At 67.8% G+C, this 55,245-nt stretch carries 52 protein-coding genes, 3 tRNA genes and 1 pseudogene (2 of these 56 running past the window's edge); 28 read left to right on the plus strand and 28 right to left on the minus strand.

Annotated features, from left to right (window positions below; all coding sequences use genetic code 11):
• A protein-coding gene (locus E3T55_RS03425; protein WP_241992833.1) for a glycoside hydrolase family 13 protein crosses the window boundary here: on the minus strand, nucleotides 1-1,520 show its 5' portion. 232 nt of this gene lie to the left of the window's left edge; only the first 1,520 of its 1,752 coding nucleotides appear in the window; its start codon is at nucleotides 1,518-1,520; its stop codon lies beyond the left edge, outside the window.
• Between the two features lie 40 nt (nucleotides 1,521-1,560).
• Nucleotides 1,561-2,913 carry a glycosyltransferase gene (locus E3T55_RS03430; RefSeq protein ID WP_134518165.1) on the minus strand — a complete coding sequence of 451 codons (1,353 nt, stop codon included), beginning with the start codon at nucleotides 2,911-2,913 and terminating at the stop codon, nucleotides 1,561-1,563.
• Nucleotides 2,914-3,110: 197 nt separating this feature from the next.
• Between E3T55_RS03430 and E3T55_RS03435 the strand changes: the two genes are divergently transcribed.
• Together E3T55_RS03435 and E3T55_RS03440 are read left to right on the plus strand one after the other, a co-directional pair.
• Nucleotides 3,111-3,182 (plus strand) — tRNA-Thr (locus E3T55_RS03435).
• A 67-nt stretch (nucleotides 3,183-3,249) separates the two neighbouring features.
• Nucleotides 3,250-3,323, plus strand: a tRNA-Met gene (locus E3T55_RS03440).
• Nucleotides 3,324-3,400: 77 nt separating this feature from the next.
• Here E3T55_RS03440 and E3T55_RS03445 read toward each other — a convergent pair.
• Entirely contained in the window at nucleotides 3,401-4,261 is an 861-nt protein-coding gene (locus E3T55_RS03445) for a helix-turn-helix transcriptional regulator (protein WP_338145116.1), read from the minus strand.
• 167 nt (nucleotides 4,262-4,428) lie between these two features.
• Here E3T55_RS03445 and E3T55_RS03450 point away from each other — a divergent pair, with 167 nt between their 5' ends.
• Nucleotides 4,429-5,892 carry an MFS transporter gene (locus E3T55_RS03450; protein ID WP_134518166.1) on the plus strand — a complete coding sequence of 488 codons (1,464 nt, stop codon included), beginning with the start codon at nucleotides 4,429-4,431 and terminating at the stop codon, nucleotides 5,890-5,892.
• A gap of 116 nt (nucleotides 5,893-6,008) precedes the next feature.
• Here the strand turns inward: E3T55_RS03450 and E3T55_RS03455 are convergent, their stop codons facing one another.
• The 5 genes from E3T55_RS03455 to E3T55_RS03470 form a co-directional block, all read right to left on the minus strand.
• Nucleotides 6,009-6,176: a hypothetical protein gene (locus E3T55_RS03455; RefSeq protein WP_134518167.1), complete on the minus strand. Its 168-nt coding sequence runs from the start codon at nucleotides 6,174-6,176 to the stop codon at nucleotides 6,009-6,011.
• A 51-nt stretch (nucleotides 6,177-6,227) separates the two neighbouring features.
• Nucleotides 6,228-6,587: a thioredoxin family protein gene (locus E3T55_RS03460; protein ID WP_134518168.1), complete on the minus strand. Its 360-nt coding sequence runs from the start codon at nucleotides 6,585-6,587 to the stop codon at nucleotides 6,228-6,230.
• A gap of 52 nt (nucleotides 6,588-6,639) precedes the next feature.
• Nucleotides 6,640-7,950 carry an MFS transporter gene (locus E3T55_RS03465; RefSeq protein ID WP_241992834.1) on the minus strand — a complete coding sequence of 437 codons (1,311 nt, stop codon included), beginning with the start codon at nucleotides 7,948-7,950 and terminating at the stop codon, nucleotides 6,640-6,642.
• A gap of 40 nt (nucleotides 7,951-7,990) precedes the next feature.
• Nucleotides 7,991-8,134 (minus strand): hypothetical protein, encoded by a 144-nt coding sequence (locus tag E3T55_RS20180; protein WP_166791660.1) that lies wholly within the window; start codon nucleotides 8,132-8,134, stop codon nucleotides 7,991-7,993.
• 61 nt (nucleotides 8,135-8,195) lie between these two features.
• Nucleotides 8,196-9,659: an NAD(P)/FAD-dependent oxidoreductase gene (locus E3T55_RS03470; protein ID WP_134518169.1), complete on the minus strand. Its 1,464-nt coding sequence runs from the start codon at nucleotides 9,657-9,659 to the stop codon at nucleotides 8,196-8,198.
• Between the two features lie 404 nt (nucleotides 9,660-10,063).
• Here E3T55_RS03470 and E3T55_RS03475 point away from each other — a divergent pair, with 404 nt between their 5' ends.
• Nucleotides 10,064-10,468, plus strand: coding sequence for a tautomerase family protein (locus tag E3T55_RS03475; protein ID WP_134518170.1), 405 nt, complete (start codon nucleotides 10,064-10,066; stop codon nucleotides 10,466-10,468).
• A gap of 68 nt (nucleotides 10,469-10,536) precedes the next feature.
• Nucleotides 10,537-11,967 carry a sugar porter family MFS transporter gene (locus E3T55_RS03480; RefSeq protein WP_134518171.1) on the plus strand — a complete coding sequence of 477 codons (1,431 nt, stop codon included), beginning with the start codon at nucleotides 10,537-10,539 and terminating at the stop codon, nucleotides 11,965-11,967.
• A gap of 156 nt (nucleotides 11,968-12,123) precedes the next feature.
• Here the strand turns inward: E3T55_RS03480 and E3T55_RS03485 are convergent, their stop codons facing one another.
• From E3T55_RS03485 to E3T55_RS03495, 3 genes are all read right to left on the minus strand, one after another.
• Nucleotides 12,124-13,023: an SGNH/GDSL hydrolase family protein gene (locus tag E3T55_RS03485; RefSeq protein ID WP_134518172.1), complete on the minus strand. Its 900-nt coding sequence runs from the start codon at nucleotides 13,021-13,023 to the stop codon at nucleotides 12,124-12,126.
• Between the two features lie 20 nt (nucleotides 13,024-13,043).
• A complete protein-coding gene (locus E3T55_RS03490) occupies nucleotides 13,044-13,598 on the minus strand; it encodes a HEAT repeat domain-containing protein (RefSeq protein WP_134518173.1) in 555 nt (184 codons plus the stop codon).
• 134 nt (nucleotides 13,599-13,732) lie between these two features.
• On the minus strand, nucleotides 13,733-14,209 hold the full coding sequence (locus E3T55_RS03495) for a GNAT family N-acetyltransferase (protein ID WP_134518174.1): 477 nt from the start codon (nucleotides 14,207-14,209) through the stop codon (nucleotides 13,733-13,735).
• Between the two features lie 81 nt (nucleotides 14,210-14,290).
• Between E3T55_RS03495 and E3T55_RS03500 the strand changes: the two genes are divergently transcribed.
• From E3T55_RS03500 to E3T55_RS03510, 3 genes are read left to right on the plus strand one after another with little or no spacing between them, the layout of a single operon-like run.
• Nucleotides 14,291-14,737 (plus strand): MaoC family dehydratase N-terminal domain-containing protein, encoded by a 447-nt coding sequence (locus tag E3T55_RS03500; protein ID WP_134518175.1) that lies wholly within the window; start codon nucleotides 14,291-14,293, stop codon nucleotides 14,735-14,737.
• On the plus strand, nucleotides 14,734-15,186 hold the full coding sequence (locus E3T55_RS03505; RefSeq protein ID WP_134518176.1) for a MaoC family dehydratase: 453 nt from the start codon (nucleotides 14,734-14,736) through the stop codon (nucleotides 15,184-15,186). The genes E3T55_RS03500 and E3T55_RS03505 overlap by 4 nt, the downstream gene beginning before the upstream one ends.
• A 4-nt stretch (nucleotides 15,187-15,190) precedes the next feature.
• A complete protein-coding gene (locus E3T55_RS03510; protein ID WP_420897963.1) occupies nucleotides 15,191-16,339 on the plus strand; it encodes a UDP-N-acetylmuramate dehydrogenase in 1,149 nt (382 codons plus the stop codon).
• 414 nt (nucleotides 16,340-16,753) lie between these two features.
• Here the strand turns inward: E3T55_RS03510 and E3T55_RS03515 are convergent, their stop codons facing one another.
• Both E3T55_RS03515 and E3T55_RS03520 read right to left on the minus strand, forming a co-directional pair.
• The gene (locus E3T55_RS03515; RefSeq protein ID WP_134518177.1) at nucleotides 16,754-17,272 is read right to left on the minus strand and encodes a hypothetical protein; all 519 of its coding nucleotides are present in this window, start codon (nucleotides 17,270-17,272) and stop codon (nucleotides 16,754-16,756) included.
• Nucleotides 17,273-17,280: 8 nt separating this feature from the next.
• Entirely contained in the window at nucleotides 17,281-18,894 is a 1,614-nt protein-coding gene (locus E3T55_RS03520; protein WP_134518178.1) for a PspC domain-containing protein, read from the minus strand.
• A gap of 137 nt (nucleotides 18,895-19,031) precedes the next feature.
• Here E3T55_RS03520 and E3T55_RS03525 point away from each other — a divergent pair, with 137 nt between their 5' ends.
• Together E3T55_RS03525 and E3T55_RS03530 are read left to right on the plus strand one after the other, a co-directional pair.
• Nucleotides 19,032-20,447, plus strand: a complete 1,416-nt coding sequence (locus tag E3T55_RS03525; RefSeq protein WP_241992835.1) for an ATP-binding protein — start codon at nucleotides 19,032-19,034, stop codon at nucleotides 20,445-20,447.
• Nucleotides 20,444-21,133, plus strand: coding sequence for a LuxR C-terminal-related transcriptional regulator (locus E3T55_RS03530; RefSeq protein WP_134518180.1), 690 nt, complete (start codon nucleotides 20,444-20,446; stop codon nucleotides 21,131-21,133). Before E3T55_RS03525 ends, E3T55_RS03530 begins: the two co-directional genes overlap by 4 nt.
• A 15-nt stretch (nucleotides 21,134-21,148) precedes the next feature.
• Here the strand turns inward: E3T55_RS03530 and E3T55_RS03535 are convergent, their stop codons facing one another.
• The 5 genes from E3T55_RS03535 to E3T55_RS03555 all read right to left on the minus strand — a co-directional run bounded on the left by E3T55_RS03535 (nucleotide 21,149) and on the right by E3T55_RS03555 (nucleotide 26,319).
• Nucleotides 21,149-21,772, minus strand: a complete 624-nt coding sequence (locus tag E3T55_RS03535; protein ID WP_134518181.1) for a response regulator — start codon at nucleotides 21,770-21,772, stop codon at nucleotides 21,149-21,151.
• Nucleotides 21,769-23,004: a sensor histidine kinase gene (locus E3T55_RS03540; protein ID WP_134518182.1), complete on the minus strand. Its 1,236-nt coding sequence runs from the start codon at nucleotides 23,002-23,004 to the stop codon at nucleotides 21,769-21,771. The genes E3T55_RS03535 and E3T55_RS03540 overlap by 4 nt, the downstream gene beginning before the upstream one ends.
• Before the next feature lie 125 nt (nucleotides 23,005-23,129).
• Entirely contained in the window at nucleotides 23,130-23,990 is an 861-nt protein-coding gene (locus E3T55_RS03545; protein WP_134518183.1) for an ABC transporter permease, read from the minus strand.
• Nucleotides 23,987-24,919, minus strand: a complete 933-nt coding sequence (locus E3T55_RS03550; RefSeq protein WP_134518184.1) for an ABC transporter ATP-binding protein — start codon at nucleotides 24,917-24,919, stop codon at nucleotides 23,987-23,989. The genes E3T55_RS03545 and E3T55_RS03550 overlap by 4 nt, the downstream gene beginning before the upstream one ends.
• A gap of 191 nt (nucleotides 24,920-25,110) precedes the next feature.
• Nucleotides 25,111-26,319 carry a pyridoxal phosphate-dependent aminotransferase gene (locus tag E3T55_RS03555; protein ID WP_134518185.1) on the minus strand — a complete coding sequence of 403 codons (1,209 nt, stop codon included), beginning with the start codon at nucleotides 26,317-26,319 and terminating at the stop codon, nucleotides 25,111-25,113.
• Between the two features lie 217 nt (nucleotides 26,320-26,536).
• Between E3T55_RS03555 and E3T55_RS03560 the strand changes: the two genes are divergently transcribed.
• The 5 genes from E3T55_RS03560 to rplA all read left to right on the plus strand — a co-directional run bounded on the left by E3T55_RS03560 (nucleotide 26,537) and on the right by rplA (nucleotide 29,330).
• Nucleotides 26,537-26,609: transfer RNA gene (locus tag E3T55_RS03560), tRNA-Trp, on the plus strand.
• Between the two features lie 42 nt (nucleotides 26,610-26,651).
• On the plus strand, nucleotides 26,652-26,924 hold the full coding sequence (gene secE / locus E3T55_RS03565; RefSeq protein WP_134518186.1) for a preprotein translocase subunit SecE: 273 nt from the start codon (nucleotides 26,652-26,654) through the stop codon (nucleotides 26,922-26,924).
• A 101-nt stretch (nucleotides 26,925-27,025) separates the two neighbouring features.
• Nucleotides 27,026-27,982: a transcription termination/antitermination protein NusG gene (nusG, locus tag E3T55_RS03570; protein ID WP_134518187.1), complete on the plus strand. Its 957-nt coding sequence runs from the start codon at nucleotides 27,026-27,028 to the stop codon at nucleotides 27,980-27,982.
• Between the two features lie 126 nt (nucleotides 27,983-28,108).
• The gene (gene rplK / locus E3T55_RS03575) at nucleotides 28,109-28,540 is read left to right on the plus strand and encodes a 50S ribosomal protein L11 (RefSeq protein WP_134518188.1); all 432 of its coding nucleotides are present in this window, start codon (nucleotides 28,109-28,111) and stop codon (nucleotides 28,538-28,540) included.
• A gap of 100 nt (nucleotides 28,541-28,640) precedes the next feature.
• The gene (gene rplA / locus E3T55_RS03580) at nucleotides 28,641-29,330 is read left to right on the plus strand and encodes a 50S ribosomal protein L1 (RefSeq protein ID WP_134518189.1); all 690 of its coding nucleotides are present in this window, start codon (nucleotides 28,641-28,643) and stop codon (nucleotides 29,328-29,330) included.
• Nucleotides 29,331-29,540: 210 nt separating this feature from the next.
• On the opposite strand, the gene E3T55_RS03585 is transcribed toward rplA, so the two are convergent.
• Nucleotides 29,541-30,974, minus strand: coding sequence for an aminobutyraldehyde dehydrogenase (locus tag E3T55_RS03585; RefSeq protein WP_134518190.1), 1,434 nt, complete (start codon nucleotides 30,972-30,974; stop codon nucleotides 29,541-29,543).
• A 146-nt stretch (nucleotides 30,975-31,120) separates the two neighbouring features.
• Here E3T55_RS03585 and E3T55_RS03590 point away from each other — a divergent pair, with 146 nt between their 5' ends.
• From E3T55_RS03590 to E3T55_RS03600, 3 genes are read left to right on the plus strand one after another with little or no spacing between them, the layout of a single operon-like run.
• Nucleotides 31,121-32,845, plus strand: a complete 1,725-nt coding sequence (locus E3T55_RS03590; RefSeq protein WP_134518191.1) for a circularly permuted type 2 ATP-grasp protein — start codon at nucleotides 31,121-31,123, stop codon at nucleotides 32,843-32,845.
• Entirely contained in the window at nucleotides 32,839-33,768 is a 930-nt protein-coding gene (locus tag E3T55_RS03595; RefSeq protein WP_134518192.1) for an alpha-E domain-containing protein, read from the plus strand. The genes E3T55_RS03590 and E3T55_RS03595 overlap by 7 nt, the downstream gene beginning before the upstream one ends.
• Nucleotides 33,765-34,610 (plus strand): transglutaminase family protein, encoded by an 846-nt coding sequence (locus E3T55_RS03600; protein ID WP_134518193.1) that lies wholly within the window; start codon nucleotides 33,765-33,767, stop codon nucleotides 34,608-34,610. Before E3T55_RS03595 ends, E3T55_RS03600 begins: the two co-directional genes overlap by 4 nt.
• 790 nt (nucleotides 34,611-35,400) lie before the next feature.
• On the opposite strand, the gene E3T55_RS03605 is transcribed toward E3T55_RS03600, so the two are convergent.
• On the minus strand, nucleotides 35,401-36,882 hold the full coding sequence (locus E3T55_RS03605; protein WP_241992855.1) for a helix-turn-helix transcriptional regulator: 1,482 nt from the start codon (nucleotides 36,880-36,882) through the stop codon (nucleotides 35,401-35,403).
• Nucleotides 36,883-37,082: 200 nt separating this feature from the next.
• Here E3T55_RS03605 and aceB point away from each other — a divergent pair, with 200 nt between their 5' ends.
• A complete protein-coding gene (gene aceB, locus E3T55_RS03610) occupies nucleotides 37,083-38,777 on the plus strand; it encodes a malate synthase A (RefSeq protein WP_134518195.1) in 1,695 nt (564 codons plus the stop codon).
• A gap of 87 nt (nucleotides 38,778-38,864) precedes the next feature.
• Here aceB and E3T55_RS03615 read toward each other — a convergent pair whose 3' ends face one another.
• A complete protein-coding gene (locus tag E3T55_RS03615; protein ID WP_134518196.1) occupies nucleotides 38,865-40,247 on the minus strand; it encodes a cryptochrome/photolyase family protein in 1,383 nt (460 codons plus the stop codon).
• 368 nt (nucleotides 40,248-40,615) lie between these two features.
• Here E3T55_RS03615 and E3T55_RS03620 point away from each other — a divergent pair, with 368 nt between their 5' ends.
• The 5 genes and pseudogenes from E3T55_RS03620 to E3T55_RS03640 form a co-directional block, all read left to right on the plus strand.
• Nucleotides 40,616-41,185, plus strand: coding sequence for an alternate-type signal peptide domain-containing protein (locus E3T55_RS03620; protein ID WP_134518197.1), 570 nt, complete (start codon nucleotides 40,616-40,618; stop codon nucleotides 41,183-41,185).
• Nucleotides 41,186-41,316: 131 nt separating this feature from the next.
• Complete coding sequence (locus E3T55_RS03625) at nucleotides 41,317-41,907, plus strand: hypothetical protein (RefSeq protein ID WP_134518198.1); 591 nt, start codon at nucleotides 41,317-41,319, stop codon at nucleotides 41,905-41,907.
• Between the two features lie 2 nt (nucleotides 41,908-41,909).
• Nucleotides 41,910-43,178, plus strand: a complete 1,269-nt coding sequence (locus E3T55_RS03630; RefSeq protein ID WP_134518199.1) for an RICIN domain-containing protein — start codon at nucleotides 41,910-41,912, stop codon at nucleotides 43,176-43,178.
• A 2-nt stretch (nucleotides 43,179-43,180) separates the two neighbouring features.
• Nucleotides 43,181-43,981, plus strand: a complete 801-nt coding sequence (locus E3T55_RS03635; RefSeq protein WP_134518200.1) for a hypothetical protein — start codon at nucleotides 43,181-43,183, stop codon at nucleotides 43,979-43,981.
• A pseudogene (locus E3T55_RS03640) lies at nucleotides 43,953-44,351 on the plus strand (signal peptidase I); the annotation flags it as partial. The gene E3T55_RS03635 and the pseudogene E3T55_RS03640, both read left to right, overlap by 29 nt.
• On the opposite strand, the gene E3T55_RS20680 reads toward E3T55_RS03640, so the two are convergent.
• Genes E3T55_RS20680 through E3T55_RS03650 form a run of 3 tightly spaced genes read right to left on the minus strand, consistent with a single transcriptional unit; the run spans nucleotide 44,262 to nucleotide 46,320 of the window.
• Entirely contained in the window at nucleotides 44,262-44,537 is a 276-nt protein-coding gene (locus tag E3T55_RS20680; protein ID WP_241992836.1) for a hypothetical protein, read from the minus strand. The pseudogene E3T55_RS03640 and the gene E3T55_RS20680 sit on opposite strands and share 90 nt — an antisense overlap.
• 27 nt (nucleotides 44,538-44,564) lie before the next feature.
• Nucleotides 44,565-45,548 (minus strand): NADP-dependent oxidoreductase, encoded by a 984-nt coding sequence (locus E3T55_RS03645; RefSeq protein ID WP_241992837.1) that lies wholly within the window; start codon nucleotides 45,546-45,548, stop codon nucleotides 44,565-44,567.
• A gap of 37 nt (nucleotides 45,549-45,585) precedes the next feature.
• On the minus strand, nucleotides 45,586-46,320 hold the full coding sequence (locus E3T55_RS03650; protein WP_420897964.1) for a YqaJ viral recombinase family protein: 735 nt from the start codon (nucleotides 46,318-46,320) through the stop codon (nucleotides 45,586-45,588).
• A gap of 211 nt (nucleotides 46,321-46,531) precedes the next feature.
• Between E3T55_RS03650 and E3T55_RS03655 the strand changes: the two genes are divergently transcribed.
• Complete coding sequence (locus tag E3T55_RS03655; protein WP_134518201.1) at nucleotides 46,532-47,593, plus strand: hypothetical protein; 1,062 nt, start codon at nucleotides 46,532-46,534, stop codon at nucleotides 47,591-47,593.
• 6 nt (nucleotides 47,594-47,599) lie between these two features.
• On the opposite strand, the gene E3T55_RS03660 is transcribed toward E3T55_RS03655, so the two are convergent.
• Entirely contained in the window at nucleotides 47,600-48,271 is a 672-nt protein-coding gene (locus E3T55_RS03660; RefSeq protein ID WP_134518202.1) for an ABC transporter ATP-binding protein, read from the minus strand.
• A gap of 41 nt (nucleotides 48,272-48,312) precedes the next feature.
• Complete coding sequence (locus E3T55_RS03665; protein WP_134518203.1) at nucleotides 48,313-49,797, minus strand: ABC transporter permease; 1,485 nt, start codon at nucleotides 49,795-49,797, stop codon at nucleotides 48,313-48,315.
• Between the two features lie 204 nt (nucleotides 49,798-50,001).
• Between E3T55_RS03665 and E3T55_RS03670 the strand changes: the two genes are divergently transcribed.
• Entirely contained in the window at nucleotides 50,002-50,751 is a 750-nt protein-coding gene (locus E3T55_RS03670; protein ID WP_134518204.1) for a response regulator transcription factor, read from the plus strand.
• 14 nt (nucleotides 50,752-50,765) lie between these two features.
• Entirely contained in the window at nucleotides 50,766-52,292 is a 1,527-nt protein-coding gene (locus E3T55_RS03675; protein WP_241992838.1) for a sensor histidine kinase, read from the plus strand.
• A gap of 28 nt (nucleotides 52,293-52,320) precedes the next feature.
• On the opposite strand, the gene E3T55_RS03680 is transcribed toward E3T55_RS03675, so the two are convergent.
• Complete coding sequence (locus E3T55_RS03680) at nucleotides 52,321-52,773, minus strand: MarR family winged helix-turn-helix transcriptional regulator (RefSeq protein WP_134518205.1); 453 nt, start codon at nucleotides 52,771-52,773, stop codon at nucleotides 52,321-52,323.
• Complete coding sequence (locus E3T55_RS03685) at nucleotides 52,770-54,500, minus strand: MFS transporter (protein WP_241992839.1); 1,731 nt, start codon at nucleotides 54,498-54,500, stop codon at nucleotides 52,770-52,772. Before E3T55_RS03685 ends, E3T55_RS03680 begins: the two co-directional genes overlap by 4 nt.
• 332 nt (nucleotides 54,501-54,832) lie before the next feature.
• On the opposite strand from E3T55_RS03685, the gene rplJ reads away from it, so the two are divergent.
• Nucleotides 54,833-55,245: the 5' portion of a 50S ribosomal protein L10 gene (rplJ, locus tag E3T55_RS03690; protein ID WP_134518206.1), read on the plus strand. The gene runs 103 nt beyond the window's last position; 413 of the gene's 516 nt are visible here — the first part of the coding sequence; the start codon lies at nucleotides 54,833-54,835; its stop codon lies beyond the right edge, outside the window.

A 55,245-nucleotide genomic window follows, 5' to 3' on the forward strand; every position in this document is an offset into this window, starting at 1 on the left:
GCCAGGGCCAGCGTGTACAACTCGAGGGTGGATCCGGTCGTTCCGCGCTGAACGTCGCGGGCGAGGTGCGCCCACTCGGCGGGCTGGGGCAGCCAGCTGGCGCTCGTCGGGCCGAAACCGTATGACGGGGCGGCGGCCTCCCACGGGAGGGGCACGCGGCATCCGTCGCGGCCGTAACGTTCGCCGTTGGTGCGAAACCAGGTCGGGTCTTCGCGTGAGGCGTCGGGCAGGTGGATGACCTCGGGCAGGCCGAGTTCCTCACCCTGATAGAGGTAGCTCGAGCCGGGCAGGGCGAGCATCAGCGTGCTTGCGGCGCGGGCGCGGGCGAGGCCGAGCTCCGCGTCGGGCTGGCCGGGCGATTTCGGGCCGATGCCGTGGCCCTGCAGGTTTTCTGCGGTCAACGCGAGGCGGGAGGCGTGGCGCACCACGTCGTGGTTGGAGAGCACCCAGGTGCTCGGCGCGCCGACGTCGCCGAAGGCCTTCAGGGAATCGTCGATGACGCGGCGCAGGGCCGGGGCGTTCCACGGGGTCTCGAGGTAGGCGAAGTTGAAGGCCTGGTGCATCTCGTCGGGGCGCACCCACTGGGCCACCTTCGCGAGTGGATCCACCCAGGCCTCGGCGGCGAGTACCCGGTCGCCGGGGTATTCGGCGAGCACCTGATGCCAGTCGCGGTAGATCTCGTGCACGCCGTCCTGCGCCCAGTACGGCGGGGTTTCGGCTGGCGGGGCGTCGATGCCGGGCTCCAGCGCCGTCGCGCCGCCGCCCATGCTGCCGCCCTCGGCCGGTGGCGTGTAGTCGGGCAAGCCCGCGGCCTTGATCATGCCGTGCGCCACGTCGACGCGAAAACCGTCGACGCCCCGGTCGAGCCAGAACCGCAGCACGTCGCGGAACTGCTGACGCACCCACGGGTTCTCCCAGTGCAGGTCGGGCTGGGTGGTATCGAAGAGGTGCAGGTACCACTGGCCGGGCGTGCCGTCGGTGTTCTCGGTGCGGGTCCAGGCGAGGCCGCCGAAAACGGACTCCCAGTTGTTCGGCGGCAGTTCGCCGGTCGTGCCCTTGCCGTCGCGAAAGATGTACCGTTCACGTTCATGGCTGCCGGGCGCGGATGCGAGGGCCTCCTGAAACCAGTCGTGGTCGCTCGAGGAGTGGTTGGGCACGATGTCGACGATCACGCGGATGCCCAGATCATGCGCCGTGCGCTGCAGCACCTCGAAGTCGTCGAGGGTGCCAAAGAGCGGGTCGACGTCGCAGTAGTCGGCCACGTCGTAGCCGGCGTCGCGCTGCGGCGAGGTATAGAAGGGGCTCAGCCAGATGGCGTCGATGCCCAGCTGCTGCAGGTCGGGCAGCCGGCTGGTGATGCCGGCGAGGTCGCCCATGCCGTCACCGTTCGCGTCGGCGAAGGAGCGCGGGTAGATCTGGTAGATCACGGCGGTGCGCCACCACTCCGATCCGGGTGCGGTGGGGGTGTCAACTACGTCGGGGCCGGTCAACGCTGGGCCGGTCACACTGGTGCCTGTCATAGAAAAAGGGTACGTCATGCACCTGCGTGCCCCGCCCGCGTCATCCGCTCGCGCGCCCACCGCTCTGCGGTGAATGTCGCCGGGTAGCGGATGCCGCACTCGGTTCAGCCAGGGACGTGATCGCCGCGAGGGCGGCCGGCAGGCCCGCTGCGTGGGCGTAGCGGGTGGCGAGGGCTCGAGTCCGCCGGCGAAAGCGCGGATCGCCCAGCACCCGGTGCACGGCCTGACGGATGTCGGTGGCGTCGGGGTCGGCGCTGTGCAGGCACACGCCGACGCCGGCCCACTCCACCCGGGCGCTCACCTCGACGGTGTCGTCGGTGCCGCCGGCGACGATCACGGGGACGCCGGCACCGAGGGCCTGCTGAATGCCCAGATAGCCGCCGGTGGTGACGAGCACATCCGCCCGCGGCAGCAGCTCGGAGAAAGGCAGAAAGCGTTCCAGCCGCAGGTTCTCCGGCCGTCTCGTGGGCGGCAGCACGGCGTCGGGGTCGGCTGCGCCCGTGGTCGCGATCACGAGCGCGTTCTCGGCGGCCAGACCGCGGATGGCCGGCAGCAGCAGCCGGTGGCTTTCGGGGTCGTGCAGGCCCTGGGTGAGTACGATCACCGGGCGGCCGGCGTGGCGGGCGGCGGCCACGTCACCCCACCAGGCCGGGGTGCGCCAGCCGCGGCCGAGCCCGGGCAGCAGGGGCCCGGTGAACTGCACGTGCGGCGGCAGGTCACCGCGTGGGTACTCGAATTCGGGCACGGTGGCAGCGAGGTAGCGGGTGCTGAGCTCGATGTTCCAGTTGAGAAAGAAGCTGTGCCGCGGCGGCAGGCCACAGGCCCGGCGCACAGCATTCGCGGCGGCCTGCACGTCGGCCAACAATACGTGCTCGAAACTCCAGTTCAGGGCGCGATTGCGAGCATGGCCCGGTCCGGAACCGGCCGGTGCCAGCCCGCTGCCGACCGGAGCCGTGTCGCCGCTCGGCACGGCGAGCGGCGTCGTCGAGAACGCAACGCTGGGCAGGCCGAGCTTCTCGGCCAGAAACAGGCCGGCGAGAAAGCCGTGCTCGACGACGATGACCTGCGGCCGCACCCGCAGGGCCAGCACCTCCAGTTCCTGCAGCCAGCCCGGAATCGGCTCGAGCGACACGTGGCGGTGCGCCCATTTCTGGGCGGCGACGCCCGGTTTGGGGTGGGCGATCGCGTGCATCCGCGCGACGGATGCGTCGGAGTGATCCCGCGCGGGCGACATCGGCACCGCGACGGCTCCGGTCGAGGCCACCTCGGTGACGTAACTCGACCCGGTGTACCAGGTGACGTCGTGGCCCTCGGTGACCAGTCGCCGGGCGAGGGGGAGCCCGGGGCGAACCTGGGTGCTGCGGGGCATGCTGCCGAAAAGGATGCGTGTCATAACAGGCTCCCGGGAGGGACGGTGTTCGTAACGGGCATGGGCGCAAAACCGTGTGGTTTGTGGGTAAAACGGGGCGGTCGGGGGGCCGCTCACGGGCTGACGGAGCCATGTTATCCGGCCGCGGTAACCGGGGGGCCTTAACTGGTGATAATCTAGACAGGTTGCCAAAACTGGCGTGCTTCAGAAGCTGAAGCGTCGCCCCCTTAGCTCATTGGTAGAGCACTTCCTTGGTAAGGAAGAGGTAGTGGGTCCGATTCCCACAGGGGGCTCAGGCTTGAAGTCGTAACCTGCCGAGTGCAGTAAAATGCTCACGGCAGTAAGCTGCTGACAAGTCGTGGCGGGGTAGCTCAGTTGGTTAGAGCACACGGCTCATAATCGTGGTGTCGCGGGTTCAATTCCCGCTCCCGCTACACGGTATTCATGAAAATCGCCCCGGACTTCCGCTGAAGTCCGGGGCATTTTTTCGCTTATGTGCGGTCTGCCGTCATCAACCCGTCTCGTTTGCAGCCGCTAAGAGTTCCAGCGCTGCGGCATCGGTTGAGCCCGGTTCGGCAGCGTGCGTCATCATTCGATGCCCGCTGGTACCGGGGAGGTGGAGGACCTCGTAGCTGAGGTCGAAGTCCCCCACCTCGGGATGGTGGAAGCGCTTGATGCCGCTCACGCATTGATGCACCGGGTGCTTCGTCCACATCGCGGCGAAATCGGAGCTCTTGAGGGTGAGTTCGCCGATGAGCTGGGTCAGTTCGGCATCGTCCTGGTGCTGTGCGGCGATGAACCGCAATGATGCCACGGCGAGTGAGGCTTCGTCACGCCAATTGCGATAGAGGTCCTTCGTGTGGGGGTCGAGGAACAGCATCCGGGTGAGGTTTGGTCGATCAAGGGGCCGGCTAGGCGCGTCCGGGTCGGCGTGCCCGGCGACGAGCAGGTGCCCGAGGGGGTTCCAGGCCAGGACTTCGTTTCTTCGACCCATGATCACTGTCGGCACACGGGTCATCGCCTTCAGCAGGCGTATCGTGCCGGGCGTTGCCTGCTCGGGTGTGCACGGAGCTCGACGCTGGGCTGTGGCGGGGCGCGCCAGGTCATGCAAATGCACCTTCTCATCGTCGCTCAGGTTCAACGCCCGCCCAATGGAGTCGATGACGGATTCGGAGGCGTTTGTAGATTGGCCCTGTTCCAAGCGGGTGTAGTAGGTGGCCGAAACGCCGGCGAGCTGTGCGAGTTCCTCGCGTCTGAGACCCGGTACCCGACGGGCACCGTAGGGGGTGATCCCTGCCGCTTCCGGGGTGAGTTGCGCGCGCCGAGTTCGAAGAAACTCGCCGAGTTCTTCTGTGGGGTTCATGCCGGCCATGTTCCCATTCTCGACTGTCTGAACCGATCAAGCCTGTCCCTGTCAGTGCTAGGCACCGTGGGGGTGGGATGACGCGGGTCTGGTTGCTGCGCGCACGGTGGCTCACTGTGGCAGTGTGCCGGACTTTCCGGCGCCCACGAATCGTTCCCTCTACCGAAAGGATGGGCATGCTCGACATAGTTCCGACCGCCGACCGCGCTGTCAACCAGGAGGCCCCCGCCGGGCGTGCCACGAGATTTACCGGGCGGCAACGCCTTGCCCTGTTCGTTCTGCTCACGGCCAGTTTCACCCTTGCCGTGGATTTCTCGATTCTGAACGTTGCGTTGCCCACGATCGGCTCGGACCTGGGATTCGCCCTCGATCATTTGCAATGGATCGCGAGCTCGTTTGCCCTCTGCGCGGCAGGGTTCACCCTGTTCTTTGGGCGGCTCGCCGACCTATTCGGTCGTCGACGACTCTTTCTGCTTGGTATGGCCCTGCTGGGTGTCTCGTCTCTTGTCGGCGGTTTCGCTCACGAACCAGTGGTGATGATCGTCTCCCGAGTGGCCCAGGGGCTCGCGACGGCGATGGTCGTGCCCGCGGCGCTGTCGCTTCTGACGACTTCGTTTGCAGAAGGACCGCAGCGCAACACGGTTCTCGGCCTCAATGGCGCTTTGATGGCGGCCGGGTTCACCACCGGGGCGATCCTCGGCGGAGTCCTCACCGACCTGCTGAGCTGGAGGTGGGCATTCTTCATCAACATCTTCGTCGCGGTTGTGGTGCTCGTGATCGCTCCTTTCGTCCTGAGCGAAAGTCGCCCTCACGAACGGCCCAAGCTTGACCTGGCCGGCGCGGTCACCGTGACCCTGGGGCTTCTCGCTCTCGTCTACGGGCTGACGACGGCGGGCGAAACCTCATGGGATAACCCGTTGGCATGGGGAGCGCTCCTGGTCGGCGTCGTCTTCCTGGTCGTCTTCTGGCAGATTGAGAAGCGGGTAGCGCATCCGTTGGTCCCCGTTGCTATCCTCAAACGGAAAACTGTCGCCTGGGGCAATGTCGCCGGACTGCTGGCGTTTGCTACCGAGACCTCGCTGGTGTTCCTGCTGACTCTCTACCTGCAAAAGGTACTCGGCTATTCGCCGCTTGCGGCTGGACTCTCGTTCGCCGTCCTCGGAGCGGGAACCGTGCTCGGCGCTATCATCGGCCCGAAAGTCATTGGCACGCTCGGATCACGCCGTGCGATCGTCGCCGGGTTCCTTCTGCAGGCAGCAGCCACGTTTCCGCTGCTGTTCCTTGGCCCCGACTCCGGCTGGATCCTTCTTCTGCTCGTCGCCACCTTCATTGGGGGTGTCGCAAACCTGGTTGCGATCGTCGGATACGTGGTCACCTCCACCTCCGGCCTGCCCGATAACGAACAGGGCCTGGCTACCGGGCTGGTGACGATGAGCCAGCAGATCGGAATCACGATGGGGATCCCGATCATGTCCGCGATCGTGACCGCACGGATGAATGCCCTCGGCGAAACCGGAGCCGCCAGTGTGCTCGATGGTGTCACGACCGCGGTCGGTGTGAACGCAGTGCTGTGTGTGTTGGCCGCCGCAGCCATCGCGCTGTTTCTGCGCCACAGCACGTCAGACCAGCTCAACGCATGATGTTCGACCTGTCACGAAAACAGGATGAAGCGACGAAGAGCACTCAATCCATCCTGCTGTGGGCTGCGGATCGTCAAATCATCCGGTTTTCGTGACCGCGGATACCGCGGGTGCGGCTAGCGGCCGAACAGGCGGGAGAGGAAGGAGCCGGATGACGGGGCCTTCGGGTGGTTGCCGGCGCAGCGCTCATTGCGCGGCACGTTGCGCATGACCTGATCGACGTGCTGGCCGCAGCCGGCCCAGGTGGTCTTCTGGCAGGTCTTGCAGGTGACGGCTCTACACATGGGGATTGCCTTTCGGTGACGCGGTTGTGGGGGAGAGGAAGAACAAGAAGATCAGGCCTGAGCGGCGACCTTCGCGCGTACGTCATCCATGTTGAGGGCCTGCACGCCGGCGACGAGTTCCTCGAGGTTGGCGGCGTTGAGCGCGCCGGGCTGGGAGAACACCAGCATGCCGTCGCGAAAGGCCATCAGGGTCGGAATTGAGCGGATGCCGGCTGCCGACGACAGGCCCTGTTCGGCCTCGGTGTCCACCTTGGCGAACACGACGTCGGAGTGCTTCTCGGATGCGGCGCTGAAGGTGGGCGCGAACGAGCGGCAGGGGCTGCACCAGCCGGCCCAGAAATCGACGAGCACGATGCCGCCACCGTTGATGCTCGCGCTGAAGGTGGATTCGGTGAGATCGATGGTTGCCATGCGATCAGTCTATACCCCCAAGGGTATTAAAGATACCCTGTGGGGTACCTGATCAGGCTCGTGAGCGCGTGCTGGCTCGCAGCACTCCCCAGAGCACCACGACGCCGACGAGCACGAGGGCAGCGGCCCCCAGACCCGAATAGCCCAGCACCACCAGGACCGGACCGGCCAGTGCCCCGCCCAGTGCCCCGGCGGCATTCATCGAGAGGTCGGAGAAGCCTTGCAGCGAGGAGCGGTCTTCGATCTCGACCGCCTCCGAGATGAGCGCCGAGCCGGCCACGACGGATGCCGACCAGCCCAGTCCCAGAAAAATCAGGCTGACGGTCAGGATGCCCTGCGATCCGTCGCCGAGCCACGCGGTCAGCAGGGCCACGACGAGCAGACCCTGGCCGCCGAGAATGACCGGCAGTCGGCCGAAGCGGTCGGAGAGCCAGCCGAAGACGGGCGACAGGGCGTACATTCCGGCCACGTGCAGGCTGATGGTGAGGCCCACCACCGTGAGGGTCGCGCCGTGGTCGCGCAGGTGCACGGGTGCCATCGACATGAGGGCGACCATGGTCATGTGGCTGAGCGCGACCGTGGCCACGGCAAACCGGGCCAGGGCATTGCCGCGCAGAATCTTCAACCCGCCGTGGGCGCGGCGGGCACCGACCTGTCCGGCCCGGGCGGCGAGGGCGGTCAGCAGGGGATCTGGCCGCAGCCCGATCGAGTAGACGACGGCCGCGGCGATCGTGGCTGCGAGCGAAAAGGCGAACGCGCCGGTCATGGCGGGCAGTCCGAGCGCGGCGCCGAGGGCCTCGCCGGGGCCGAACAGGTTCGGCCCGAGCACGGCGCCGATGGTCGTGGACCAGACGACGAGGGACAGGTCCCTGGCCCGGAACCGGGTGCTGGCCAGGTCGGTCGCGGCGAATCGGGCCTGCAGGTTGGCGGCCGACCCGGCGCCGAGCAGCATGAGGGCGAGCAGCAAGAGCGGAAAGACGCCGACCGCGGCGGCGAAAATCGCCAGCACCGCGCCGGTGCCGGCGATGAGCGACCCGGTGGCCAGGGAGATGCGTCGACCCCGAGCCTGGGCGAGCCGGGCGAGCGGAACGGCCACGACTGCCGCCCCGAGCGTGCTCATCGTGGCGGCCATGCCCGACCACGCGCTTGACCCCGAGAGGTCCGCCGCGAGCAGTGCCCCGAGCGACAGGGTCGCGCCCATGCCGATGCCGCCGAGAATCTGCCCGGCGACGAGCACCCGCACGACCCGCTTCTGCAGGGCGGAGTGCGCGTCAGCGTCGCGGGCGGAGGGCGACTCGGGGGCGGTCGATTCGGGGGCGACGGATGCCGCATCCGTCGTCATCGCGGGCCTCGGGTCACGCACGACAAGCGAACGGTGAACATGGTGTCTCCAACCCGTGGTGCTAGTGGCTGCTCTTGGCGAGCCGGTACATGGTGTAATTCAGCATCATAAAGTGCAGCAGCTGCACTCCGAGATTACTGCGTCGGGCGAGCTCGATGGTGCCCGGAAGCGGGGCTGCGTCGATACGGTTTTGGGTGTCATCCATGGTGGTCTCCGAGCGTTGAATGGGTGGGACAAAGGGGTGGAGCACGGGGGTGTGTGCTGGTCTATTCGGGGATCAGGTACCAGAACGGGTATGCCTTGGCCTTGTAGAGGAACATGGTGTGCAGCACGCGCTTGACCCAGTGCGCGGCCAGGCCGATCTCGCCGGTCGTGGTGCGGGGGTCGCGCCCGTTGGTATCGGGGTAGCGGGCGTTGTCCGGCACGATGGGCGACATCGACATGGCGGCGGCGGTGCCGTGGCGCAGGCCGGTGCCGGTCGACGCGATGCAGGCGGCGGCCATCTCGCCCATCGATGCGTGGTGCGTCGGGGTGAGGGCGCCCTTCAGAATCATGTCGGCGATCGTCATGGCGACGACCTTTCCCATCGCGCCCGAGGGCATACCGGTGCGCGGCGGGGCGGGTGCCACGGCGAGGCCGCCCGGCGTCGCGTAGGGGCGCGAGATGGCGTGCGGCGGCGCAAAGGCGATTCCGACGCCGAACAGGTTCGCGTAGCTCGGATTCTGGTACGTCTTCGGCCAATCCTGAGCGGTCCACTCGTCAAAGGGCTTGGCCGTGTAGTCGGCGTCAACGCGCATGAAACCGCTCGGGGCGAAGATGGTGTCGGTGATCTCGACGCCATCGCGGTCGTAGGCGGTCAGGCCCACTCCGCGAAACGGCGGCAGCAGCATGGCGAAGTCGAACTTCTGGGCGTTCTCGGTGCCGTCGATCTGCGTGTAGTTGATGACGCCGGGATCGATCCGGGTCACCGCAGCCTGCGTGATGGCCTTCATTTTGCGCTCCCGAAACAGCGATTCCATCCAGGCCTCGCTCGTGACGCGCGCCCCACCCGAGCTGAAGGTCATGCCGCCGACGCCGAAGTCACCGAGTTCGTGTTCGTTGGTGAGGTAGATGACCTCGGCCTTGTCGCGCACGCCGGCCTCCCGCAGTTGCTGCTCCACGTTGAAGGCGTACTCGAACGCCGCGCCCTCACACGTGCAGGTGCCGTGACCGACGCCCACGACGAGGGTCTGCGGGCTGCCCGATTTCAGGTTGGTGATGACCTCGGCCAGGCGTTTGGCCGCCCCAACGGCGTGGCTCGGGGTGCAGACCGAGACCGTGTTGCCGCCATCCGGCCCGAGGCCGGGCGTTGCGGCGAAGTTTAGCTGGGGGCCGGTCGCGTTGATCAGGTAGTCGTAGCCGAGGCGCACTGTCTTGCCGACGCGGGTCGGGTCGGTGTAGACGATCTCCACCTGTCCGCGCGGGCTGTTGAGGTCTCCCTCGGGGTACAGCGCCACGGCCTTGGCCTGATGAAACGTGATTTTCTTGCGGCGGTAGATGGGGGCGAGGGGAAAGACCACCTTGTCGGCGGTCATCTTGCCGACCCCAACCCAGATGTTCGACGGAATCCAGTTCCACTTCGAGCCCGGCGAGACCACGATCACCTCGTGACTGCGGCCCAAACGCTTCTTCAGATACAGGGCCGCGGTGTGGCCGGATACCCCTGCTCCCAATACGACGACGCGTGCCATGTCAACCTCTTATCCGGCAATTGCGACCGTGCAACTGCGCTCTCGAGCCGACCATACTCCTATACCCAATGGGGTATCTACCACACCGGATGCCGATTTCTGATATACCTCAGAGGGTATCCAATTCACGAGACAAACGGGAGTCACTATGTGTAGTCCAATTCGGTGCAGCAACTGCGGAAAAGTCACCTGGACCGGGTGCGGCCAGCACGTCGAGGACGTCATGGCGGACTTCACGGCCGACCAGCAGTGCGCCTGCGCGGTGCCCGGCCGGTAGGGGCTTCGTCGGCACGGGGCGCCCTCGTGAATCCTGCGGGGTTCGCATCTCGGCATGTTTGTTAGTATGTTAGAACAATAAGGTTCAGAACATACGATCATGCCAGCAGACGTACCGAGGAGATCCCGTGCCACTCGTTCGAATTGATGTCAATGTGGGCCGCAGCCCCGAGCAGCTCGGCGGCATCAGCGCCGCCATTCACGGCGCCATCCTCGCCGTCTACGGCATCCCCGAACGCGATCTCTTTCACATTCTCACCGAGCACCCCCTGGGCCAGTTGCGCGCCCAGGATGCGGGCCTCGGGTTTGAGCGCACCGACGGTGTCGTCATGATTCAGATCTTCACTCAGGGCGGCCGTGACCAGGCCGCCAAGAATGCCCTGTTCGACCGCATCGCGGGCGAACTGGCCGCGGTCGGGGTCGAGGGAGCGGATATCTTCATCGGCTACGTTGAGAACGGTCCAGGTGACTGGTCATTCGGCTTTGGCCGTGCCCAGTACGTGACGGGTGAAATCGCCGTACCCGCCTCCTAGCTATCCCCGGGGCCCCGTGTCAGGCCCCGAACCGTACGACCGAATTGCCATACACAACGGAGTGCTTGATGACGAACGTATCGACCTCAAAAAAATCTGACTCGGCACCAGCCGGTTCGAAACCGCACAATCACAAGCGCTCGCTGCGCACGGTCACCATCGTCTCCACCTTTGGTGGCTTGCTGTTCGGCTACGACACCGGCGTGATCAACGGCGCCCTGCCCTATATGCAGGATGACCTCGGCCTGACCCCGCTCACCGAGGGGCTCGTCACCTCGTCGCTGCTGTTCGGAGCGGCGTTCGGTGCGATCTTCGGCGGTCGACTCGCCGACCGTCGCGGTCGGCGCAAGACGATCATGGCGCTCGCCGTGGTGTTTCTGCTCGGCACCCTCGCCTGCACCTTCGCCCCGAACACCGCCGTGATGGTTCTGGGGCGGCTGGTGCTGGGACTCGCGGTGGGCGGGGCATCCGTCACCGTGCCCGTCTACCTGGCCGAAATGTCACCGCGGGCGATGCGCGGGCGAATGGTGACGCAAAACGAGTTGATGATCGTGACCGGTCAGCTCGTGGCGTTCATCAGCAACGCCTACCTCGGCAACACCTTCGGCGACACCGGCGGAATCTGGCGCTGGATGATCGTGCTCGCCACGATCCCCGCCATCGCCCTCTGGATCGGCATGTCACTCATGCCGGAGAGCCCCCGCTGGCTCGCCTCGATCGGCAGCTTCGGCGAAACGCTCGGGGTGCTGCGACGCATCCGCTCGCACGAAGACGCCCGGGTTGAATTCGACGAGGTCAAGGCCCTCGCGGTCGATGACTACAAGTCGAAGATGGGCGGCTGGCGGGATCTGAAGGCCCCCTGGCTGCGGCACATCTTCGTGGTCGGCATCGGCCTGGCCGTGATTCAACAGATCACCGGCGTGAACTCCATCATGTACTACGGCACCCAGATTCTGGCCGACGCCGGTTTCGGCCGCGAGGCGGCACTCACGGCGAACATCGCCAACGGTGTGATCAGCGTGCTGGCCACGTTCGTGGGTATCTGGCTGCTCGGCCGGGTCGGGCGGCGACGGATGCTGATCACCGGCCAGATCGGAACGACCAGCGCCCTGCTGCTGATCGGCATTTTCTCGTTGCTGCTGCCCGAGGGGATGGGCCGCGGCTACGTGATTCTGGCACTCACCGTCACGTTCCTGGCCTTTCAGCAGGGTGCCATTTCGCCGGTGACCTGGCTGATGCTGTCGGAGATCTTTCCGCAGAAGATGCGCGGCCTCGGCATGGGCGCGTCGGTGTTCGTGCTCTGGATGGTCAACTTTTTGATCGGCTTCAGCTTTCCACAGCTGCTCGCGGCCTTCGGCATCTCGAATACGTTCTTCGTTTTCGTGGTGCTGGGCGTGGGCGCGATCGCCTTCGCGGCCAGGTACGTGCCAGAAACCAAGGGCCGCAGCCTCGAGGAGCTCGAGACGTACTTCCGCAATCGCAAGCCGGCCGCTCGGTAGTCTGCGCACTCGTCCCGCGTACCATTCGACGGTGTTCGACGCCCACACCGGCGGCGGTTGGGGCCCCGAACTACACACAACGGCTCCGAATGCCGTCGAATGGTACCGGGCGGCGAGTTCAGCGGCGGTTGCGCGGGGCCACAGCGGTCCGCGTGGCTACGGGCGGTCGACGCGCAGCAGGTCGGGACGCTTGGCCGTGCGACCGTCGCCGGATGACCGCCCCGTGAGGCGGCGCCCGATCCACGGCAGAACGTGCGTGCGGTAGTAGCGGGCCGAGCGCGCGCGCGCCGCGGCCGGGGCCACCGGGGCAGCGGATGCACCGGTGCCGGCAGCCGTGGCGCCCTCGGTCGACCAGTCGGCCGGAACGGAGACGCCGAGCGCGTGAAGCACGTTTTCGGCGACGCGCGTGTGTCCGCGCGCGTTCAGGTGCAGCCGATCGCCCGACCAGTACTCGGGTTCGGCCAATTCGGCGTCAAGCCAGTTGTCGACAAAGGTGACGCCCGGTGCGGCGTCGGCGCCCGTGAACGTGGTGCGGCAGACATCCGCCAGCCGGTCGCCGCGACGCTGAATCAGCGCGCCCATCGGCAGGTGCCGCGTGGGGTTGCCGCCGGTGAGCATCAGCACGTGGGCGCCCTGAGCGGTGGCGCGCTGCACGACCTCATCGAGCAGCGCGACGATGCCGGCGATCTCGACCCGCGGGCGCATCACATCGTTGCCGCCGCCGCAAATCGACAGCAGCGTGGGTTGCAGAGCCAGGGCCGGCTCGAGCTGGTCGGCCACGATCGGGCCGAGCAGCTTGCCTCGAATGGCGAGGTTGGCATACTGCACGCCGCCTGTTCCGCCCGCGAGAGCGGGTGAATCGTCGGTTAGCGGCCGCGTCACCGACGAGTCACCCGCTCTCGCGGAGGGCTCAGCCGGGATGACCGGGCGGGCGGCGAGGGCGAGGGCGACGAGGTCGGCCCAGCCGCGCTGCGTGCCGTCGGGAAGGTCGTCGCCGACACCCTCGGTGAAGCTGTCGCCGAGGGCGACGTACCGGTCAAACCTGCGTTCCCGCATCCGCTCCCTGACGTTTGGGCCTATTCCTTGGGCAGCCCGAGGCGCTTCGAGATGGCGTCGCGGGCCTGCTGGGCCGCACGGCGCACCTCTTTGTCGGGGTCGCGCAGGCGCACCGCGATCGTGTCGAAGTTCTCCGGGGTGCCCTGGGCGGCGAGGGCGTGCAGGGCGGCGGCGCGCACCCGCGGGGTCTCGTCGGTGGTCAGGCGCACGAGCTTGGGTACGGTCTGCAGGTTACGCAGCAGTACGACCTTGGCGCACATTTCGCGCACCCGCCAGGACTCGTTGTTCAGGCCGACCACGATGTAGGGCGCGGCGGATTCGCTCCAGATGTGCAGAAACGCGCGGGCGCCCCACAGCTCGGGCCAGTAGAGCGCGGGGGCGCCGTCGAGGATGCCGAGGGCGTGGCGTCCGCCGGCGTACATGAGAAAGTCCTTGCCGGCGTTCTTGCCGCGCAGCAGGGCGATGGAGTTGTCGACGACGACGTTCTCGCCGTAATGCGCGACGGCGGCGTGCAGACGCTCAGCCGTGGGCAGATCGATCGGAAGGTCGGGGTGCGGAGTCAGTTTGTTATGCATAGCAGTACCAAACTACCGCGCGGGCGTGGGAACTCGCGGGCTGGTGTGGTGAAAACAGGACGATTTGACCATTTGTCGGCGAAAGCAGGACGATTTGGGCAGGTGCGACGCCTTCGTCCTGCTTTCGCCACGCGCTAGACGACGAGGGCGCGCGCGGCGGGCGCGAGCTCGAGTTCGAAGCCGAAGGCGCTGTCGTAGATGCCGTAGTTGCCGATGTCGGTGTAGCCGAGGCCACGGTACAGGGCGATGGCTTCCGGCTGCAGATACCCGGTCTCGAGGCGCACCCGCAGGTAGCCGAGTTCGAGGGCGATCGCTTCGAGGGCGTGCAGCACCGTGCTCGCGTGGCCTTGGCGGCGGTACTCGGGGTTGGTCCACATGCGTTTGACCTCGGCGGTTCCGGGCGCATAACAACGGATGCCGCCCCCGGCCACCGAGATTCCCTCATGCATGAGCACGACAAAGGCCCCGACGGGCGGGTCGAACTCGTCGGCGGCGACGTCATAGGCCGAGTCGCCGGAGCCGTCGCCGTAACGGGCGTCGTACTCTCGGTGCAGGTCGGCGAGCAGGGGGACAACTTCGGGGTCGCTCAGACGAACGCGTACGATTTTCACTCGCCATAGTCTGCCGTACGCGGCTGGGAGAACGGTGGCGGCGCATCCGTCACCGTCGCAATCACCGCGTAAACTGGGCCGGTGTCAGTGAACCCCGAACTCAAGGGGCGGGTCTTCCCGCCGGTGCCGCCGTATCTCGTGGGGCGGGAGAAGGTGCGCGAGTTTTCGCGTGCCGTCTTCGCGACCAACCCGATCAACCACGACCCCGAAGCCGCGCGCGCGGCCGGCCATGCCGACGTCGTCGCGCCGCCGACCTTCGCGGTCGTCGTGCAGGAGGCGACCCTTGCGCAGCTGCTCGCCGAACCCGACGCCGGCATCGACTTCACCCGGGTCGTGCACGGCGACCAGCGCTTCACTTACAGCCGCCCGATCGTCGCCGGCGACGAACTGACGGCGACGCTGTCGGTGTCGAGCATCAAAACCCTCGGCGGCCACGCCATGGTCACCGCGGAATCCCGCGTGGTCGATGCCCGCGGCGCGCACGTCGTGACCGCGATATCCACTCTTGTTGTACGGGGAGACGAATGAGCCAGACCTTAACGACCCCAGACTTGTCGACGTTGACCGTGGGAGAGGTCGTCGCCAGCCGTGAGTTCGCGCTGACCCGGGACTCCCTCGTGCGCTACGCCGGGGCATCCGGTGACTTCAACCCCATTCACTACCGTGACGAGGTCGCCGTGTCGGTGGGCCTGCCCGGCGTGCTCGCCCACGGCATGCTGACCATGGGGCTGGCCGTGCAGCCGGTCGTCGACTGGGCCGGCGACCCCGCCCGGGTCGTGGACTATCAGGTGCGCTTCACCCGCCCGGTGCTCGTTGACGGCGCGACCGGCGCGAACGTCACCGTCACGGCGAAGGTCGGCGCCCTCGACGTCGAGGCGCAGATTGCGCGGATCGACCTCACGGTCACATTCAACGACCAGACCGTGCTCGGCAAGGCGCAGGCGCGGGTCAGCCTGGCCGCCGTGGCCGTGGCCTAGCCCGATGCCGATGATCGAACCGGTCGCGCTGAGCGGCCTGACCACCCTGCGCGTGGGCGGTGTCCCGGCCGCGATGATCGCTTCTGCGACCGAGCAGGAGCTCGTCGATGAGGCTCTCGTGGTGTGGAGCCTCGACGAAGACTGGATGCTGCTCGGCGGCGGCTCCAACACCGTCGCCGGTGATGAGGGCTTCGACGGCACCGTGATTCGCATCGTGACGCGCGGCATCGAACGTCTCGAAACGGATGCCTCAGCACCCGACCGCGTTCGGCTGCGCGTGCAGGCCGGCGAACCTTGGGACGAACTCGTCGCCTACACGGTCGCCCACGGCTGGGCCGGCATCGAAGCGCTTTCCGGCATTCCCGGCAGTTGCGGCGCCGCGCCGGTGCAGAACATCGGCGCCTACGGGCAGGAACTCGCCGACAGCCTCGTCGCGATCAGCTTTCTCGACTACGAGACCGGCGAGGTCGTGCGTCTCACCGCGGATGCCCTCGGCCTCGACTACCGCACCTCGGCACTCAAGCGGGGACTGCGCGGTATCGTGCTGGCGATCGAGCTGGAGCTGCATGACACCGAGCGGGAGGCATCCGTCGTCGGAGCCGTGCTCGGGCAGCCGATCCAATACGCCCAACTGGCCGGGGCGCTCGGCGTGCAGGTCGGCGACCGGGTCGCGCTGTCGACCGTGCGTGAGACCGTGCTCGCACTGCGGGCCGCCAAGGGGATGGTGCTTGATGTGGCCGACCCCGATACCTGCAGCGCCGGGTCGTTCTTCACGAACCCGATCGTGTCCGAAAACTTCGCCCGCTCGCTGCCCGCCGCGCTGCCGCGCTGGCCGCTCGCGGTGGAGGTGCCCGACCGGGTGATCGCGCTCGACGACTACTTCGGTGTGGGGCCGGTTCCGGGCGAGGACCAGGTGCAGCTCGTCAAGCTCAGCGCCGCGTGGCTCATCGAGCACGCGGGCATTCGCCGCGGGTTCGCGCTGCCCGGCTCGCAGGCCGCGGTGTCGAGCAAACACACGCTGGCCCTCACGAACCGGGGCGGGGCATCCGCTGAGCAGATCGCGGAGCTCGCCCGTTACGTGCTCGGCCGCGTGCAGGCCGATTTCGGCATCAACCTGCAGCCCGAGCCGGTGCTGGTCGGCCTGACCCTGTAGCCCGCCGCGACGACCGCGCATCGGAGTCGTCCCCGTACCATTCGACGGAGTTCGGGCCCCATAGGAACAGTTGTCGCTCGGAAACGCGGGTTGGGGCGTCAGATGCCGTCGAATGGTACGGCAGGCGGCTCTGCAGTGGTCGACCACGTGTGGGAGCCGCACGCGACCGGGCTCATGGGGCCATTGTTGGCTTTTCGCTCACGAGAAGCCAAGAAACGCCCCATGGCTCGGACATCCGGCACGCGAGATGCCAAAGAACGCCCCTTGAATCGACTTCAAGGGGCGTTCTTTGGCGTCTCGCGACCGGCCGCGGGGTCTCAAGGGGCCTTTGTTGGCTTTTCGCTCACGAGAAGCCAAGAAACGCCCCATGGCTGGCCAACCGGGTATGCGCCTCGCGGCGAAACGCGGCGCGGGTCAGTCGGAGTGCCGGGTTGCGGCGGCGATGCCGGCGACCACGAGCACCAGACCCACGCCGATCACCGCGGCGAGCAGCCACAACGTGGGGTCGAGCGTGCCCGGGAACAGCGTCCAGGCGACCATGAACACGGCAAAGCCGAGCAACAGGGCGCCCCAGAGAATCGTCGCGAAGCGGGGCCGATGGCGAGCGGATGCCGCGGGCATGTCCCACGCGAAGGGTGCGGCCGGCGGAGTGGCCGGGTCTGCCTGCGTCGTGGCCGCGGTGGGACGTGCGCCCGCAGAGGCCGCCGCATCCGCTTCGGCGGTCGCTGGTGCCGTAAGGGGGAGGGTTGGCGTGATGATCGGGGTGGCGGAGTCGCCGCCGGTGGCAACGAGATCCGGCAGGACCAGGGTCGGTCCGGTGAGCGGTCGCGTCTCGGCCGTGTCGGGCGAGGGCGTGGATCCGGCTGCCCGGTCGGTGCGGTCGGTGCGGTCGGTCGGGTCGGTCGGGTCGGGGGCGTTGGTGGGGTTCGACATGGGGGCTCCTAGCGGGCTTCGATGACGTTGACCTGGCCGATGAGCGACCAGACACGGATGACGGGGATGGGCACGTCGTTTTCGGCGTCATCCGCCGAGAAGGTGCGGGAGTCGTGCAAAAACACGCCGCCGCGGTCGATGGAATCTGAGTTCGACGTGGAAGTGGAGCCGAAGTTGGACGTCGTATCGACCTCGGCGCCGTAGTTGACGGCACCGATGAGCGTGTTCGTCTCCACGCGCACGGCGGTGTCGACCGGAAGCTCGAGTTCGGTGACGCCGAGGCCGACCCAGATGTCGATGACGCGGCCGGGGACCTCGTCGGCGTTGCGGGTGTCGCGGAGGGCCCGCAGGTCGACGTCGGCCTGACCGGCGATCAGGGCGTAACCGGGCACCGCGTCGGGGCCGAAGGAGCTCGACCCGCTGGTCGCCTCGGCGCGCCAGCCAGCCCCGCCGAACGCGGAGAACTGGGTGCCGGCCGGAATCACGCCGACCACGAGCAGGGCGATCGCGGCGAGAAAGGCGAAGCCGCCCATGGCGCCGCTGACCCGGCCGCGGATGCCGGAGACGATGCTTCCGAGGGCGAGCACTCCCAGGCCGACGGCGAGGCCGATGACCAGAGCACTGGGCGACCACGTTCCGCGGGAAAACACGACGGCGGTCGTTGCCGCGGTGAGCAGGGCGAGCCCGAGAACGATGGCGGTGAAACCGGCGCCGGGATTGCGGCGGTGGTCGCGGGCCTGCTGCTTGAGTTGGCGGGCCTCGCGCTGGCTTGCGTGCTGCTGGGTTAGGGCGTCCCAGGCGCTGCGGTCGGTGATCGGCGCGGTGGCTGTCTCCATCGGGCGGGCGTAGGCCGACCCGGTGTACGACGATCCGCCGTATCCCGAGGTGCCGGTGCTCGTGCCGGTGCTCGTGCCGGTGCTCGTGCCGGTCGAGGCGGGGGACGGTGTGGGAGCGAAGCCGTTCGCGGCCGGGCCGGCCGGGGCATCCGCTGCCGGAGGGCTGGAGGGGGAGCCGGGCGTGGGGGGCTGCGGCGCGCTGCCGTAGCCGGAGGCCGGCGGTGTCGGTCCGGAACGGAAGGAGGAGGCGGGAAGACGGCGGAGGAGAAAAATGACGAGCCAGACGGCGCCGGCGGTGAGCAACAGTGCCCAGCCGACCGTGAAGGTCGTGGCGAGCCAGTCCGGCATGCCCCAGGTGCCCGGCATGCCGTTCCACCAGAAGCCGCGGAATGCCGGCACGATCGTGAAGAACAGCAGCGCGCCGATGGCGATCATCGCCGGTTCGAACCGCTTGCGAAAGGCTTCTTCGAGGTAGATGCGGCCGTCGGCGCCCGGGATGAGCGCCCAGGCGATCGCGTAGGCGAAGAGAATCGGGCCGCCGAGAATCGCGATGACGACGGCGATGCCGCGCACAATCAGGGGGTCGAGGCCGGTGCGGGTGGCGATGCTGCCGCAGACACCCGCGACCCAGCGGTTGGAGTCGCGGCGGAGCCCGGACGCGCGGATCCAGTCGAAGAAGCGCGACAGCTGGTAGCTCGCGCTGCCCGCGCCGGAGTTGCCGGTGCTGCCGGTGCTGCCGGTGGGCGGAGGGGGGGTGCCGGCGGGATCGTACGGTGTCTCGGTCATGGTTCAAGCTTCCCAGCGGCCCGGCAACGCTGCCATGGGGGATCACCCTGACTGAACCCTGAGATCGCCCCCGGGGCGGATGAATCGGGTTTCGTGTCGCCGGGTCGTGCTTGGATAAGACCATGAGAACAGAGCGGATGCTCCGCCCCAGACTGCGCCTGATCGGCGGCGTCTGCGCGGGGTTCGCCGAGCACACCGGGCTGCCGGTGAACGCCGTGCGCACGGCGACGCTGCTGCTCACCCTGTGCGGCGGCGCGGGGGCACTTCTCTATGCCTGGCTCTGGGTGACCGTGCCGAGTGCCCCGGCGGGGTCGGGGCGGTTCGCCACCCCACTGCCGAAGGCGAGCCTGGCCAGGCCGAGTCGCAGGGCGCGGCCGGGGTCTGGCACGGCGGGCCCGGCTGGCCCCGTTGAGCCGCCGGTCACCGCGAGGTTCGAGCCGGGTGACGCAGAACCCGCCCCGGGGGTCGGCTCCGCCGGGGATCCCGCGGGTAGCTTCACGACCACCCGTGCCGCTCCGATCACCGAGATTTTGCTCGGGGTGGCCCTGCTGACGGCGGGGATCACACTCGTGGCGAGTCGGCTGGGCGCCGAGATACCGCTCGCTGTCGTCGTGCCGGGCATTGTCGTGCTCGCCGGCGCGGCCCTGGCCTGGCGGCAATTCGCCGACATTCGAAGCGGTGAGGCCCAGCAGGCGTCCGCCCGGCTGGTGCGTGCGCTCGGTGCGCTCGTTCTCGTCGTGGTGGGCATTCTGCTGTTCTTCGTGACCGGGGATGCCCCGAACGTCTGGACGGTGGTCGCGGCAGCCGTAGCCGTACTGCTCGGCGTCGCCGTGGTGATCGCCCCGTGGTTGCTGCGCCAGGCTCGTGATCTCGCCGACGAGCGCGCGGCACGGGAGCGTGAGGCCGAGCGCGCCGAGATCGCCGCCCACCTGCACGACTCCGTGCTGCAGACGCTCGCGCTGATCCAGCAGAAGGCGGGTCCGCACAGCGAGGCCGCCCGGCTGGCGCGCGCGCAGGAGCGGGAGCTGCGCGAGTGGCTCTTCGCCGGAACGCCCACCGGCTCGAGTGACAGCGTCGACCTCGCCACCGAGCTGCGTCGGGTGTCCAGTCTGATCGAGGCCGATTTTGCCGCGCACTTCGAGCTCGTGACCGTGGGTCCGAACGTGCCGGAAGCGCCGGAGGCCGTGGTGGCGGCAGCCCGGGAGGCGATGCTCAATGCCGCCCGCCACGCTGGCGGAACCGTCTCGCTCTACCTGGAGACCGGTCCGCGAGGCATTGAGCTGAGCGTTTCCGACCGCGGACCGGGCTTTCGGGTTGATGAGATTCCGGCGGACCGGCACGGCGTGCGGGAGTCGATCGTGGCACGCATGACCCGCGCGGGCGGAAGCGCCCTGTTGCGACCCGGACCGGGCGGTGTGGGTGCCGAGGTCGTTCTGACCCTGCCCGCCGCGGCTGCCGGCACTGCTCCAGCCGGAACTGCTCCAGCCGGAACTGCTCCACCCGGTACTCCCGCCGGTGCCATCGAGCGACCGATCGAAACGAGGACCCCATGAGCGAGGCCACAGCGCAACCCGGAGCTGCCGCATCCGCTGCCCTGACGATTCTGATCGTCGACGACCACTCCATCTTTCGTTCGGGGCTGCGCGCCGACCTCGATGCCGGGCTGCAGGTGCTGGGCGAGGCGGCGTCCGTGGATGAGGCGATCACGCTCGTTGTGGCGCTGCAGCCGAGGGTGGTGCTGCTCGACGTGCACCTGCCCGGCGGGCTGGGCGGCGGGGGAGCCGAGGTCATTCGGGTCGCAGCTCCCCGCGCACCGCACACCCTGTTTCTGGCCCTGAGCGTGTCGGACGCCGCCGACGACGTGGTCAGCGTGATTCGCGCCGGAGCCCGCGGCTACATCACCAAGAGCGCCTCCGGGGCCGAGGTGAGCGACGCGGCGCGCCGGGTGGACGACGGCGACGCCGTGTTCTCGCCGAAGCTGGCTGGCTTCGTACTCGACGCCTTCGGCGCGGTGGCTGGGGAGACCGCCGACACGATCGACGAGCTCGACCGGCTCTCGGCCCGCGAGACCGAGGTCATGCGCCTCATTGCGCGCGGATACTCGTACAAAGAGGTCGCGGGCAGTCTGTTCATCTCGATCAAGACCGTGGAGACCCACGTCTCCGCGGTGCTGCGCAAGCTGCAGCTGTCCAATCGCCACGAACTCACTGCCTGGGCGCTCGCTCGCAAGCTGCTCTAACCGACGACTTCGGTGCTACAGCAGGCCGAGCTCCATCGCGCGGGTGACGGCCCGGGTGCGGTCGTTCACCCCGAGCTTCTCGAAGACGTGCACGAGGTGGGTTTTCACGGTCGCTTCGCCGATGAACAGGCTGCGGGCGATGTCGGGGTTGCTGTCGCCGCTCGCCACGAGCCGCAGCACCTCGAGTTCGCGGGCCGACAGGCGGCGGGGAGCGGGGGCATCCGATCGCAGGCGCTGCACGAGGGTCGCGGCGATCGACGGTGCGAGCACGGTCTGACCGCCGGCGACCGAGCGCACGCCCTCGAGAATCTCCGCCTGCGGGGCGGCCTTGAGCAGATAGCCGCTCGCACCGGCCTCGATTGCGCCCAGAATCTGGTCGTCGCTCTCGTAGGTGGTCAGAATCAGCACGCGGATGCGGCCGTCCGCGGCCAAAATCTGCGCCGTCGCCGCGGCCCCGTCGAGTCTGGGCATGCGCAGGTCCATGAGCACCAGGTCGGGGGCGAGCGCGGCAGCCAGCCGCACGGCTTCCTCACCGTCGGCGGCCTCGCCGACCACCTCGATGTCGGCGGCACGGGCGAGCAGCGCCACGATTCCGCTGCGCACGATCGGATGGTCGTCGGCGACGAGTACCCGAATCATCGGGTGCGCGATTCGACGGGAGCGGCGGCATCCGTCGCCGAGGCCTCGGCCGGGTCAGCGGGAACGCTCACCCGCAACAGGGTTCCGCCCGAGTCGCCGGTGCGCACCTCGAGTGCGCCGCCGACGAGCGCGAGGCGGTCACGCATGCCGGCGAGGCCGAAACCGACCTCCCGGGCCGCGGAGTAGTCCCGCAGACCGCGGCCGTTGTCGGTGACGGTGAGGGTGACGAGGTTATGTGTGCGGGTCAGGGCGACGGATGCCACGCTCGCCCGTGAGTGTTTGCGCACGTTGGCGAGTCCCTCCTGGGCGCAGCGCAGCAGCACCACCTCGAGTTCGCGGTCGAGGTCGGTGACGTGCGCCGTCGCATCCACTCGAATGCCGGTCTCGCGTTCGAATCGTTCCGCCAGCCGGCCGAGGGCGTCGCCGAGACTGGAATCACCGACCCGCACGGGCGACATCGCGGCCACCAGGGTGCGGGCCTCGGTGAGGGCATCGCGGGCGTAGCTTTCGATGAGGTCGACGCTCGCTCCGGCGGCGGCGGTGTCACCGGTCACGCCGGCCAGCTCGATGCGGGTGCGCTGGGCCAGCATCACCAGGCTGGTCAGGCTCTGCGCGATCGTGTCGTGCATCTCGCGGGCGAGGCGTTCGCGTTCGCTCGCGCCGCCCGCCGCGTGGTGCAGCGCGGCGAGTTCGCCCTGAGCCGCCGTGAGGGTGGCGACGAGGGCGCGCTGCTGCTCGGCGGCGAGGCTGATGCGGGTGATCCAGAAGCCGAGGGCCAGCGAGAACACGAACGCGAGTCCCTCGATGAGGGCTGCCTGCGGCACGACCGTCAGCGTTCCGCCGAGACCGATCGTGAGCGCGGCGACCATGACGAGGGCGAAGGCGGCGTTCCAGCTGATGGCCGCTCGAATCGACGGGGCCAGTACCCAGAGCAGCGGAAAGACGAGCGACTGCAGGGTCGCCTGGTCGGGGGAGATCGCCGTGGCCACGCCGCAGCCGATGATGACGACGAGACGCAGCGCCAGCGCCGCCCCTGCGTGCCCGGGCCGGGCGTTCGGGGCGAGCTCGCAGATACCGCGGCGACCGAAGCCGGCATAGAAGACACCAATGCCGGCAAGAGTGAGCAGCACGCCGGCGCGGGCGGCATCCGTCGCTTCCCCGATGAGGGCCACACCAGCCATCAGCGTCAGCGTCCCCGCGAATGCCACGTCCCACCACCGTTGTGCCGTCATGTCCTAACCTTCCCAGAGATTCGGTGCGCTTCTCGCGAGAGCGGATGAATCGTCGGTCTGAGCCGCTCATGGCGACGATTCACCCGCTCTCACGGGGCGTGGGCGGGCCGTGGGCGGGCCGCAGCTCAGGCGTCGCGGCGGATCCAGCGGAACGTGGCACGGCTGACCACGAGGCCCACCACGAGCCAGACCCCGAGGGCGCCGGCGACCCAGATCAGGTCCCAGGAGCCGGTCTGCTCTGCGGCCGCGAAGCTGTCGGGCAGGAACACCGAACGCATGCCCTGCGCCATCCACTTGAGCGGAAACACGCTCGCGAGGTTCTGCATCCACTCGGGCAGCGCGGTGAACTGCAGGTACACGCCCGAGATGAACTGCAGCACGAGCACCACCGGAATCACGACGGCCGTCGCGCTCTTGCCCGAGCGCGGCACCGAGGCGAGCGCTATGCCGAGGAAGGCGCTCGTGATCACGCCGAACAGAAACACCCAGGCGAACGTCGCCCACTTCTCGGGATCGCTCGGCAGCTCGATGTTCAGCAGCACCCGCGCGACGAGCAGCAACAGCCCGGCCTGCAGGATCGCGGTCACGAAGACCTGCCCGATCTTGCCCATGAAGTAGCTCAGCGGCGACAGCGGGGTTCCGCCGAGGCGTTTGAGGGTGCCGTCGCTCTTCTCCCCGGCGATGTCCACGGCGAGGTTCTGCACTCCCGAAAGCAACATGCCGGCGGCGAGCATGCCCGGCAGGTAGTAGGCGCCGACGCTGACGCCGCCGGTGCCGTCGGGGTTGGTGCCGATATTGCCCGCGGCGCTGAACGCGGCGGTGAAGATGCCGAGCATGATGAAGGGAAAGAAGAACGTGAAGAACAGGGTGTCGGGGGAGCGAAAGTACAGTCGTGTTTCGTAACCGATGCGGGAAACCCCCAGGCGCACGGTGGTTGCGGCCGCGGAGCGGGGCCTGACGGGACTCGGGGTGGTGGTGGTGGTCATGCGCGCACGTCCTTCTCGCTGAGGTCGGCGGCCGCGTCGGCCCCGACCGGTGTTGCGTGCGCCAGGGTCTGGGCCTCGTCGCTGCGCACGAGGGCGAGGTACACGTCTTCGAGGCTCGGCCTGATCACCTCGAGGTCATCGGGTTCGGCGCCATCGGCGGCGGAGATCAGCTGCGCGACCAGGCGGGCCGGGGCATCCGTGCGCTGTTCGCGCACCTGGCCTGTTGCGTCACGCCAGCGCACAAGCGGCACGCGGGCGTCGGCGCCGCCGAGCTCATCGATGGGCCCGATATCGATGAGCCGGCCGCCGGCGATGATGCCGGCCCGGTCACCGAGCTGTGCGGCCTCGTCGAGGTAGTGCGTGGTGAGCAGGATCGTGGTGCCCTCGGCCTTCAACTGGCGGATGAGGTGCCAGAACTGGTGCCGGGCCTCGGGGTCGAAGCCGGTGGTCGGTTCGTCGAGAAAAAGCAGCTCGGGGCGTCCGATGATGCCGAGCGCAACATCCACTCTCCGGCGTTGCCCGCCGGAGAGCTTGCTGATGCGGGTCTTCGCCTTCTCGCGCAGGCCGGCGGCATCGATGACCTCGTCGACGTCGCGCGGATTCGGGTAGAAGCCGGCGAAGTGGCGGAGTTGCTCGGTGACGGTCACGGTGCCGGATTCGCCGCTTGTCTGCAGCACGATGCCGAGGCGGGCCTTCCACTCCAGGCCGCCGCGGTGCGGGTCGACGCCGAGCACACTGACCTCGCCGGAATCGCGGCCGCGGTAGCCCTCGAGAATCTCGATGGTCGTGCTCTTGCCGGCTCCGTTGGGGCCCAGCAGCGCGAAGGTTTCACCGGCGGCAATCGAGAAGCTGATGCCGCGCACGGCCTCGACGCCGCCATAGGACTTGCGCAGGTCGCGTACACGCACGACCGGGGATGTGGTTGTCATGGGTCCAGAATCCCACCAGAGCGCAGCCGTGACTAGCCGCCTACCGGAGGAGGGCGGCATCCCCCGATCGATGGATGCCCCGAGCGGCCCGAACCGGCCGCGAGAGCGGGTGAATCGTCGGTATCAGCAGCTCAGACCGACGATTCACCCGCTCTCGCGGAAGGAAACGGCGGCGCGGGCGGGGAGGGGCGTCAGGAGGCGAAGAGGCGCTGCAGGCGACCGATGCCCTCGAGCAGCAAGGCGTCGCCGAGGGCGTACGACAGGCGCAGGAACCCGCTCGGCCCGAAGGCCTCGCCGGGAACCGCGGCGACCTCGGCCTGGTCGAGAATCAGGTCGGCGAGTTCGAGCGAGGTCGTCGGGGTGACGCCGCCCCAGGTGCGGCCGAGCAGGCCGGTCACGTCGGGGTAGACGTAGAACGCGCCCTGCGGGGTGGGCGTCGTGATGCCGTCGATCTTGTTCAGTTCGGTGACCATCAGGTGTCGGCGTCGGTCGAAGGCCTCCCGAAACGCGATCGAGGCGTCTTGCGGGCCGTTCAGGGCGGCGATTCCGGCGCGCTGGGAGATGTTGGAGACGTTGGACGTGAGGTGTGACTGCAGGTTCGACGCGGCCTTCATCGCATCGAGCGGGCCGACCATCCAGCCCAGGCGCCAGCCCGTCATGGCGTAGGTCTTGGCGACGCCGTTCACGAGAATGGTGCGGTCGGCCAGCGCCGGAACGGCCTCGACGATCGAGGTTGCACCCGTGGACGGGGCATAAGTGAGGTTCTGGTAGATCTCGTCGGAGATGACCCACAGGCCGTGCTCCTCGGCCCAGAGTCCGATGTCGCGGGTCTGCTCCGGCGAATACACGGCGCCGGTCGGGTTCGACGGGCTGACGAAGAGCAGCACCTTGCTGCGCGGGGTGCGGGCTGCCTCGAGCTGTTCGACGGTCACGAGGTAGCCCTGGTCGCTGCCGGCGAAGACGTTCACCGGCACGCCGCCCGCGAGCGTGATGGCCTCGGGGTAGGTGGTCCAGTACGGCGTGGGCACGATGACCTCGTCACCCGGGTCGAGCAGGGTCTGGAAGGCCTGATAGACGGCCTGCTTGCCGCCGTTGGTGATGACCACCTGGTTCGCGGTGACCGCGAGCTTGCTGTCGCGCAGAGTCTTGGCGACCACGGCCTCGCGCATTTCGGGCAGCCCGGCCGCCGGCGTGTACCGGTAGTTCTTCGGGTCCTGCACGGCCGCGGCGGCGGCATCCACGATGTGCTGGGGGGTCAGAAAGTCGGGCTCGCCGGCCGCGAAGCTGATCACGGGGCGCCCCGCCGCCTGCAGGGCCTTGGCCTTTCCGTCGACTTTGAGGGTCGCCGACTCCGCAATGGAGCCGATCCGGGTAGAAATCCGCTTGAGTTCGTGTGCCACGCTACGAGCATACGGCGCGGGCCAGCGGATGCCTACGGCCCGCACCGCGGGCCGCCCCGGTCGCTGCGCCGGCTGGCCCTCGGCTTGCCGCCAGCTTGCCTCCAGCTTTACATGGTCACCCCGGGTGACCTAGACTGGCTGAAGGTAGTTGAAGTCTGCCAAACTTTTTTGCGCCCTTTTCACTCGGGTGCGGCGGGTGGCTCAGATTTCTCTCCATAGGGTGGTGGCTCAATTGGTAGAGCAGCGGTCTCCAAAACCGCAGGTTGCAGGTTCGAGTCCTGTCCGCCCTGCAAGCCGGTGGTAAATCTGTCGGCCCAGGAAAGGTGTGACTGGTGGCCCGAAAAGTTGTCGACGAACCCAGCGAGGAAGTCGTCGCGAACGCGAAGATTGCCCGCGACGCCAAACGTGGACCCTTCGCCCGGCTGTCCTTGTTCTTCAAACAGGTCATTGCCGAACTGAAGAAGGTCGTCACCCCGACCCGGAAAGAACTTTTCAGCTACACCGGCGTCGTGCTGGTCTTCGTGGTCATCATGATGGCCATCGTGTCCGGATTCGACTGGGTGTTCGCCCTCGTCGTGACGTATGTGTTCGGAACGCCGAGCTAACACTGCCCTGGCCCGGGCCTAACCGCCGTGGCCGCAGCCGCTCCGCCCCGAACGATAGACGAACAATCGATTGACGAACAATAGAGAAGGATTGAATTTTAGTGACTGAGACGAAGCACGACGATGTCGACTGGGCGACCGCTGCCGAGCAGTCCTCCGAAGAGGACGAAGCGCAGGAGGGCAACACCCTCGCTGCCGCCGAAGACTCCGTAGAGGCCTCCGAAGAAGCCGCCGTTCACGTCATCGACGAGTCCGCCGGGGTAGAGGTCAACCTCGACGCCGCACTTGACGCGCTCGCCGAGTCCACCGATCCCGAAGCCGACGCGATCGTCGACGACGCACTCGACATCGATTCCGCCGACGAGGCCGACGCCTCCGTCGAAGCCGTTACCGATGAAGAAGAGACCGTCGAAGCAGACGCCGCCGACGCCGAGCCGGCCGAGGTCGACCCGTACGCTGCGTTCCGCGCCGAACTGCGCATGATGCCCGGCAAGTGGTTCGTCATCCACTCCTACGCCGGCTTCGAGCGTCGTGTGAAGTCGAACATCGAGAACCGCAAGCAGTCACTCGGCATGGAAGATTTCATCTACCAGTGCGAGGTCCCGATGGAAGACGTCGTCGAGATCAAGAACGGCCAGCGCAAGATGGTCACCCGCGTGCGCATCCCCGGATACGTGCTCGTGCGCATGGACCTCAACGAGGACAGCTGGTCGGTTGTTCGTCACACCCCCGGTGTCACGGGCTTCGTGGGCAACGCCCACAACCCGACCCCGCTGCGCTTCGAAGAGTCCTTCGGCATGCTCAAGGGCCTCGTCGAGATCGCCGAAGCTCCGGTAAGCAAGTCCGGCACCCCCGGCAAGAGCGCCCAGCGCGTCATCGCCGCGGAGATCGACTACGAGATCGGCGAGACCATCACGATCAAGGAGGGCTCGTTCGCGGGTCTGCCCGGCACGATCAACGAGATCAAGCCCGAGAGCGGCAAGCTCATCGTGCTCGTCTCGCTCTTCGAGCGCGAAACCCCGGTCGAGCTCAGCTTCGACCAGGTCACCAAGCTTTAGCCGGGTAGCCGACGGATGCCCCGCGCCGGGGCATCCGTCGGCTCACGGTTTACACACCACCGGGGCCCATCCGGGCCACCGGGAGAGCAGTTCGTCTGCTCGAACATCACAACGTAAGGAAGAACAATGGCACCGAAGAAGAAGGTTACCGGTCTGATCAAGCTTCAGATCAAGGCCGGCGCCGCGAACCCCGCACCCCCCATCGGCCCGGCCCTCGGCCAGCACGGTGTGAACATCATGGAGTTCTGCAAGGCGTACAACGCAGCGACCGAAGCCCAGCGCGGCAACGTCATCCCCGTCGAGATCACCGTCTACGACGACCGCTCCTTCACCTTCATCCTGAAGACCCCGCCCGCCGCGGAGCTCATCAAGAAGGCCGCCGGAGTCGCCAAGGGCAGCGGAACCCCGCACACCGTCAAGGTTGCCAAGCTCACGCAGGCCCAGGTTCGCGAAATCGCCGAGATGAAGATGGTTGACCTCAACGCCAACGACATCGACGCCGCCGCGAAGATCATCGCAGGAACCGCCCGCTCCATGGGCGTTACGGTCGAGGCTTAATCTCGACATCCCCCGGGTGACAACAAGTCACTCGTTAGCAGTTCGTGGAAGAGCCTGCCAGGTTCACGAAAACCACATTCCCCAGTACAGGAGATTCACCATGGCAACAAAGTCAAAGGCCTACCGCGCCTCTGCCGAGAAAATCGGCGAAGACACGTTCTACACCCCCGCAGCAGCCGTCGCGCTCGCCAAGGAAACCGGCTCCGCCAAGTTCAACTCGACCGTTGAGGTCGCCCTGCGCCTCGGCGTCGACCCCCGCAAGGCAGACCAGATGGTTCGCGGAACCGTCATTTTGCCCCACGGCACCGGCCGCACCGCCCGCGTCATCGTCTTCGCAACCGGCCCCGCCGCCGAAGCAGCAATCGCAGCCGGCGCCGACGAGGTTGGTGGCGACGAGCTCATCGAGAAGGTAGCCGCCGGTTACACCTCCTTCGACTCCGCCGTGTCGACCCCCGAGCTCATGGGTAAGGTCGGTCGTCTCGGAAAGGTCCTCGGCCCGCGTGGCCTCATGCCGAACCCGAAGACCGGCACCGTGACGCCCGACGTCGCCAAGGCCGTGTCCGACATCAAGGGCGGAAAGATCGAATTCCGCGTTGACAAGCACTCCAACGTGCACTTCGTCGTTGGCAAGGCGTCGTTCTCCGTTGAGCAGCTCAACGAGAACATCTCCGCCGCCCTCGAAGAGGTCGTTCGCCTGAAGCCGAGCTCTTCCAAGGGCCGTTACATCACCAAGGGCGTCGTCTCGACGACCTTCGGCCCGGGCATCCAGCTCGACGTCAACAGCATCTAAGTAATACTTCGAAAGCAGGGCCCGTCTTCGGACGGGCCCTGCTTTTTTGTGTCCCGCTGGTTGAGCAGCGAGGGGCGAGCGTGTCGAAACCGGGTGAGCCGACCTCGAGGATCGGCGTGCGGGGTTTCGACCAGCGCGCTGCGCGCGCAGGCTCAACCAGCGAGGGGCGAGCGTGTCGAAACCCGGCGGGCCGATCCTCAGAGCCTGGGGTCAGCCGATGTAGCTCATGACGTGCTTGAGCCGGGTGTAGTCCTCGAGGCCGTACATCGAGAGGTCCTTGCCGTAGCCGGAGTGCTTGAAGCCGCCGTGCGGCATCTCGGCCACGAGCGGAATGTGTGTGTTGATCCAGACGCAGCCGAAGTCGAGGTTCTTCGCCATGCGCATCGCGGTGCCGTGGTTGCTCGTCCAGACGGATGACGCCAGCCCGTACTGCACATCGTTCGCCCAGGTCAGTGCCTGCGCCTCGTCGGTGAACTTCTGCGCCGTGATGACGGGGCCGAAGATCTCGTTCTGCACCGCCGCATCCGCTTGCCGCAGGTTGGCGACGATGGTCGCCTCGTGAAAGTAGCCGCGCGTGCCCTGGCGGTGACCGCCGAGCGCGAGCGTGGCATGGTCGGGCAGGCCCGCAACAACGGCCTCGACCCGGGCGAGCTGGTCGGCGCTCGACAACGCGCCGTACAGAATGTCCTCCTCGAGCGGTGCGCCGGTGCGGGCGTTGTCGCGGGAGTACTCGGCGAGGGCGGCGACGAACTCGTCGTGGATGCCCTCCTGAACGAGCAGCCGGGTGGCGGCGGTGCAGTCCTGGCCGCCGTTGTAGAAGGCGGCGGCGCTGATGCCGGCGACGGCCAGCTCGATGTCGGCGTCGTTGAAGACGATCACCGGGGCCTTACCGCCGAGTTCCAGGTGTACGCGCTTCACGTCGAGGGCCGCCGCGCCGGCGACCTCCATGCCGGCCCGCACCGATCCGGTGATCGAGACCAACTGCGGCACCGGGTTGGTGACCAGCGCGCGGCCGGTACTGCGGTCGCCGGTCACGACATTGAACGTACCGGCGGGCAGAAACTCGGCGGCGATCTCGGCCATCAGCAGGGTGGAGACCGGGGTGGAGTCCGACGGCTTCAGCACGACGGTATTGCCGGCGGCGAGGGCGGGAGCGATCTTCCACATCGCCATCATCATCGGGTAGTTCCACGGCGTGACCTGGCCGACGACGCCGATCGGCTCTCGCCGCACGAACGAGGTGTGGTCCTTCATATACTCGCCGCCGGACTTGCCCTCGAGCAGGCGGGCGGCGCCGGCGAAGAAGCGCAGCTGGTCGACCATCATGTCAACCTCTTCGGCGACGAGGTTCGGGCGGGGCTTGCCGGTGTTCTCGCTCTCCACATCGGCGAGTTCCTCCGAGCGGCCTTCGAGCGCGTCGGCGAATTTCAGCAGCGCGTGCTGGCGCTGGCCCGGGGTGGTGTCGCCCCAGGTCTCGAAGGCGGTGGCCGCCGCCGAGTACGCGTCAGCGACATCCGCTTCGCTCGAAATCGGGCTGTGGGCGTAAACCTCTTCGGTCGCCGGGTTGATGATGTCGAGTTGCTCGGTCGCGCTCGACGCAACGTAGTCGCCGTTCACGAAATTCTGGAGTTCACGGATTTGCATAACTGACCTTTCGAGGCATCGTTGACCGCTGAAGACTGTAGGCCGACGATACCCCAGATCGCTCGCGCAGAAGGGGCCTCGGACGGGGGGAGCGCCCGGCACGTTCCCGAAACAATCCCGCAACAGGGCGGCAGTACGCTCGCATCATGGTTGACCTGTTCGCCGGTTACGGCGCCACTGCACGAGAACGTTCCCGGCGCGGCGCGCCCACGGCGTGGGACGAAATGTTCCCCGACCCGACCTCGCTGACGCCGCTGGAGACCCGCGCCGCCTATAAGGACGTCTTCGGCGCCCTGGCGCGCATGACCCAGGAAGATTTACGCGGGCGAGCGGATGCCCTGGCGGATTCTTACCTAGCCCAGGGCGTCACGTTCGACTTCGCCGGCGAAGAGCGGCCGTTTCCGCTCGATGCCGTGCCGCGCGTCATCGAACAACAGGAATGGATCGGGGTCGAGGCCGGCATCAAACAGCGCGTCCTCGCGCTCGAGGCCTTTCTCGACGACATCTACGGGCCGCAGGCCGCGGTGCGCGACGGAGTGATCCCGGCGGCGCTGATCAGCTCCTCGAAGCATTTCCATCGGCAGGCAGCCGGCATCGTCTCGGCGAACAACGTGCGCATCCAGGTCTCGGGCATCGACCTGATTCGCGACGAAAAGGGGGCCTGGCGAGTACTCGAAGACAACGTGCGGGTGCCGAGCGGCGTCAGCTACGTCATCTCCAACCGGCGGGTGATGGCGCAGACACTGCCCGAACTGTTCTCGTCGATGCGCATCCGCCCGGTCGGCGACTATCCCAACAAACTGCTGCAGGCCCTGCGCGCGTGCGCCCCGGCCGGCGGTGACGACCCCAACATCGTGGTGCTGACCCCGGGCATCTACAACTCCGCCTACTTCGAACACACCCTGCTGGCCCGCCTGATGGGCGTGGAACTGGTCGAGGGCCGCGACCTGTTCTGCTCGGGCGGCAAGGTCTGGATGCGCACGACCGCCGGCCCGACCCGGGTCGACGTGATCTACCGGCGGGTCGACGACGAGTTTCTCGACCCGCTGCAGTTTCGGGCCGACTCGCAGCTTGGCTCACCGGGAATCATGCTCGCCGCCCGGCTCGGCAACGTCACGATCGCCAACGCGGTCGGCAACGGCGTCGCCGACGACAAGCTCGTGTACACCTACCTGCCCGACCTCATCAAGTACTACCTGGGGCAGGAGGCGATTCTGCCCAACGTCGACACCTGGCGCCTCGAAGACCCGGGCGCCCTCGAAGAGGTGCTCGACCGCCTCGACGAACTCGTCGTGAAACCGGTCGACGGTTCCGGCGGCAAGGGCCTGGTCGTCGGCCCGGCCGCCTCGAAGACCGAGCTGGCCGCCCTGCGCGCGCAGCTCATCACGGATCCGCGCGGCTGGATCGCCCAGCCCGTCGTGCAGCTCTCGACCATCCCGACGCTCGTCGACGACGGCCTCCGGCCCCGCCACGCCGACCTGCGGCCCTTCGCGGTCAACGACGGCAGCGACGTCTGGGTGCTGCCCGGCGGCCTGACCCGGGTCGCGCTGCCCGAGGGGGAACTCGTCGTGAACTCCAGCCAGGGCGGCGGCTCGAAGGACACCTGGGTGCTGGGCCTGGAACGCGACTTCGTGACCGGATCCGACATGGACAGTGCCCGTGACAGTGACAGTGCCCACGACATCGCCGGCCTCGTGGCCGAGCAGGCCGCGAACACCCACGGCACGCCGACCCAGTCGATTCCCGTCATTGGCCACACGAGCGGCCAAACCGTCGATCACTCGCCGGAAGACCGTCCGCGAGACCGCGACCAGCAGGAGCAACAGCAGCAGTCGCGGCAGCAACCCACCCCGGAGGTCAGCACATGCTGAGTCGCATCGCCGAAAGCTTGTTCTGGATCGGGCGGTACATTGAGCGCAGCGACGGTACCGCGCGCATCCTCGACGTGCACCTGCAGCTGCTGCTCGAAGACCCGTGGATCGAAGAGAACCTCGCCTGCCGCTCGCTGCTGCAGCTGATGGGTTCGGAGGTTCCGCGGCAGCAGGGCCTCACGCGGCAAGACGTGCTGGCGAGCCTCGCGATCGACCGCAACAACGCCGCATCCATCGCCTTTTCGCTCGAATCGGCGCGCGAGAACGCCCGTCGGGCGCGGGAGATCGTGCCGACCGAGCTGTGGGAATGCCTCAACACGACCAAGGTGCGCATGCCGCGCCGGGTCGCGATCGAGAAGACCCACGACTATTTCGCCTGGGTGCGCGAGCGCGCCGCCCTCGCGGTGGGAATCGTCGAATCCGGGTCGAGCCGCGACGAAGCCTGGCACTTTTTCACCCTCGGCCGCAGCCTGGAGCAGGCCGATATGACCGCCCGACTGCTGTCGACCCGCTCGCTCACGCAAGACAGCGGGCCGTCGTGGACGACCATTCTGCGTTCCTGCGGCGCCTACGAGTCGTACCTGCGCACCTACCGCGGGGTGCCGTCGGCGCACAACGCGGCCGAATACCTGCTGCTCGACCGGCTGTTTCCGCGTTCGATCCTGTACTCCGTGTCCCGCGCCGAGCAGTGCCTGCGCGAGATGGAACCGCGCACCGACCGCATCGGGGTCAGCGACCGGGCCCAGCGCATTCTGGGCCGCATCCGCAGCCAGCTCGAGTATCGGCCGGTCGCCGACGTGCTCGTCGAGCTGCCGGACCAGATGGAGGTCGTGCAGAAGGCCATCAGCACGGCCTCGGAGGCCATCGCGGAGCGGTACTTTCCGACCCACGCCACCCCCACCTGGACGGGAGAAGCGTCGTGAACCGGCTGCGCGTGCGCCACACCACCGGCTATCGCTACCAGGGCGAGGTCGCCGCGTCGTATAACGAGGCGCGGATGCTGCCGGTCAGCTCGGCCGATCAGTTCGTGCTGCACTCGCACCTCGAGATCTCCCCGGTGTCGAGCAATCACACCTACCTCGATTACTGGGGCACCCGGGTGTCGTCGTTCGAGGTGCTGGTGCCGCACGAAGAGCTCACCCTGAGCGCCAACAGCCTCGTTGAGGTGCGGCCGCGGGCACACCACACGGAGGACGTGCCGTGGGACGCCCTCGCGGCCATGACCGCGCGGTCGACGAGTTCGGTCGAGCACACCTGGCAGACCAAGTTGACCGATCCGACGACGGATGTCGCGCAGCTCGCCGCCGAGATCGCGCGTCGGCACTCGAGTCCCACCGACGCGGCGCTCGACATCTGCTCCGTGATCGGCGACCGCATGCAGTACGTGCAGGGCGTCACCGGCGTGCACTCGACCGCGAAGGAAGCTTGGACCGACAAGCGCGGAGTGTGCCAGGACATCACCCACATTGCTCTCGGCGCGCTGCGCTCGGTCGGCATTCCGGCCCGCTATGTCTCGGGCTACCTGCACCCGCGGCCCGAGGCGGAGATCGGCGAGACGGTAACGGGGGAGTCACACGCCTGGGTCGAGTGGTACTGCGGTGAGTGGCGGGGCTTCGACCCCACCAACCTGATCGACATCGGCGACCGGCACGTGGGGGTGGGCCGCGGCCGGGACTACAACGACGTGGCTCCGCTGCGCGGCGTGTACGCCGGGTCCTCGGGGTCTCAGCTCTTCGTGACGGTCGAGATCACCCGCGAGGGCTAGCGTTCACGGCACCCGCTGGTCCCGCTGGTCCCGCTGGTCCCGCTGGTTGAGCCTGCGCGCGTAGCGCGCTGGTCGAAACCTGGCGAGCCGACCCTCGGACTGTGGGTCGGCTTGCGGGGTTTCGACCGTTCGTGCCTCGCGGCTCAACCAGCGGTGGTCTCCTGCTGGTTGAGCCTGCGCGCATAGCGCGCTGGTCGAAACCTGGCGAGCCGACCCTCGGACTGTAGGTCGGCTCGGGGGGTATCGACCGCTCGTGCCTCGCGGCTCAACCGGCGGTGGTCTCCTGCTGGTTGAGCCTGCGCGCATAGCGCGCTGGTCGAAACCTGGCGAGCTGGCCCTCGGACTGTAGGTCGTCTTGCGGGGTTTCGACCGCTCGTGCCTCGCGGCTCAACCGGCGGTGGTCTCTCGCTGGTTGAGCCTGCGCGCATAGCGCGCTGGTCGAAACCTGGCGAGCCGACCCTCGGACTCTGGGCCGGCTCGGGGGGATTCGACCGCTCGTGCCTCGCGGCTCAACCGGCGGTGGTCTCTCGCTGGTTGAGCCTGCGCGCGTAGCGCGCTGGTCGAAACCTGGCGAGCCGACCCTCGGACTGTAGGTCGGCTCGCGGGGTTTCGACCGCTCGTGCCTCGCGGCTCAACCAGCGGTGGTCTCCTGCTGGTTGAGCCTGCGCGCGTAGCGCGCTGGTCGAAACCTGGCGAGCCGACCCTCGGACTCTAGGTCGGCTCGCGGGGTTTCGACCGCTCGTGCCTCGCGGCTCGACCAGCGGGGCGGCAACGGTGGGTGGGGCGGCACTCAGTGCGGGGCGTGGGCCTCGAGAAACTGGTAGACCTCGGTCTGGTCGACGCCCGGAAACGTGCCGGTGGGCAGCGCGGCGAGCAGGCTCGTCGGGGTGCGGGCCGCCGGCCAGGACTGGCCGGCCCAGCGGTCGGCGAGGTCGCCGGGGGCGCGGCGGCAGCAGGACTCGTCGGGGCACTTCGACACCTCGCGGTGCGGGGTCTCCCGGCCACGGAACCACTTGACGTGGTCGAACGGCACGCCCACGCTCACCGAGTATTCGCCCTCCTTGGCCTTTTCGACCCGGGCGGTGCACCAGAAGGTACCGGTCGGCGTGTCGGTGTACTGGTACCAGGCGCTGAACCGGTCGGGCACGTCGAACACCGTGCGCGCGGTCCAGCTGCGGCACACCGTGGTGCCTTCGACCGCGCCGAGGGCGTCGCTCGGAAACCGCACCGAGTCGTTCTCGTAGGCCTTGATGATCGTGCCCGACTCGTGCACCTTCATGAAGTGCACCGGAATGTCGAGCCGCGCGGTTGCGAGGTTGGTGAAGCGGTGCGCGGCCGTCTCATAGGAGACGGCGAAGGCATCCCGCAGGTCCTCCATCGAGATGCGCCGCAGGGTCTTGGCCTCGGTCAACATGCGCACCGCGTCGCGTTCGGGCAGCAGAATGGCCGCGGTCAGGTAATTGGTCTCCACCCGCTGCCGCAGAAATTCCGCGTAATTTTCGGGCTCTTTGTGCGCGCAGAGGTGGCTCGCGAAGGCCTGCACGATGGGGGAGCGGGAGTCCCGCGACGAGGAACGCTCGGTCGGCAGGTAGATGCGTCCGTTGCGCTTGTCGGTCACCGTGCGCGTTGAGTGCGGCAGATCGTTCACGTAGTGCAGTGAATAGCCGAGATGGTCGGCCATGTCGGCGATGTCCTGCTGCGAGACCGGCCCGCCCGAATGGCCGACCGCTGCGAGCAGCTCGAGGGCCTGCGCTTCGAGCTCCGGAAAGTAATTGTCCTGTTCCCGCATGATTCCGCGCAGCTGCGCGTTGGCGCGGCGTGCCTCTTCCGGGGTCGCCACGCGCTCCCGGTGCAGCCGGTCGATCTCGTTGTGCAGACTCAGGATCGTCTGCAGGGTATCGTCGCTCTGCCCCTTGCTGACCCGGATGCGCGGCAGGCCGAGCGCCTCGAAGACCGGCCCGCGCACCGCGCGTTCCACCGCGATCTCGAGTGCCGCGCGCGGAGAAGAAACCTCCGTGGTCAATAGCTCGTCGAGCGTCGTGCCGAGGGCGATGGCGATCGTGCGCAGCATCGACAGGCGCGGCTCCCGCTTACCGTTCTCGATCATCGACACCTGCGAGGGGGCGCGATCGATCGCGGTCGCGAGGGCGTCGAGCGTCATGCGGCGCTCGGTGCGCAGTTCGCGGATGCGCCGGCCCAGCGTGAGCGCGTCGAGCGCCGGTTCGTCGGCGGGTACGGAGAGGGCCGCCAGGGCGGTGGGATCTGCGGTGATCACGATTCGATCTTCGTCATGGTTCAGTGTTGCACGAGAAAACGCCGAAGTGGCAAAAGTTTCGCCGATCAGAAGAATTGAATTGTTTCTGTCTCGATTTGGCCCGCGTGTCGGTTGCGCGGCGGCCATTGTTAGAACACAGGCAATCAACTCCGACCCACCACCCCGGGCCCTCACTACTACTTTCCAAGGAGAAAACCATGACCCCCACCAGCCCGGCGACCATTGACCGCCCCGCTTCGACCCCCGCTTCGAAAACGGTGAAGACCACGACCGGCAGCTTCGCCACGATCCGTCCGCACCTCGAGGTCACCGGTACCCTCGGTGCTCGCTACGACGAGATCCTCACCCCTGACGCCCTCGAGTTTCTCGCCGAACTGCACGAACGCTTCGCCGGCACCCGCCACGATCTGCTGGCCACTCGTCTGAAGAACCGCGTGAACGCCGCCAACGGCCGCGACCCGAAATTCCTCGACGAGACCGCCGGCATCCGCTCTGACCCGAACTGGACCGTCGCCGGCGCCGGCCCCGGCCTCGAAGACCGTCGCGTGGAAATCACCGGCCCGACCGACCGCAAGATGGCCATCAACGCGCTCAACTCCGGCGCCAAGGTGTGGCTCGCCGACCAGGAAGACGCCACGAGCCCGACCTGGGCCAACGTCATCGAGGGCCAGATCTCGCTCTTCGACGCCGTGCGCGGTCAGCTCGACTTCACGAGCCCCGAGGGCAAGCACTACACCGTGACCGGCGACGCGAACGGCGGGGCCCCGACCATCGTGATGCGCCCTCGCGGCTGGCACCTGGTGGAAAAGAACGTGACCTTCGTCGACCGCGCCAACCACCGCATGGCCGCATCGGGCAGCATCATCGACTTCGGCCTGTACTTCTTCCACAACGCGAAGCGACAGATCGAGAACGGTCACGGCCCGTACTTCTACCTGCCGAAGCTCGAAAGCCACCAGGAAGCCCGCCTCTGGAACGACATCTTCTCGTACTCCGAGGAGCGCCTCGGCATCGATCACGGCACCATTCGCGCGACCGTGCTGATCGAGACGATCCACGCGGCCTTCGAGATGGAGGAGATTCTCTACGAGCTGCGCGATCACTGCGCCGGCCTGAACGCCGGCCGCTGGGACTACATCTTCTCGATCATCAAGACCTTCCGTGCCCGCGGCCGCCGCTTCGTGTTTCCCGACCGCAAGGAAATCACCATGACGGTGCCGTTCATGCGGGCGTACACCGAGCTGCTGGTGGCCACCTGCCACCGACGCGGGGCCTACGCGATCGGCGGGATGAGTGCTTTCATTCCCAACCGCCGCGACCCGGAGGTGACCGAACGCGCCCTCGCGCAGGTGTCGGCCGACAAGAAGCGCGAAGCCGGCGACGGCTTCGACGGCACCTGGGTGGCGCACCCCGACCTGATCGAGACCGCTCAGGCCGAGTTCGACGCCGTGCTCGGTGATCGCGCCAACCAGCTCGAGCGACTGCGGCCCGAGGTCAGCGTGACCGCCGCGCAGCTGCTCGACATCTCGACCGTCGGCGGCCAGATCACCGAGGCCGGCGTGCGCGGCAACGTGCTCATCGCGCTGCGCTACATCGAGTCCTGGTTGCGTGGCACCGGTGCCGCGGCGATCGACAACCTGATGGAGGACGCGGCCACGGCCGAGATCTCCCGCTCGCAGCTGTGGCAGTGGATCCACGAGAACTCGGTCACCGCCGAGGGCCGCCGGATCGACCTGCCGTGGGTGGAACAGGTGCTGGCCGAGGTGGTGTCCGGTCTTGACCGCACCCCCACGGATCGTTTCGACGACGCCCTCGAGGTGCTGCGCGACGCGGCGCTCTCGCCGGAATTCCCGACGTTCCTCACGGTCGGCGCGTACGCCCGCTTCTTCTAGAGCACCAGCTTCTCCGCGAAAGCGGGTGACTCGTCGGTCGGACACAATCCAACCGACGATTCACCCGCTTTCGCGGTTTGGCGCGGGTCAGGGGGTGGGGCGTTTGATCGCAGCGTAGGCGGCGAGGGCCGCTCGACGGGTCTCGCCGAGGTCGACGATCGGGGCCGGGTAGGCATCCGTTCCCCACTCCGTGATGTTCTGACGGATATATTCCTGATTCGGATCGAACTTTTTGGCCTGCAGTTCGGGGTTGAAGACCCGAAAATAGGGGGCCGCATCGGCACCGGATCCGGCGACCCACTGCCATCCGAAGGGGTTGCTCGCCGAGTCTGCATCGACCAGTGTGTCCCAGAACCACTGCTCGCCCTGGCGCCAATCGATCAAGAGATTCTTGATCAGGAATGAAGCCGTGACCATACGTACGCGGTTGTGCATGCTTCCGGTGCGCCAGAGCTCGCGCATGCCGGCGTCGACGAGTGCGAAGCCGGTGCGGCCCTGCTGCCAGGCCGAGAGCACCCGGTCATCGAGCGGCGGCCACGGGAAGGCGTCGTAGTCGCGCCGCAGGTTGACGGTCGCGAGGTCGGGGGTATGGAACAACACGTGCCAGGCGAATTCGCGCCAGCCGAGTTCGGTGAGAAAACGGATGCCGCTCGCCGCGGCACCGCCCGTGGCCGTGCGCTGCACCTTCTGGGTGGCATGCCAGACCTGATACGGGCTGATCTCGCCCCAGCGCAGGTGCGGCGAGAGCCTCGAGGTGGCCTCTTCGGCGGGGGCGTCGCGCTCGGTCGCGTAGCGGGGGAGGGTGTCGCGAAGAAACGCGTCGAGCAACTCGTGCGCGGCGGTCTCACCGGGAGTCCATGCGGCGCGCAGGCCACCCGCCCAGTCTGGCTTGGTCGGTTCGAGCGCCCAAGACGTGAGCGGCTCCGAGTCGACAGCACTCGACCAGCCGGTGAGCGCGAGGGGCGCCGGATAGGGTTCCCGCGGCGGCGGCCCGGCGTTGCAGGCCCGCCAGAATGGCGTGAACACCGAATAGGAGCCGCCGGCTCCGGTCATGATCGTCCACGGCTCGAAGAGCAGCGACCCGGCGAAGCTGTGGGCGAGTACCCCGGCGGCGCGCAGGTCGGTCTTGACTGCGGTGTCGACGGCGCGTTCGGCGGCGCCGTAGCGACGGTTCCAGAGCACGGCGCCGGCGTCGATGGATGCCGCCAGCTCGGTGATGACGGTGCCGGCGGCTCCCCGTCGCAGCACGAGCGGCACACCGAGACGCTCGAGCGATGCCGCGAGCGCGGTCAGGCTGCCGTGCAGCCACCAGCGTGCGGCCCCGCCGAGCGGTCGGATACCGGGGGACTGCTCGTCGAGCACGTAGACGGCGATGATCGGTGCGCCGTGTTCGGCGGCAGCGTTGAGCGCCGGGTGATCGGCAAGACGCAGATCGTCTCGAAACCAGACAATCGATGGGCGTGTGGTCAAGCGTGGCCTCCTGGGTCATATCCAGTCTGACTCATCTGTCTGACACTTCCCTACCGACACTAGACGCGTCTGTCTATGCGCAGGTCCCTTCATCGTCACTGAAGCCGGCATTCATAGAGCTCTGGGTGATAACGATCAATGATCAGGTTAATCATGCATATTTCAGCCATGAATGAACGGGCGTATTGCATACCGTGGGTACTGAGTGTGACCTTTACTGGGGTCGCGACCTGCACAGACAACTCTGTCTGTCCCGTCTACAGTCGAATCAACGGATCGCACACAATCGAGGACCATCAGGCCTGTCGGAGTTCAATCCGCACGAGCTCGATACCCCGTCGGACCCGGTGTCTCGAAAGGAATTTCTCATGAACACCCTTCTCAAAGGCGCCATTGCCGGAGTAGCCGGCATTGCACTCCTTCTCGGCGGAGCCGGCACCTTCGCCCTCTGGAATTCGTCGGCAACGGTCGCCGGCGGCACCATCGTCGCCGGGCAGCTGAAGGTTGCGAACAACCCGGCTGCGGGAGTCTGGACCGTCAACAACACCGTGACATCACTGGCCAGCTACCGGGCCGTACCCGGCGACGTCATGGTCTTCACCAAGACCATGGACATCACGGCCACCGGTGACAACCTGGTTGCCGACCTGGGACTTGCCGAAGCCGCCATCAGCCCGACCGTCAGCAGCACACCCGCTGACATTGCTCTCGCGGATTACCTCATCGAGGGAGCGGTGCTGACCGCAACGGGCTCCGGTATCAACACGGTAGCGGGTGTCACAACGATCACCGCGGGAACCGCCGGCATCAACGCGCAGCCCGTCACCGTCACCGCCACGATCACGTTCCCGAAGAGCACCACCGCCGGGTTCGAGAACGACACGATGCTCGGCTCGGTCAGCCTCGCCGGTATGGCCCTGACCCTCACCCAAAAGTAGTCAGCGCCCGCTCGATTGCCGGGCCGCTCCCACCGACCGGCGTGTCTGCCTTCCCCCGGGCAGGCACGCCTTCTTCCCTTAGAACAAGCACCACGCAACGACACGCCACGACGGAAAGGGCGGTGGTTTCCATGACTACTGGACGCCACTCGCCCGCCCGCCGTGGCTTTCGCTATGCCCTCTCGGCACGATCGATGCTGCTCTGCGCGGCGTTGCTCGCCCTCACCCTCTGCGTCGTGGTCGTCTCCTCCGGAGGCACCTACGCCCGGCTGAACTCACAGGTCTCGGCCCCGGTCGCGACGATCGCGAGCGGTACCGCGACGCTGACCGTTTCGGCGCTCACCCTGCCGAACGTGCCTCTGTATCCCGGACTCACCGTGGCCGCTCCCGTCACCGTCACCAATGTCGGCAACGTTCCCCTCGTCCTCTCGGTCAGTGCGCTCACCCCGCCGACCACGAGCACCCCGCTGTCCGCTTCCCTCAGCGTGGGCGTCGCCGTCATCGGCGTCGTCGGCTCAGCGCCGACGTGTTCCGCGACCGTGACCCCGGCCTGGACACAGACCTTTGCCACCGCCGCCAGGGGCGGCATCTCACCGACCCTGGCCACCGGCGCAGCGGCCATCCTGTGTGTTGCGGTCACCCTGGCCGCGAGCGCCCCGCTGAACAGCCAGGGGCACTCCGCCTCACAGTTCGCACTCGTCATCACCGGAATCCAGAACTGATCATGTTCCCACCCTGCCTCCGCCTCCGCCCCCGCACGATGCACGCGCTGCCGATCTGCGCGGCCGCCGTGGTCATCGCTCTCGCCGGCGCGGGTGCCGCTCAGGCGACCTGGTCGACCTCGGGCAGCACCACGGCATCCGTCGTCTCGGGAATGGTGGGCGTGTCCCAGTCGGGCTTCGACCAGCTCGCCATCGACTATTCGGCGAACGTGCTGTCGAGGGTGAAGCCGATCACCATCACCAACGGAAACGTACCGGCGACCTACACGGCCGTGCTCGGCGTCGCCTCGGCGTCGAGCTTCGCCTCGGCCGTTACCGTGCGCACCTGGCTGGCCGCCGCGAGCACCTGCGTTGCGGGCGTGAGCATTCCTGCCGGCGCGACAACCGGCACCTGGACCACGGGCACACAGCTCATCGACACGCTGGACGCCGGGGAATCCGCCTCGTACTGTGTGAGCACCACGCTGCCCAGCGCCGGCGTTGCCGCCTATGCGGGGCAGAGCCTGACCGGCCAGCTGAAGCTCAGCGCGGCGGTCGGTACCTCGGCCTGGACGATCGCGGTGCCGACCGTGACGGCCCGGCAGGCCCTGCCGGACACCACGGCACCGCCGACACCGGGCCGGCCCTGCATCGTCTCGGTGACGGATGCCTCGGTCACCATGCAGTGGAACGCCCCCGAATCCGGCACCCTCACCTACAAGATCTATCGAGGTACCGTCTTCGTCGGCCAGACGACCGCGACCACATTCACCGACACCGGACTCAGCGTCGGCACGACCTACAGCTACACGATCTCGGCATCCGATCTCGTACCCAACGAGTCCCTGCGGTCGTCGGCCGCCGTCACCACCACCGACGGGATGCCGTCGCCGAGTCAGTGGTACCAGGTGAAGAACGGCACCCTGTGCGTCGCCGGCGGCAGCGCCAGCGGCGACGCCCTCACCCTGCAGGTCTGCGACCCGGCGGCCGCCGGCCAGCGCTGGCAGTACGACACCTCGCGCTACAGCAACCGTTACTCGATTTACTCCCAGATCGCGCCGTCACTGGTCTGGGACCGTAACGGCGCGGTCGCCCGCACCAAGACGTACAACTCGAGCGACGTGGATCAACAGTGGGCCGGCAGCACGGCGGGCGACGGCCGCTACAGCTTCAGCAACGGGTCAGACGGAGCCTGCCTCTACGCTCCCGCGGCGACCACCGGCACCCAGCTGAAGCTGCAGACCTGCAGCAGCAGCGCCGCCCAGAAGTTCGTGCTCACGAGGGTGGGCTGATCATGGTCGCCATTCGTCATCACCCCGTCGGCCCGGTTGCCCGCGCCATTCTGGCCCTCGCCCTGGCCACCCTGCTCGCGCTCGCCGCCGCGGCCGCGCCCGCCGCGGCGGCCCCGATCGACCTGACCCTGAGCACCGACGGTGTGACCTTCTCCGAAGCCCCCGCCGACCTGTTCGAGGGCGGCCTGTTCGACGATCTCGGCCTGCTCATTCCCCGTGGTTCGGTGTCGGCGACGCTCTGGGTGAAGAACCCCACGGCTCGGCCGGCGTCGCTTCGCATCAGTACCCGTGACGTGGTCTTCTCCGACGCCGCGTTCGCCCAGGTCGTCACACTGTCGACCTGGAATTCCCGCACCGAGACCGCTGCGGCCACGACGCTGGCGGCCGTCGACGGATGCCGCGCGGCGATGCCGGCCGTCAGCCTGGCGGCCGGTGAGGTGGTGCGGCTCGTGGTGACGTTCACCATGGCCGACGCGACCGGGCTCGTCGGGCAGAACGGATTCGCAAGCCTGAACTTTCTCGTGACCATGCAGCAGCACACCGGAATGCCCCCGCAACCCGCGTGTGACGACGAGGGCGTGCTGGTGCCGGTGCTGACATCGCCGGCACCACGCGGCCCGGCCCTGATGGCACACCCGAGAAGCCTGTCGCAGACCGGCACGGAAACCGGGCCGCTCGTGGCTCTGGCCCTGGCTCTCGTGGGTGCGGGACTCGCCGTGACCGGGGCGGCAACCCGGGGCATCCGTTGCGCCAGACTGGTCGAGGGGAGGAATCATGACGAGCACCCGATCGACCAGGCCTAGCCGCGGCCTGGGCCACTACCTCGGAGTGGCGCTGAGCGCCGCCGCGCTGCTGCTCGTGCTCGCCCTCGCCGTGCTGCTCATCGTGGTGCCGAAGGTCGCCGGCGGCATCCCGCTCACCGTGCTGACCAGCTCGATGGAACCGGGCCTTCCGCCGGGAACCCTCATCGTCGTCGCGCCGGTCGACCCCGATACGCTGCGAATCGGTGAGGTGGCGACCTACCAGATTCACTCCGGCGAACCCGACGTGATCACGCACCGCATCACGCAGATCGTGTCAAGCTCAGGCGGCGACCGCAGCTTCGTCTTTCAGGGCGACAACAACAGCGATCCCGACGTCGAGGTGGTGCTGGCCGAGCAGATCCAGGGCCGTCTCTGGTACTCGGTGCCCTTCGTGGGATACGTCAACAACGCGGTCAACGGCGCCAACCAGGCCTGGCTCATGCCGCTCGGCGCCGGGCTGCTGTTTCTCTACGCCGGTTGGTCGATTGGGCGCGGCATCGCGGCCGGAGTGCGCACCCGACGCCGTCGGCGACGCCCCGCTCATCGCGCCGGACACCGCGTTGAGGTTTGTGAGGGACGGCGGCTACTCGCCGACCCGCAGCACGATCTTGCCGCGGGTATGTCCCTGCTCGATCTGCCGGTGCGCGGCCGCACCCTCGGCGAGGTCGAAAACCCGGTCGACGTGCACCCGAACAAGCCCCGCATCGAGCAGCTCGGAGATCTTCTCGAGGGTGTGCCGGTCGGAGGACACCCGGAAGCCCGTCGCCCGCACTCCGGCCGCCGCGGCGTCATCCAGCATGGTGGGCCAGCTGCCGGTCGGCGCGTTCACGAGCAGCCCGTCGGGCTTCAAGACGGCCAGGGAACGCGTGCCGGTGTTGTCGTGCACGTTGCCGATGAGGTCGATCACGCTGTCGAAGCCGCCGAGCTGTTCCTCGAACCGGCCCTCGGTGTAGTCGAAGACCTCGTCCGCACCGAGTTCGCGCAGAAAGTCCAGGTTGCGGGTCGACCCGGTCGCCGTGACGTGAGCGCCGTGGGCGTGGGCGAACTGCACCGCGAAATGGCCGACGCCGCCGCTGCCGGCGTGGATCAGCATCCGCTGCCCGTCGGCAGCCTGAGCGGTTTCGACGACCATTCCCCACGCCGTGAGCGCGGCGAGCGGCACGGCCGCGGCCTCAACGTGACTCAGCCGGGCCGGTTTGCGGGCCACGCTGAGGGCCGTGACGGCGACGTACTCGGCGAAGCTTCCGGCCGTGCGCGGAAACCGGGTCATGCCGTAGACGGCGTCGCCGGGCTGCAGGTGAAACGCGGGGTAGGGAGAAGTCACGACGACACCGCTGAAGTCGTAGCCGAGAGTGGCCGGGAAGGCGGCGATTTCTGACGCCGCACCCTTGCCGGCGCGCATCTTCGCGTCGATGGGGTTGACGCTCGCGGCCATGACGCGCACGGTGAGTTCATCAAAGATGGCCGAGGGGGTGGGCACGGAGGCCAGGTGCAGCTCGCCGGCATCGCCGATCTGGTCGATCACGAGGGCACGCATGGTCGTGGGCATCTCTCTGAAAGTCAACATGACCCCCAGTCTGGCGCATGCGCCATCGAGGTAACGGCTAGCGGTCGTGGTACGGGTCGTCGGGGCCGCCGTGGCGGTCACCCTCCGGCGCCCGGTGGGGTGCCGCGAGGCGCGCGGCACGTTCGGTCGCCTGACGGTTCAGGATCTCGATCAGGTCGTTGGCGAACCCGACGAGAATCGCGATCTGGTCTTCGTCGCGCTCGATCCAGCGAAATTCGGGCACGTCGTTCACGGGAACGAAGTTCTCGTGCTGTTCCCACACCAGCAGGGTGCGATCGGCGCCGAGCACATACTGCTGCCACCAGACCTGACGCAGGTAGTTGCGCGGAATGCTGCGCCAGGCCTTGCTCGTGGTCTTGATCTCGCAGAGCTCGAGGGTTCCCGCGGTTCCCGGGCCCACGCCGTCGGGGGTCGCCAAGTGGCGCGGCGCGTCGGCGGCGTGGAACAGGTTGGTGCTCGGCTCGATCCCGTAGTTCTGCAGAACCCAGTCCGCGATCACGGGCTCACGTGCCCGGCCATGGTCGGTGAAGGTGTTGCCGCCGAAGTTCGAGCGGTTCATCTTGTCGAATGCCGCGTTCTGCACGGACTTGGGAGTCGCGAGCTTCGCGACATCCGTGGCCGTGATGCCCTGATTACGGGCCCGCATCCAGGCCGCCCGATCGGTGGAATCGGCGACGATGCGCAGCGTGTGCGGGGCTATGAATGGCGGCGGCGCCGCGGGTGCCGGTGCGGAGCCCTCCAGGTCGAAGAGGGCGAGCAGAGTATGAGGCACTCCGCTATTCTCCCCCCGATGCCGAGGCTCGCGCGCCACCCGGCCCGGCGCGCCTGGACCCGTTGGCGACGAGCACGGACAATCGTTGCCTCAGCGTAACCTCGCCCCGCTACCGTGAAAGGACGCAAGCAAATGGGGGTCCGCCATGTCTCGTTCGATTCGACTCGCTCCGATTCGACTCGCTCGGATTCGATTAGTGCTGTCTGCTCGATTGGCGTTGTCTGGCGGTGCGCTCGCCGCCGTTCTGCTGCTGAGCGGATGCGGCGGCCCGGCCGCCCCGGGCGAGGTGCCGCCCGCCGCGCTGGTCAACGGAGTCGACTGTCAGGCGCCGAACCTGAGCGAGTCCGTGCTCGTGTACCCGTCGGCGCCGGGGCTGGCGACGGATGTCCCGCTGCACCCCGACGCTCCGGCCGCCGGTGACGTGCCGGCCGGCTTCGAGCCGGTCACACTCATCCGCTGCACCTTCATGGACACCGTTGAAGACGAACAGGGGCTCTGGTCGGCGGTCACCGTCGAGACGCTGACGGGAGACTTTGCGCGGCTGCTCACGGCGCTCGCCGAACCCGACGACGAACCCGGTTTCAACCAGGCTTGCACCGCCGACATGGAATTCGTGCCGGTCTTGTGGCTCGAGAATGCGGCCGGCGACGCCATGCGCGTCGCCTGGCCGATGACCTCCTGCAATAAGACCAAGCCCGCCACCCACGAGGTCGTCGACTCGTTTACGGTGACCGCGACCCAGAAGCTGCCGCTCGCCCTCATCACGACCCGGGAAGCCCTTGATGCCGGCTGTACCATGCAGGCCTCGATCCCGCTGTTCGGCGGCCTGCAGAATATCGAATACCCGCCGCTGGTCGACGCGAACGACGCGACACCCGGCAGCGCCCCGACCGCCTCAGCGGCCCCGGCCGCCGGAGAGTTGTGCCTCTATACGGTCGACCCTGGCGCCGGCGAACTCGAGCCCATCCCGGGCGCCGACGCCGAGATGCAGCAACAGCTGCAGGACTCCGCCGTATTCATCGTCAGCGGCAGCTTCGTGGGGGCGGCCCCGCTGCCGGCCGCGACGATCGCCCTGATCGAGGGCGCGGCATCCGGTGCCGGGGTGCCCGCCGTCGACTGCGACACGCTGGCGACCAGGTTCGGGCAGCTCGGATCCGCCGAAACCATCGCGCCGATCACCGTCGAGCTCGACGGCTGCGAGCGCGTGTTCGGCGCGACCGGAACCGCCTACGAGACCCCGGCCGAGCTCGCCGCGGCGCTCGCCGGCGTGTAGCCGAGGCTAGGCGACCTCTTTCAGCACGCCCTGCTTGATGTGCAGACGGCGCTGGGCGCGGGCGGCGACGGCCGTGTCGTGGGTGACCACGATCAGGGTCAGGCCGCGGTCGCGCCACAGCCCCTCGAGCAGCTCCATAATGTCGTCGCGGGTGTCCTCGTCGAGGTTTCCGGTGGGTTCGTCGGCCAGCAGCACGGTGGGTTCCTTCACGAGGGCGCGAGCGATCGCAACTCGCTGCTGCTGACCGCCGCTGAGTTCGGCCGGCAGGTGGGTGAGACGCTCGCCGAGGCCCACCGCGGCGAGCGCCTCGGCGGCCCGGGACTTGCGCTCGCTCGCCGAGATGCCGAGCGGTGCGAGGGCGGTCTCCACGTTCTCCTGCGCCGTGAGGGTCGGGATCAGGTTGAAGCCCTGAAACACGAAGCCGATCTCGGTCGCGCGAATCTTGCCGAGCTTGCCGTCGCCGAGCTTCGACAGGTTCGCGGTGCCGAGCTCGACGGTGCCGTCGGTGGGGCGGTCGAGGGCGCCGAGCATCTGCAGCAGGGTGGACTTGCCGCCGCCGGTCGGCCCCTGGATGGCGACCATCTGGCCGTCGGGAATCGAGACGCTCACGTTCTTGAGCGCGGTGACGGTGCGCTTGCCCTGCGAGTAGGTCTTGGTGACACTGGTCAGTTCGTACATGATGATCTCCTATATAGACGGGGTAGGCGGATGCCGCGGGGTTACGCGATGCTGCGCAGCGCCTCGGCGGGGCGCAGCGACGAGGCACGCCAGCCGCCGATCATGCCGGCAATGAGGCCGCCGAGCACCGACAGGCCGACCGCGAGCAGGATGACGGAGAAGGTGACCGGCACGCTCAGCAGAATGTCGCTGGTCGCCGCGGCCGTCGCCGCCTCGCCGAAGCCGCCGGGGCCGCCGCCACCCGGGCCGCCGAGGGCTTCGGTCGACGTGGCGGCGCCCGCCGTCAGGGTCGGAGCGACGAGGTTGATCACGAGGATTCCGGCGAGGCCGACCACGATGCCGACGGCACCACCGATCAGCCCCTGCACGAGGGATTCGCCGGCGACCTGGCGCACGATCTTGCCGTTCGACCAGCCGATCGCCTTGAGGGTGCCGAATTCGCGGGTACGGCGGGTGACGCCGCTGATGGTGAAGAGGATCGCGATCAGGAACGCGGCGGCGAGCACGATCAGGGAGAGCCACAGGCCAAGGTTCTTGACCAGGTCGGAGGCGCTCGAGAGCGAGCCGGACACGCTCGAGGCGAGGTCGGACTGGGTGTTGACGGTCGAGTCGGGCAGGGCCGTTTCGATGTCGGTCTGTACCTGATCGATCGCGGTCGATGAGTCGGCCTGCACGTAGATGTCGGAAACCTGGTCGGTCAGTCCCGAGAGGGTCTGGGCCACGTCGAGGGGAATATAGACGTTGGATGCGGTGGCCGCATCCGCCGTGGTGGCGGTCACGAGGCCGACGATCTCGAAGTCGGTGTCGGCAATCGTGACGGTGTCGCCGACGGCGAGCGAGGCGGTGGTCGCGTAGCTGGAGTCGAGCACGGCGACGTTGGTGCCGGCATCCGCCGCCGCGAGGGTGCGGCCCTCGGTGAGGGTCACGGCCGAGAGCGGGCCGACGGCCTCATCGGCGGGGTCGAGGCCGAGCACGGTGAAGGAGTCGACGCTGAAGGCGCTTCCGCCCGCACCGTCGGGGCCGCCGGCGGGGCGCTCGCCCGCGGCCGGCACCGTGCCGGTGGCTGAATCGGTCGAGTCGGTCTCGGCCATGTCGGGCACCTCGCCCGAAAAGCTCGTGTTGCTCAGCGAGAGTGTCGCGGCGGCAGCCGAGACGTTGTCGACGGTCGTGACGGTGTCGAGCGCGGAGGCGTCGAAGGTTGTGGTGCCGCGCTCTGCTTCGAGCCGGGACTGGCTGACGCTGGTTGTTCCGTCTGTGGTAGCGCCGTCATCGGCGCCAAAATCGAAGCGCTGCGGCCCGCCGGTGCCCTCGTCCCCCGCGGTCGGCGCCGTGGCTTCCTGGCTGACCGTGATGTCGGTGCCCACGCCGTAGACGGATTCGAGCACGGTGGCCTGGGCGTTCTGCACGCCCGCCGAGACCGCATTGACGATAATCACGAGTGCGATCGCCAGCGCCATGCCGATCGCGACGATGGCGGTCTGCTTGCGGCGGCCCGCGAGTTCCCGTCGGAGGTAGGTGATAAACATGGATGCTCCAGTTCCGGCGACCGAGCGAGTCAGGATCACCAGAACCGACGCTAGGGAGCCCGCCTATGCCGAAACTATGGGGAGTATAAGAGTCGGCTATGAATCATGAGCCCCACCAGCGCAGCGGATGCACCGGGCCGCCCCACAGCCAAGCCCAAGTCGATCCATAGTCGACTCATAGAAAAGGTGCCGATAATAGGGAACATGAGCACACGATCCGTTCCCCAGTCGGTCCATGGTCCGCGCCTGCACAAGGCCGACGGCAGCGCCATTCGCGTATTGGTCGTCGACGACGAGCCGACGCTGACCGATCTGCTCTCGATGGCCCTGCGCTACGAGGGCTGGGAGGTGCGCACCGCGGGGGAGGGGCGCCAGGCGCTCACCATCGCCCGCGAATTTCGACCGGATGCGATCGTGCTCGACATCATGCTGCCCGACATCGACGGCCTACAGGTGCTGCAGCGAGTGCGTGCCGACGGGTCCGAAACGCCGGTGCTGTTTCTCACCGCGAAGGACTCCCTCGACGACCGCATCGCGGGCCTCACGGCCGGCGGCGACGACTACGTCACCAAGCCGTTCAGCCTCGAAGAGGTCGTCGCCCGGCTGCGCGGCCTCATTCGCCGCTCGACCCTCGCCGTGGCGGAGTCGACCGACCCGCGCATCAGCGTCGGTGACCTCACGCTCGACGAGGACAGCTACGAGGTGTTCCGGGGCGAAACCCAGATCGAACTGACCGCGACCGAATTCGAGCTTCTGCGCTTTCTGATGCGCAATCCGCGCCGAGTGCTCAGCAAGGCGCAGATTCTCGACCGGGTGTGGAGCTACGATTTCGGCGGAAAATCATCCGTCGTCGAAATCTATATCTCCTACCTGCGCAAGAAGATCGACGCCGGCCGCGACCCCATGATCCACACCGTGCGCGGCGCCGGGTACATGCTCAAGACCGCGCAGTGACCACAACCAGCGCAGTGATCACAGCCAGCGCGGTGACCGCCGCTTCCGCCGCGCCGCGACCGCACCCCGCGCGCGCGCCCTGGACCCTGCGGCGCCGCCTCGTGCTCGCCGTCGTGGGGCTGCTCGCCCTGGTCAGCATCGTGATCGGCCTGATCAGCGTCGCGATTCTGCGCGCCAACCTGCTGACCGGCCTCGACAGCCAACTGCGCTCCGCGGCCGACCGCTCGGGTGCAGCCGTCGGTGACGGTGATGACCGCGGCGATTCCCTGCCCGGCTTCTTCGGCACGCCGACCGCCGACAACATCCTGAACGGCCCGGCTCAGCCTCCCGGCCTGCTGGCGCTGGTTTTCGACGGCACGACCATCACGACCGGCTACACGAATGACGAGACCGGCGAGATCGAGTCGCTGAGCGCCGCGCAGGTCGCCGAACTCGCCGAGCACGTTCGGGTCTCCACGCCGATGACCGTCGATCTGCGGGGCTCGCTCGGGCACTATCGGGTCATTGCGGAGACCTCACGCAGCGGGGTCGTCTACCTCGTCGGCCTGCCGCTCGCGACCGTCGACGGCACCGCAGCCCAACTCGCCGCGATCATCGGCTCCGTCTCGCTCGGCGGCCTGATCGGTGCGGCCGCCGTCGCCGCCTGGATCGTGCGCCTCGCGCTGCGCCCGCTGCAGCGGGTGACCGAGACCGCCGCGCGGGTGTCCCGGCTGCCCCTCGACCGCGGCGAGGTCTCCCTCGTCGACCGGGTCCCGGCCGCCGACACCGACCCACGCACCGAGGTCGGCCGGGTCGGCGCCGCACTCAACCGCATGCTCGACCACGTCGACCTCGCCCTCGAGACCCGGCAGGCCAGCGAACGCAAGGTGCGCCAGTTCGTAGCGGATGCCAGCCACGAGCTGCGTACGCCCCTCGCCTCCATCCGCGGCTATTCAGAGCTCACCAGGCGCAGCGGGCAGCAGTTGCCGCCCGACGCCCTGCACGCCCTCGGTCGCATCGAGTCAGAGTCGATCCGGATGACCGGCCTCGTCGAAGACCTGCTGTTGCTCGCCCGCCTCGACGAGGGCCGCGAGCTCGAGCAGAAGCCCGTCGACCTGACCATGCTGCTCGTCGACGCCGTGAGCGACGCCCACGCCGCCGGCCGCGACCACGTCTGGAACCTTGACCTGCCCGACGAGCCCGTCGAAGCCCTGGGCGACGCGCCCCGGCTGCACCAGGTCGTCGCGAACCTGCTCGCCAACGCCCGCGTGCACACCGACCCGGGCACCACGGTCGAGGTCGCGCTCGCCGCCGAGGCGACGGATGCCGGCCCCCGCGCGGTCATCACGATCACCGACAACGGCCCCGGCATTCAGGAAAACCTGCAGCAGACCCTGTTCGAGCGATTCGCCCGCGGGGACTCCTCGCGGTTTCGCGGCACCGGCAGTACGGGCCTCGGCCTGGCGATCGTGCAGGCCGTGGTCACCGCGCACCACGGTGAGGTCACCGTCGAGAGCGAACCGGGCCGCACCCGGTTCCGCGTGTCGCTGCCCCTGGCCTGACGCCGAGCCCGACGCTTCGGCCCGCGGGTCAGGGCGTGTTGAGCTTGGCGAGCAGGCGCGCGAGTTCGTGCAGATCCTCGGGCGTCCAGCTCGCGAGGCGGCGATGCACGATGGCCGTGTCACCGGCGCGCAGTTCCTCGAGTTTGGCCACGGCCAGCGGCGTGACGGCCAGAAAGTGCGCCCGGCCATCCGTTGGATCCGGCCGCGTCTCGAGCAGACCCAAACGGCAGAGCGGTTTGGTGTGCCGGCTGATCACGCTCTTGTCCACCGCGAGCAGGGCGGCGAGACCGCTCGCATGGGTCGGTCCGTTGCGCACCAGCAGGCGCAGAATCCGCAAACCAAAGGCCTGCAGTGAGGGATCGATGCGAGCCGCCGCCTCGCGCTGGCTGGCCCGAATGCTACCGGCGAGCACGTTTAGCTCTTCGACCACCTCGGTGATCATCGCGCTCGTCTCGGGCTTCTCTACGTCACTCTCGCTCACGACTTAACGCTAGGGCCTGGATCGACCACACGGATCGCCCCGGTCGGGTCGTTGCGGCCCACGGGCGTGAGGCCGACGGATGCCGTGCTCACGTCGATGAGGGTGTCCTCCATGTCGGCGAGCTCGCGCTGGGCCCTGGCCCTGGCATCCGCTGCCTGCTGCTGCCCTTCGGCGTGGGCGCGGGCGATCGCGGTCTTGCCGCCGAGCGGAATGTTCGGCAGCACGGCCACCATGATCACGGTGACGAGGGCCAGGGGCGCGCCGAGCAGAAAGACCGTGCCGGCGCCGGTTCCGTACGATGCCTCCACGATCACCCGAATCACCCCGGGCAGCTCGGAGATGTTGGGGATGGTTCCCGAGCCGAGAATGCTGCCGGCGGCGGTCTGCTGGGCCGGTTCGAGGGCGCCGACGCCCCGACGGATGCTGTCGGCCACGACCGTGCCGAGCACCGAACCGAGCACGGACACGCCGATCGTGCCGCCGAGGCTGCGAAAGAACGTGATGCCGCTCGTGGCCACGCCGAGAGTTTTCACGTCGATGGCGTTCTGCACCACGAGAACGAGATTCTGCATGAGTGAGCCGAGGCCGGCGCCGAGCACGAACATGTAGACGCCGACGAGAACCAGGTTGGTGGTGGAGGTGAGCGTGCCGAGCAGCAGCTGCCCGGCAACGACGAGCACGCTGCCCGAGACCATGATGGCCTTCCACTTTCCGGTGCGACTGATCAGCATGCCGAATGCCGTCGAGGAGACGAGAAAGCCGCCCATCATCGGGATGGTCAAGAGGCCCGATTCGGTCGGTGTCGCGCCCCGGGCCAGTTGCATGTACTGGCTGAGAAAGAGTGAGGTGCCGAAGAGGGAGACGCCCACCGAGATGCTCGCGACGGTCGCGATGCTGAAGGTGCGGTTGCGGAACATGGCCAGCGGAATGATGGGTTCGTCAACGGTCGCCTCGACGACGACGGCCGCGATCAGCAACAGCACGGCCCCGCCGACCATGATCAGCGTGGTGACGGATGCCCACTCAAAATTCGACCCGGCGAGCGTCACCCAGATCATCAGCAGCGACACCCCGCCGGCGATCAGCACCGCGCCCAGGTAGTCGATTTTCACGACCCGTTTGGCGCGCGTCGGCAGGCGCAGGGTGCGCTGCAGCAGCACAATGGCGACAATCGCCACGGGCAGAGCGATGAAGAAATTCCAACGCCAGCCGAAGGCATCCGTGATCACGCCGCCGATCAGCGGGCCGCCGACGGTGCCGAGCGCCATGACGGCCCCGAACAGGCCGGCGTACTTGCCGCGATCGCGCGGGCTGATGATGTCGGCCATGATGATCTGGCTGAGGGCGGCCAGTCCGCCGGCGCCGAGTCCCTGCAGCACGCGGAAGCCGATGAGGGTACCGGTGTCCTGCGAGAAGCCGGCGAGGGCCGACCCGAGAACGAAGATCACGAGCGAGAACTGGATGAGGAGTTTGCGGTTGAACAGGTCGGCGAACTTGCCCCAGATGGGCGTCGAGACCGTGGTCGCGAGCAGCGTCGCCGTGATCACCCAGGTATAAGAGGACTGCCCGCCCTCGAGGTCGGCGATGATCACGGGCAGTGAGGTGCTGACGACCGTCCCGGCGAGAATGGAGACGAACATGCCCAGCAGCAGGCCGGACAGGGCTTCGAGCACCTGCCGATGCGTCATGGTGCCGTCGGCCGCGATCGGCCGCTTTTCGCGTGACATGGGACTCCGATTTCTAATTGATAAGAGTCAACTATATAGAGATAGTAGACAGTTATCAACTAAAATATGGGAGACGGCTCGCTCGCTCGATTTGCGCTCGCGGATGCCATGACGTAATCTTTCTCGTAGCCACAGACCGCCGGTTGTCGCCTTGCCCAGAAATGAGCGAGGTGACCGAAGGTTCATTCACGTGAACGGCCCGCGCAGGTGTTCGAAGTTCAGTTACAGTCCTCGTGGATTGTTCCCCAAGCTCCGGCGCCCTGCGCTGGAGCTTTTTTCATGTCTGCTCCAGGGGCTACCCGGCACATGACACCATATTTTTAGGGAGCACCATGGCGAACAAGGAAGCAACGGTCGCCGAGCTTACGGAGAAATTCCAGAGCTCGACCGCCGTTCTGCTCACCGAGTACCGCGGTCTCACTGTTGCGCAGCTCAAGAGCCTGCGCGTCTCCATCAGTGAGGACGCCACGTACGCCGTGGTAAAGAACACGCTCACCAAGATTGCGGCCAACAACGCCGGCATCACCTCGTTCGACGAGGAACTTGTCGGTCCGTCCGCTATCGCCTTCGTGCACGGAGACCCCGTCGCCGTCGCGAAGACCCTGCGTTCCTTTACCAAGGCAAACCCCCTCCTGGTGGTTAAGGGCGGTTACTTTGACGGTAACCCGCTCACCGCAGCGGAGGTTGGCAAGCTTGCCGACCTCGAGTCCCGCGAGGTGCTGCTGGCCAAGCTGGCCGGCGCCTT

It is taken from the genome of Cryobacterium frigoriphilum (assembly GCF_004403305.1).
In the GTDB taxonomy this organism is placed as follows: Bacteria; Actinomycetota; Actinomycetes; order Actinomycetales; family Microbacteriaceae; genus Cryobacterium; species Cryobacterium frigoriphilum.

What these genes read in the sequence shown, in the direction of transcription:
- E3T55_RS03430 (WP_134518165.1), bottom strand. Translation starts at nt 2,913, where the DNA reads ATGACACGCATCCTTTTCGGCAGCATGCCCCGCAGCACCCAGGTTCGC.
- E3T55_RS03445 (WP_338145116.1), bottom strand. Translation starts at nt 4,261, where the DNA reads ATGGCCGGCATGAACCCCACAGAAGAACTCGGCGAGTTTCTTCGAACT.
- E3T55_RS03450 (WP_134518166.1), top strand. Translation starts at nt 4,429, where the DNA reads ATGCTCGACATAGTTCCGACCGCCGACCGCGCTGTCAACCAGGAGGCC.
- E3T55_RS03455 (WP_134518167.1), bottom strand. Translation starts at nt 6,176, where the DNA reads ATGTGTAGAGCCGTCACCTGCAAGACCTGCCAGAAGACCACCTGGGCC.
- E3T55_RS03460 (WP_134518168.1), bottom strand. Translation starts at nt 6,587, where the DNA reads ATGGCAACCATCGATCTCACCGAATCCACCTTCAGCGCGAGCATCAAC.
- E3T55_RS20180 (WP_166791660.1), bottom strand. Translation starts at nt 8,134, where the DNA reads ATGGATGACACCCAAAACCGTATCGACGCAGCCCCGCTTCCGGGCACC.
- E3T55_RS03470 (WP_134518169.1), bottom strand. Translation starts at nt 9,659, where the DNA reads ATGGCACGCGTCGTCGTATTGGGAGCAGGGGTATCCGGCCACACCGCG.
- E3T55_RS03480 (WP_134518171.1), top strand. Translation starts at nt 10,537, where the DNA reads ATGACGAACGTATCGACCTCAAAAAAATCTGACTCGGCACCAGCCGGT.
- E3T55_RS03485 (WP_134518172.1), bottom strand. Translation starts at nt 13,023, where the DNA reads ATGCGGGAACGCAGGTTTGACCGGTACGTCGCCCTCGGCGACAGCTTC.
- E3T55_RS03490 (WP_134518173.1), bottom strand. Translation starts at nt 13,598, where the DNA reads ATGCATAACAAACTGACTCCGCACCCCGACCTTCCGATCGATCTGCCC.
- E3T55_RS03505 (WP_134518176.1), top strand. Translation starts at nt 14,734, where the DNA reads ATGAGCCAGACCTTAACGACCCCAGACTTGTCGACGTTGACCGTGGGA.
- E3T55_RS03510 (WP_420897963.1), top strand. Translation starts at nt 15,191, where the DNA reads ATGCCGATGATCGAACCGGTCGCGCTGAGCGGCCTGACCACCCTGCGC.
- E3T55_RS03515 (WP_134518177.1), bottom strand. Translation starts at nt 17,272, where the DNA reads ATGTCGAACCCCACCAACGCCCCCGACCCGACCGACCCGACCGACCGC.
- E3T55_RS03520 (WP_134518178.1), bottom strand. Translation starts at nt 18,894, where the DNA reads ATGACCGAGACACCGTACGATCCCGCCGGCACCCCCCCTCCGCCCACC.
- E3T55_RS03525 (WP_241992835.1), top strand. Translation starts at nt 19,032, where the DNA reads ATGCTCCGCCCCAGACTGCGCCTGATCGGCGGCGTCTGCGCGGGGTTC.
- E3T55_RS03530 (WP_134518180.1), top strand. Translation starts at nt 20,444, where the DNA reads ATGAGCGAGGCCACAGCGCAACCCGGAGCTGCCGCATCCGCTGCCCTG.
- E3T55_RS03535 (WP_134518181.1), bottom strand. Translation starts at nt 21,772, where the DNA reads ATGATTCGGGTACTCGTCGCCGACGACCATCCGATCGTGCGCAGCGGA.
- E3T55_RS03540 (WP_134518182.1), bottom strand. Translation starts at nt 23,004, where the DNA reads ATGACGGCACAACGGTGGTGGGACGTGGCATTCGCGGGGACGCTGACG.
- E3T55_RS03545 (WP_134518183.1), bottom strand. Translation starts at nt 23,990, where the DNA reads ATGACCACCACCACCACCCCGAGTCCCGTCAGGCCCCGCTCCGCGGCC.
- E3T55_RS03550 (WP_134518184.1), bottom strand. Translation starts at nt 24,919, where the DNA reads ATGACAACCACATCCCCGGTCGTGCGTGTACGCGACCTGCGCAAGTCC.
- rplK (WP_134518188.1), top strand. Translation starts at nt 28,109, where the DNA reads ATGGCACCGAAGAAGAAGGTTACCGGTCTGATCAAGCTTCAGATCAAG.
- rplA (WP_134518189.1), top strand. Translation starts at nt 28,641, where the DNA reads ATGGCAACAAAGTCAAAGGCCTACCGCGCCTCTGCCGAGAAAATCGGC.
- E3T55_RS03585 (WP_134518190.1), bottom strand. Translation starts at nt 30,974, where the DNA reads ATGCAAATCCGTGAACTCCAGAATTTCGTGAACGGCGACTACGTTGCG.
- E3T55_RS03590 (WP_134518191.1), top strand. Translation starts at nt 31,121, where the DNA reads ATGGTTGACCTGTTCGCCGGTTACGGCGCCACTGCACGAGAACGTTCC.
- E3T55_RS03595 (WP_134518192.1), top strand. Translation starts at nt 32,839, where the DNA reads ATGCTGAGTCGCATCGCCGAAAGCTTGTTCTGGATCGGGCGGTACATT.
- aceB (WP_134518195.1), top strand. Translation starts at nt 37,083, where the DNA reads ATGACCCCCACCAGCCCGGCGACCATTGACCGCCCCGCTTCGACCCCC.
- E3T55_RS03620 (WP_134518197.1), top strand. Translation starts at nt 40,616, where the DNA reads ATGAACACCCTTCTCAAAGGCGCCATTGCCGGAGTAGCCGGCATTGCA.
- E3T55_RS03625 (WP_134518198.1), top strand. Translation starts at nt 41,317, where the DNA reads ATGACTACTGGACGCCACTCGCCCGCCCGCCGTGGCTTTCGCTATGCC.
- E3T55_RS03630 (WP_134518199.1), top strand. Translation starts at nt 41,910, where the DNA reads ATGTTCCCACCCTGCCTCCGCCTCCGCCCCCGCACGATGCACGCGCTG.
- E3T55_RS03635 (WP_134518200.1), top strand. Translation starts at nt 43,181, where the DNA reads ATGGTCGCCATTCGTCATCACCCCGTCGGCCCGGTTGCCCGCGCCATT.
- E3T55_RS03645 (WP_241992837.1), bottom strand. Translation starts at nt 45,548, where the DNA reads ATGTTGACTTTCAGAGAGATGCCCACGACCATGCGTGCCCTCGTGATC.
- E3T55_RS03660 (WP_134518202.1), bottom strand. Translation starts at nt 48,271, where the DNA reads ATGTACGAACTGACCAGTGTCACCAAGACCTACTCGCAGGGCAAGCGC.
- E3T55_RS03665 (WP_134518203.1), bottom strand. Translation starts at nt 49,797, where the DNA reads ATGTTTATCACCTACCTCCGACGGGAACTCGCGGGCCGCCGCAAGCAG.
- E3T55_RS03670 (WP_134518204.1), top strand. Translation starts at nt 50,002, where the DNA reads ATGAGCACACGATCCGTTCCCCAGTCGGTCCATGGTCCGCGCCTGCAC.
- E3T55_RS03685 (WP_241992839.1), bottom strand. Translation starts at nt 54,500, where the DNA reads ATGTCACGCGAAAAGCGGCCGATCGCGGCCGACGGCACCATGACGCAT.